The sequence below is a fragment of the Sphingomonas azotifigens NBRC 15497 genome (assembly GCF_002091475.1).
In the GTDB taxonomy this organism is placed as follows: Bacteria; Pseudomonadota; Alphaproteobacteria; order Sphingomonadales; family Sphingomonadaceae; genus Sphingomonas; species Sphingomonas azotifigens.
The window spans coordinates 1-56,585 of the sequence record NZ_BCTR01000004.1 but is presented as its reverse complement, the minus strand read 5'-3'; the positions used below and the strand labels follow the sequence as shown (position 1 = coordinate 56,585).

Sequence of the window (56,585 nt, the reverse complement as noted above, 5' to 3'; positions counted from 1 at the left end):
GTCGGCAGTGAAGCTGCCATCGGGCTGGAACTGCCCCTCGGCGACCACGCCCGACCCTTCGCGGAACAGGTCCGGCGTCACGCCGCGGAAGCGCACCGGCACCACATCCTTTCCATCGGTAACCTTGAAGGCGATCGACACGCCGTCTTGCGCGCGGACGAGCGAGCCCTTCTCGACCATCCCGCCCAGCCGCACCGCCTTGCCGACCGGCAACGGCCTGCCCGCCACGTCGCCGGGGGCATAGAAGAACGCCGCCTGGTCCTTGAGGGCGGAGAGCGCCAGCAGCGCCGCGCCAAGGATCGCCGCCACCGCCAGCAAGGCGAGCGTCAGCCGTTGATGCTTGGCCTTCACCGCCGCCGCCCCAGCGCTTCGGCCGCCGCTTCGGCACGACGCATCGCCCGCCAGCTGGCGGCTGCAAGACCACCCGTGCCGATTGCCGCCACCACATAGGCAGCCGTCACGAACCACCAATGGTTCATTGCGCCGCCCTCCGCCGAAGCCGAGTCTCGACCTTCTGCTGGGCGAGCAGCGCCCGCATCCGCATCAGCACGATCGCGCCGAACAACAGGCTGAAGCCGGAAAGCGTGAACCATAGCGGCCAGAGCATCGAGGCATCGATGCTGCTGCGGGTAAGTCCGATGCTCTCGCCCTGGTGCAGCGTGTTCCACCACACCACCGAATAGCGAATGATAGGCAATAGCACCGTTCCCGCGACGCCGAACAGCGCCGGAATGCGTCCGTCGCCGCTTCGCTCGGCATCGGCGCGGGCGAGCGCGATCCACGCGATATACACGAAGAAGAGCAGTAGCATGCTGGTCAGCCGCCCGTCCCATTCCCACCAGGTGCCCCAGGTCGGGCGCCCCCAGATCGAGCCGGTGATCAGGCACAGAGCGGCGAACACCGCGCCGGCCGGCGCGATCGCGCGGGCAGCGACGATCGCCAGCGGATGCCGCCAGATCAGATAGGCGAGGCACGCCGCCGCCAGCCCGCTCCACCCGCCCATGCCAAGCCAGGCAGTCGGCACATGGATGTAGAGGATGCGGACGCTATCCTTCTGCAGATAGTCGGCGGGCGTCTGGGTAAGGCCCGCCCAGGCGCCGAACAGCGTCAGCGCCATGCCTGCCCAGAACAGGGCCGGCGTCAGCGGCCGGGCGATCTTGAGGAAGCGCGCCGGATTGGCGAGGGCGTGAAGCATCGGCACGCGTACAGGATTAGCCGGGTTTCTCCTCCGATTCCAAGCAGCGATTGCAGCGTCCCGCCGCTCCTTATGGATAGGGTTGCAAAGGCGTGCAGCCTCAGCTACCCGGTGCGCGTCATCTGGGGAGTAGCCAGCCGGTGCATCGCGCACCGGGCGCTTGCGTCAACATACTTGGTCGAGAGGCCATGGCGCAGGTGGAGCCGCAAGGTTCGGGCGAGACCAATGGCGTCGCATCTCCGCTCATGCCGGGCGGGGAGATGCGATGTCGTTGGATTCGCATCCGCCCGGCCCCGGAGATTTTCTTGGAAGCCCTGCTCACCTCCACCGCGGTGGTCGCGCTCGCCGAAATCGGCGACAAGACCCAGCTGCTGGCGATCCTGCTCGCGACCCGCTTCAAGCGGCCGGTGCCGATCATCTGCGGCATCTTCGTCGCGACCATCGCCAACCACTTCCTCGCCGCGCTGGTGGGGTCCGAAGTCGCCGGGCTGCTGGACAGCGTGTGGTTCCGCTATGCGATCGCCGCCTCGTTCGTCGCGATGGGCCTGTGGACGCTGATCCCCGACAAGCTCGATGAAGAGGAAAGCCCCAAGCCCGCGCGGTTCGGCGCGTTCCTGACGACCGCGATCGCCTTCTTCCTGGTCGAGATGGGCGACAAGACCCAGGTCGCCACGGTCGCGCTTGGCGCGCGCTTCCATGCGGTGCTGCCGGTGACGGCGGGCACGACGCTGGGGATGATGCTCGCCAATGTGCCCGCCGTGTTCCTCGGCAAGGCAGTGATCGACCGGGTGCCGCTGACGACGGTGCACCGGATTGCCGCGCTGCTGTTCGTCGCGATCGGGCTCTGGCTCGCAGCGCAGACCGCGGGGTGGTTGTGAGATTTTGAATTCCTCCCCTGCACATGCAGGGGAGGGGAACCGCGCGGCGCAAGTCGCGTGGTGGAGGGGCCGCCGCGGCACGCGGCGGTTGTACCCCAAATACGAAAGACCGCGCCTTGCGGCGCGGTCCCTCCACCCTGCTGCGCATGGTCCCCCTCCCCGTTCCGGGGAGGAATGTCAGAAGATTACCGCCCGATCAGGCGCTGGGCGATGCGGTCGGCGACTTCGCTCGCGGGATCGCCGGTTGCAGCACTCTCGTCCCACACCTGGTTGAGGCGGACCGGGATCTTCTCGACCCGTGCATCCACCTCGGAACGATCGCCCTGCCCCAGATATTCGAGCGCGACGTTGATGATGCCGCCCGCATTGATCACATAATCCGGCGCGTAGACGATGCCGCGCGCATGCAGGCGATGGCCGTCCTCGCGCGTCGCGAGCTGGTTGTTCGCACCGCCGGCGACGACTCGCACCTTCAGCGCCGCGATCGACTGTTCGGTGAGGATCGCCCCCAGCGCGCAGGGGCTGAGGATATCGGCGTCGTGCGTCAGGATCGCATCGGCATCGATCGCCTCGGCGCCCAGCTCGGCCGCCAGCGCCTTGGCGCGGTCGCCGTGCACATCGGCCAGCGTCAGCTTGGCGCCGTCCGCCGCGAGCAGCCGAGCAAGCCCGCCGCCGACCGACCCGACACCCTGGATCGCGACGCGCACGCCGGCCATCGAGTCGACGCCCAGCCCGCGCTTCGCCGCCGCCTTGACGCCGAGATATACGCCGCGCGCCGTCACCGGGCCCGGATCGCCGCCCGCGCTGCCCGCCGCCACCGGCAGGCCCGAGACATGCTTGGTCTGGGTCGCGACGACCTTCATCCGCGCCTCAGACATGCCGACGTCCTCGGCCGTCACATAGCGGCCATGGAGCGATTCGACCGCGCGGCCGAACGCCTCGAGCTGCGCCTGGGTCACTTCCGCACCCGGCTTGTCGGCGAGGATCACGCCCTTGCCGCCGCCCATCGGCAGATCGGCCATCGCGTTCTTGTAGCTCATCCCGCGCGAGAGGCGGAGCGCATCGGTGATCGCGGCGCGGTGATCGGCATAATGCCAGAAGCGCACGCCACCCGCAGCAGCGCCGAGCGCCGTCGAGTGGACCGCAATGATCGCGCTAAGGCCGGAAGCCCGATCCGAGAAGAGGTGAACGCCCTCGTGGTCGTCGAAATCGGGAAAGCCCCAATCGGTGATCATGGATAGACCCGCGCCTTCAGAGAATAGGGGGGAAGTGGGGCGACCAACGGGAATTGAACCCGCAACCTCTGGTACCACAAACCAGCGCTCTAACCAATTGAGCTATGGTCGCCGTGAAGGAGTGCGCGCTTAGCGGGCTCCGCAGCGGAGCGCAAGATGATTACGCGCCTCATCCGCGAGAAATTCTAACAGCCTCCTCGGGCGTCGTCACCCCCGTACGTGCGAGCGCGCGCGCGGCAGAGCCCAGATTGGGGGTACTGATGAAGGCGTGCCGCGCGAGAATCGCGGCATCGCCACCATCGTTGATCAGCCGCCGAATCGTCGCGTCGCCGCGAATCGATTCGAACACTGCGGTCTCCCCGGCAAAACCGGTCTCGTCACAGACCGGGCATCCTGCCGGCGCGTAGACGATCGCGCCGGGATCGAAGCCGAGCAGCGCCGACACCGACCCGCTGGCCTGCACCGGCTCGCGACAGGCGGGGCAAAGCCGCCGCACCAGCCGCTGCGCGACGACCATGTTGAGCGACGATGCAAGCTGGAACGCCTCGACCCGCCATGTCCGCAACTGCTGGATCGCCGCGACGGCGTTGGGGGCCTCCACACCGGCAAGCACCAGCCGGCCGGACTGCGCGGCATGCATTGCGGCGGCAGCCTCGGGGCGGTCGGTGATCGAATCGATCAGCAGGACATCGAAATCCTGCTCGATCGCCGCGCGCGCCGTTTCCGCAACTGTGCCCGGCGCAGGATCAGCCCAGGTGACGCCGGTCAGCTTCTCGGCCCCCGAAGCGATGGCAAGTGCGGGCCGCGTGCGCGAGGCGGCAAGCGCCAGCAGGGTCCGCAGGGTCGTGCTGCGCCCGTTTCCTGCCGGCGCTGCGACCAGCAGCAGTCCGCCGGTCGCGACCGCGACACGGAGATCCTGCGCAAGCACCGGCGCCGCGCCAAGGGCGTCCAGTCCGCGCGCAGCACCGGTGCCGGGCTCGCGCCGCAGGACCAGCCGTGCGCCGTCGATCACCGGCAGGCTGAAGACATCGATGCGCCCGCCGCGCCAACGCAGTTCACCGCGTTGGGGAAAAGGCGCGTTGGGCACCAGTTCGGCACCGATCAGAATCTCGCGCGCGAGCAGCGCGCCTTCCTCCTGGCGTAACTCCCGGAAGGGGTGGATCAAGCCACCGATGCGGAAGGCCAGCCCGCTGCCCGCTGCGCCCGGAGTGAGATGGAGGTGCGATGCCTCCAGCCGCACCGCTTCCTCCAGCACCGTATCCAGCATGCCATGCGGGCTCGACACGGCCGGCGTCCAGGCCGCCGCCATACGCGCCTCCTCTGACGTCCGTTCCATTGCACCCTGCACTGTTGCCCGCCCCTGCGTGGACGCGCACCCGCTACGCAGGCGGCATGACAATTTGGCGTCGCTTCTGTTGCGGTTGCGCGTCGCGCTGGCACAATCCAACCGCTTTTGGCAAAGCCGGCGCATGCAATCGTCGAGCGTCCATCTTGGCAGCGGCCACCCGTCGGAACCGATTGTCGAGCGCATCCTAACCCGCCCCGGCGTACAGCGGGTTCCCAGCCCGAAGGTGACGCTGTTCGTCGTCCGCGATTTCCTCGATCCGGCCTTGTGCACGGCGCTGATGGCGCAGATCGATGCGGATCGCCGCCCTTCGACGTTGGCCAATGCCGGCAGCGACTATGCGTTCAGAACCAGCGAAACCTGCGACCTGCCCGCCGACCACCCGGCGGCGGCCGAGCTCAAGCAGCGCATCGTCGCGCTGACCGGCCTGCATCCCGATCACGGCGAGCCGATGCAGGGCCAGCGCTACGCTATCGGCCAGGAGTTCAAGGCGCATACCGATTATTTCGAGCCGGGCAGCGCGGACTTCGACAAGTATTGCAGCGTCGCCGGGCAGCGTACCTGGACGGTGATGCTCTATCTGAACGCCGTCGAGGCGGGCGGGGCCACGCGGTTCAAGGCGATCGACAAGATCGTCCAGCCCGAAGCCGGCAAGCTGCTCGCTTGGAACAACCTGCGGCCCGACGGCAGCGTCAACCCGGCGACGATCCACCATGCGATGAAGGTGCGCGCCGGCACCAAATACGTGATCACCCAGTGGTTCCGCGAACGCCCCTGGGGCTGGTGAGCCCGGCCCCGTCGCCGAAGCGCGGGGCCGTGCCCTCGTCGGATCAGAAGGTGATGCTCGCGCCCAGCGCGATCGTCGTCCCGACATTGTAGAGGTTGTAGTAGACGCGGTTCGCACCCGACTGCTGGAACTCCTGATACTTGGTCCCGGTGATGTTGCGGGCCTCGAACTTGAGCTCGGTATTCACCCCGAACACGTCCACCGCCTGGCGTGCGACGAAATCGAGGTGCACGCCCGGGCGCTCCTTGATGTCCGGCTGGCCGCCCGCGCCGCGATTGGTGACGCGATCGCTGGCATAGTTGAGCAGCACGGTCGCCTGCGACAGGCGCCCGGTATTCTCGATGCCGAACTCGAGGTTGGCGACATGGTCCGACTGGCCGGTCAGCGGCACGCCGTCGCGGAAGAAGTCGGTCGCCTTGCTCGCGGTCAACGGGAAGGCATCGACGCGGTCCTCGGCCCGCACTTTGATGCGCGACTTGGTGTAGGTGTAGTTGGCGCTCAACAGCAGTCGCCGCGTCGAGAAGAAGGCGGACTCGCCGAACATCCGGTCCATGTCGAAATACTTCACCACTTCCAGCTCGCCGCCCCACAGCGTGGCGCGCGGCGCGTTGGCGAAGCTGCTCAGCACTTCGTTGTCGCTGAAGCTGGCATAGGTCTCGATCGGGTTCTTGATCTTCTTGTAGAAGCCGGCGACCGACACGCGCTGGTCGCGCGCGAAATACCATTCGTAGCGCGCTTCCGCATTGGTCAGCGTGCTGTCGACCAGCCGCGGGTTGCCACGGAACAGGCGGTTGTTGTCCGGATCGAAATAGGACTGGAAGATCAGCTCGCGGAACTGCGGCCGCGCGATGGTCTTCGAGGCGCTGACGCGAACCTGCATGCGGTCGGCGATCTCATAGGTAAGCGTCGCCGCCGGCAGCCAATAGTCCTTGCGCAGCCGGGTGCCCGCCAGCGAGGCGGTCGGCACCTTGAACACCTGCACCGGCGTCACCGTCTGCGTCGCCTTTTCGAAGCGGACGCCAGCATCGAGCGTCAGCCCGGTGACCAGTGTGCCGTTCACCCGCGCATAGGCGGCATGGTTGCGCAGCTTGGCATCGAACACCGGATTGGCTTCGTTGGTGTCGATCAGCGTGATGGAATAGGGCGACGGGTTGCGTGGATCGGAACCGAACGCGATCACCCCCGGCGACAGCAGCACGTCCGGCCGCAGCACCGCCAGATAGGTCTGCAGGCCGCTAGTGGCGCGGAACTGGAAGTCTCGGCGCTCGGTGCGACGCGCGGTGTTGGAATAGGCATAGCCGACCGACGCGGTGATGTCGGGCAGCACGCGGTACGACACGTCGGCGCCCGCCGACCAGAGATTCTCGTTCAGGTTCGAGAAGATGACCTCGGCATTGCCCTGCTGACCGTTGTTGAGACGGTTGATGTAGAGCTTGCCGAACGGATCCGAGGCGCGATTGCTGCGATAATATTCGAAGCTGATCTCGTCCGGCGCCTTGCGCTTGGTATTGGCATAGCCGCCACGCAGGTCGACATGCAGCTCCGGCGTGAACTGGAACTCCCCGACCAGCTGGGTGTCGATCAGCTGGCGTGCGAACCAAGCGGTGTCCTGCTGGAGATAGCTGGCCAGCGGGTCGCCGGTCTGGCGCGTCCCCTCGCCCAGCCGCGCCTGCTTCAGCGTGTCGCGGATATAGATGAGCGTGCCGCGGATCGCGTTGTCGTCGATCTTGCCGTTGACGCCGAGCAGGCCGTTCACGACGACTCGATTGTCGGTGATCACGCGGCGGAAATCGAGTTCCTTCTGCGAGATGTCGACGGTTGCAGCGGTCTGCTGGATGGTGTCGCGGGTGCGCCACTTCGAGCTGTAGCCGCCGGTCGCGACCACGCCGATCGTCGCGGCGCCGACTTCCTTCGAGACGCCGCCGCTCACCTGGCCCGACCAGTTCGCCGGCATGTTGGTGTTGCGCTGGACGACCGAGTTGCCGCCGTTGATCAACTGCGATCCGATCGCCTGGGTATCGACATTGCCGTTGCTGATCCGCTCGCCGCTGGCGATGTAGGCGGCCAGCGCGGGGGGCACGTCACGGGTGCCGTTGTCGAACCCGGTCCAGTCGCGCCCGCTGCCATAATAGGTATAGCCGAGCTTGCCGGTCGTCCGCGTGTCGAGGCTGCCGCTGGCGCCGATGGTGAGGAAGTCCTCGCGCGGCGCCACCTTGGTGGTGAGGTTGATCACACCGCCGCCGAACTCGCCGGGATAATTCACCGAATAGCTCTTCTGCACGAGCGACGAGGCGACGATGTTGGTCGGAAAGATGTCCAGCGGAACCACGCGCTTCAGCGGCTCGGGGCTCGGCAGCGGCAGGCCGTTGAGCAGTGCCAGCGAGTAGCGATCCCCCAGGCCGCGCACATAGACGAAGCCGTTGCCGACGACGCTGAGGCCGGTCACGCGACCCAGCGCGCCGGCGATGTCCCCTTCGCCCGTGCGCGCGATGTCGGCGCTGGACAGGATCGACACGACCTGCGGCTGCGAACGCTCGATATTCGCCTGGCGGCGGCCGGTGACGACGATCTCGCCGGGCACCGAAATCTCGGGCGCTTCCTGGGACGCGTCCTGGGTCGCCGGCTCGGCCGCGGGCGGCACCGCCGGCGCTGCTTGCGCGCCGGTGCTGGATGCGGCCTGGTCCTGCGCACAGGCCAGGGACGGCGCGACCAGCGCGGAAGTGACAAGTAGAACGCTCGCGAGCTGCAACGACCTGGACATTCTGAACCCCCTTATTGCTTTGAAAAACAGGAGGCGGAGCGAGCTTCGCGCACGCCCCGCCTCCGTTCAGGTCGCCGTCAGAGCGTCGGAAGCGAGGTGCAGAGGCTCGCGCCAGTGGCGAAGGTCGCGGTCGCGCTGTTGCACGTCCAACCCTGGAACGAGGTGTCGGTCGCGTTCTTGACGGCACCGATGAAGCCCGAGGCGTCGAAGAAGCCCGCCGGGGTCAGCGTGATGCCGTTGAACACCTGGCCGTTGAACGCGGTCGGGTCGAACGCCGGCACCGCGGTTTCGTTGGCGCCGTTCACGAACAGGTTGGCCAGCGTCGAGGTGTAGCTGACATTGTTGTTGTTCGCACCCGAGCCGAAGATCGCGGCGACCTGCGCGTCGGTGACGCTGTTGGCGCCGACCAGCGGCGTGGTACCGCAGCCGGTGAACACCACCGAGCGGAACACCGGCGCACCGAATTCGTCGATCGCCGCGTTCTGCGTGGTCGACGCGGTCTGCGCGCGGCTGATGCGCAGGCACGGGTTGGTGACGGTATTGATCAGGATGCCGTTGACCAGCGTGTAGTCGGTGCCGCCGCGCAGCAGGATCGAGGCGACGTCCGAGTTGCCGGCGACACGGTCGATGAAGGTGAAGTTCGACAGGAACACGTTCTGGCGCGGATTGTCGCCGTCGAGCGCGTTGTCCGAGTCGGCTTCGATCATCGCGTCGGCGTTGGCCGTCGTCGAACCGTTGCGCTGCACCGCCAAGACATACTGGAAGTTCGCCTTCACGCCGGTGTCGGTGTCGAGATTGTCGTCTTCTGCGCCGATCGACGCAAAATACTTCATGCTGACGCGGCCGCCGAAGAACTCCGCACCGTCGTCCGAGCTGTTGAACGACATGATGTGGTCGAGCGTGGTGCCCGAGCCGACGCCCTGCGTCGTCAGCGACTGGAGTTCGCTGTTCGCCGAGAGGACATAGCCCGAATAGCGGATCTGCGCATAGCTGATGCGGCCGCTATTGTCGTTCGCGGTGGCGCCGCCATAGAGCGCCGGATCCACCGCGCCTTCGGTCTGACGCTCGCACGCCACGGTGCCCGGGGTCGCGCCCGTCGCGGCGCAGTCGGTGATCGGCGCGCGGCCCGAGAGCACGACGCCGCCCCACTGGCCCGACGAGGTGTCGGTGTTGAGGCCCAGCACGTTGTCGCGGCTGGTGAAGATGATCGGGGCGGTGGCGGTGCCGACGGCCTGGATCTTGTTGCCGCGGTTGACGTTCAGCCACGCCACACCGGTGTTGGCATAGATGATCACGCCCGGCTCGATGGTCAGCGTGACGTTCGAGTCGGCGGTCAGCGTGATGGTCGCGCCCGACGGATCGGTCACGGTCTTGGTGTTGCTGCTGCTCAGCGGCGTCGGGCCATTGTCATAGCCGACATCGGTGCGACCGGCGAGTTGGTAGAGCAGGCCGGCGACCTTCGGCAGCGTCACGCTGCGCACGATGCGGGCGGGCAGCGCGCAGATGCGGTAGGTGCCGGTCGGGCCGGTGATCGTGCCGCGATCGGCCAGGCCCTGCGGGTCGGCGATCGTCGGGCAGCCCGTGGCGGGCGTTACCAGCGTGCTGGTCGGCGTCGGCGTCGGGGTCGGCGTGGGTGCCGGGTTGCTGATGTTGACGTTGACCGAGCCCGTGCCCGGCGACGCGATCTCGTTGGCGCCGTCGCAGGCGCTCAGCACAACCGCCGAGCAGCCGGCCAGCAGGATGTTGCGAACCAGTTTCATCTCAATCCCCTTTGTTTCGTCGCCGGGCACGATCACGTTCGTGGTGGCAGCCGAAAGGCCGGCGCCGACCGCTGCCGACCTGGGGCAATTATGGATTGGATGTTATGCTTGTGTGACAGTCCGCCGATTTTATGATGTGAAGATGAAATCCGTTATGTAGCGCGATGGCGCGCTGCCGCTGGTGCGCTGCAAAAGCGGCTGGGGAAGCGGCGGGCGGGCGATCGTCAGGATCGAAGAGCTACCCGCCCTGCCGTAGGGGAAATAGCGCGCGACTCAGTGGTGCGGGCGGACGTCCACCGCCCAGATCTTCCACCCGCCCTGCCCCTTCGCCGCATCGGCAGGCGCCGCCGGCCGCCGCAGATATACCATGCCCTTCAGCTCGCGCGTGGCGCCACTCTTGGTCTCCGCCTTCGCGGCGACCGTGACGATGACATAGTCGATGCCTTCGCGAGTCTCGATGTGAGTCGGCGTCTCGGCCTGCGCCGTGTAGCTGCGATAGACCGCATAGGCGCCCTTCAGGTCCTCGGCCGAACCGCCCGAGGCAGCACCGTCCTGGTCCCACATCGCCCGCGCGGCGGCGAAGTCGCCTGCAGCGATCTTGGCGTAATAGGCGTCGACCTGCGCCTTGGCTGCGGCGGCCGCCGGCGAGGCGCTCGATTCGGTGCGCTGGGCGTTGCGGATCTCGTTTTCATTGGCCGCGGCATTGTCTGCATCGATGCCATGTCCGCAGGCGGCGAGCAGGAGCGCAGGGGCAAGCAGAAGATGGCGCATGGTCGTCTCTCCTCAGGAACCGGGGCGTGCAGGAACCGACGACGGTACGGAATGCCTCGCGGCTGAGGCCCCTGACACGACAAAGGGTAGGAGCCTGATGACTCCTACCCTTTGCGAATATGGTGGGCGCGGCTGGGATTGAACCAGCGACCCCTGCGGTGTGAACACAGTGCTCTACCACTGAGCTACGCGCCCATTGGCCGGTGGGTGAAACCCTGTGGCCGAAACGGGAAGCGGGCCTTTACGGTGCGGCTGCGAGCCTGTCCAGCCCCGTTTCGCACCCCGCCCGCATTTTTTCGGTGCTTAGTTGACCGAGTCCTTCAGCACCTTGCCCGGCTTGAACTTGGGCTGATTGGAAGCCTTGATCGTCATTTCCTCGCCGGTGCGCGGATTGCGGCCGGTCGAGGCCTTGCGCTTGCTGACCGAAAAGGTGCCGAAACCGACGAGGCGGACTTCGTCGCCCTTGGTGAGCGCGCCGGTGATCACGTCGAACACCGCTTCGACCGCCTTGACGGCGTCACCCTTGGCCAGACCGGAAACGTCGGCCACCTGACCGATCAGCTCTTGCTTGTTCATGCTGGTGCAAACCCCCTGAAACTGCGCGGGATACCGCGATGGTTATGATGGATAGCCGAATGAGTCGCGGCGGCTGCGCTGGCGTGCGAGTCAGCACGGGCGAGCCGCCGGAGTCAAAGCCTTTCGGACGGAATTGCGTCAGAAAAGTTACGGAAGGTCAATGATGCAGCGCATCTCCTATCGCCGGGACGCCGGCGGGCGGCTGGGTAGCCAATTCGTCGGCATCCGACCAGTCGATTGCGGTGAGCGGTTCGGTAAGCGCCAGCCGCAGCACCTCATCGACATGCGCGACTGGGACGATCTCGAGACCTTCGCGAATGTTTGCAGGGATTTCCGCGAGATCCTTCTCATTCTCGGTCGGGATCAGCACGGTCTTGATGCCGCCGCGCAGCGCCGCAAGCAGCTTCTCCTTGAGGCCGCCGATCGGCAGCACGCGACCCCGCAACGTCACTTCACCGGTCATCGCGATGTCCTTGCGCACCGCCACGCCCGTAAGCGTCGAGACGATCGAGGTGACGAGCCCGATGCCCGCCGACGGACCATCCTTCGGCACCGCGCCCTCGGGCAGGTGGACGTGGATGTCCTTCCGCGCGAACAGGCTCGGCTTGATGCCGTAGCTCGGGCTGCGCGCGCGGACGAAGCTGAACGCGGCTTCCACCGATTCCTTCATCACGTCGCCCAGCTTGCCGGTCGTCTTGATCGCGCCCTTGCCAGGCACGGTGACGCTCTCGATGGTCAGCAGCTCGCCGCCCACCTCGGTCCATGCCAGACCGGTGACCGCACCGATCTGGTGCTCCTCCTCGCCCACGCCGAAGCGGAACTTCCTGACACCAGCATAGTCCGCGAGGTTCTCGGGCGTGATGGTGACCTGGGTCTCCTTGCCCTCGAGGATCTTGCGCAGGCTCTTGCGCGCGAGCTTGGCGATCTCGCGCTCCAGCGTACGCACGCCGGCTTCCCGAGTGTAATAGCGGATAAGATCACGCAGGCCCGCGTTGGTCAGGACGAACTCGCCCTCCTTCAGGCCATGCGCGTCGATCTGCTTGGCGATCAGGTGCCGCTCGGCGATCTCGACCTTCTCGTCCTCGGTATAGCCCTCGAGCCGGATGATCTCCATGCGGTCGAGCAGCGGCTGCGGCAGGTTGAGCGAGTTGGCCGTGCACACGAACATCACGTCCGAAAGATCGATATCGATCTCCAGATAATGGTCGTTGAACTTGCTGTTCTGCTCCGGATCCAGCACCTCGAGCAGCGCCGAGGCCGGATCACCGCGGAAATCCTGGCCGAGCTTGTCGATCTCGTCGAGCAGGAACAGCGGGTTCGAGGTGCCGGCCTTTTTCAGGTTCGACACGATCTTGCCCGGCAGCGAGCCGATATAGGTCCGGCGATGGCCGCGGATCTCGGCCTCGTCGCGCACGCCGCCCAGCGACTGGCGGATGAACTCGCGGCCCGTCGCCTTGGCGATGCTCTTGCCCAGCGAGGTCTTGCCCACGCCCGGCGGGCCGACGAGGCACAGGATCGGCCCCTTCAGCTTGTTGGTGCGCGCCTGGACCGCGAGATATTCGACGATCCGGTCCTTCACCTTCTCCAGGGCATAGTGATCCTGGTCGAGCACGCCCTGCGCCTCGGCGATGTCCTTCTTCAGCTTGGACTTCTTGCCCCAGGGCAGGCCCAGCAGCACGTCGAGATAGTTGCGCACGACGGTGGCCTCGGCCGACATCGGCGCCATCGTCTTGAGCTTCTTCAGCTCGCCCTGCGCCTTGGCGCGCGCTTCCTTGGAGAGCTTGAGCGTGGCGATCTTCTGGGTGAGTTCGGCAACCTCGTCGCCCTCGCCCTCTTCGCCCTCATTGCCCAGCTCGCGCTGGATCGCCTTGAGCTGCTCGTTGAGATAATATTCGCGCTGCGTCTTCTCCATCTGGCGCTTGACGCGGCTGCGGATCTTCTTCTCCACCTGCAGCACGCCGAGCTCGCCTTCCATGAAGGCGAACACCATTTCCAGGCGCTTCTGCGGATCGTTCTCGACCAGCAGCGCCTGCTTGTCGGCGACCTTGACCGAGATATTGGCGGCGACCGCATCGGCGAGACGCGACGGATCTTCCAGCTCGCCCAGCTGCAAGGCGGTCTCGGCCGGCAGCTTGCGGTTGAGCTTGGCATAATTCTCGAACTGCTCGATGACCGAGCGCATCAGCGCCTTCAGCTCGGGGCTGAGACTTTCGGGGGTCAGCTTCGAAACGGCCTCATCGACGCCTTCGGCGGCGGCTTCGAGCGACGTGTCACCCTCGCCCACCGGCTCGACATGCGCGGTCAGATACGCGCCGGTCTCCTCGATGGAGAGAAGGTTGCCACGCTCCTTGCCGGCAACCAGCACGCGCACCGTACCGTCGGGCAGCTTGAGCAGCTGCAGCACTTCGGCCGAAACGCCGGTATCGTAGAGATCCTCGCGGCCGGGATCGTCCTCGGCCGGATCGAGCTGCGCGACGAGGAAAATCTCCTTGTCGGCAGCCATCGCCGCTTCCAGCGCCGCGACCGACTTATCGCGGCCGACGAACAGCGGCACGATCATGTGCGGGAAAACGACGATGTCGCGAAGCGGCAGGACGGGATAGGACTGCTTCATGAAAACTCCGGGTCTGCCCCATCCGGGGCACCATAGACCTTATATATGGGGCCTGGAACGCACGCATCAATCGGATCGGGCTATTAGCCCAGATTGCGGTGGAAAACTCCAGCCCCAGGGGCGGGGAATCTCGCGACTCGCCTTGCAGTGCAGCATTGCTATCATGCCTGGCGCGTTGATTCGGGCACCGAAATGGGTCAAACGCAGCCTCTGGGGGTGGCTTTTGAGACGATCGACGATTGCACTGGCCTGGCTTGCGACCATGGCCACGGCCCTCGCGAGCGCCGCACAGGCGCAGAAGCGTGGCGAGCCGCCGATCACCGCGACGACGCAGGCGTCGGGCGGTCCGATCGCCGCGGCACGCGCCGCGCTGCGCCTCGAACATGCCGACCTCGCCTTCGACGTGCAGCCGTCGACCTACACGCTCCACGGCACGGCAACGCTCACCTTGCGGACCAGCGCGCCGCAGACCGAGCTGCAGATCGATCTCGACCGCAATCTGCCGGTGAGCGCGATTCGCATCGACGGCAAGCCGCTCCCTCCTACCCAATGGCGCAACCCCGACGGGCGGCTGTTCATCACCCTGCCTCACCCGCTCAAGGCCGGCGACCGGGTAGTTGCCGAGATCATCTATGGCGGCACGCCGCATGTCGCGGTGCGTGCGCCCTGGGACGATGGTCTGGTATGGGCGACCACGCCCGGCGAGAAGAAGCCGTGGGTGGCCACCACTGCCGAGGGCTATGGCTGCGACCTGTTCTGGCCCTGCCTCGACTTTCCGCAGGGCGAGCCGGCACTGGTCGATCTGCACATCACCGTGCCGGCGGGCCTGAAGGCACCTTCCAACGGCAAGCTCATGCGAGTGGAGACGCTGGCTGACGGTCGTACCACCTGGCATTGGCGGGCACGCAGCCCCAATCCCTATGACGTCGCGCTCAACATCGGGCCCTATCAGGAACTGACGGCCGAGTATCAGAGCCGCTTCGGCAACAGCTTCCCCCTGCACTATTGGTATCTGCCCGGTCGCGAGGCGAAGGCAAAGGCGCTGTTCGCCGAGTTCGCGCCGACGGTGGACTTCTACGAGCGCGTGATCGGCCCCTATCCTTGGAGCGACGAGAAGCTGGGCGTGGTGGAGACGCCGCATCTCGGCATGGAGCACCAGACGATCAACGCCTACGGCAACAACTACCGCAAGACCCCGTCGGGCTTTGACGAGATCTTCCAGCACGAGCTGGGCCATGAATGGTTCGGCAACCAGCTGACGGCCGCCGACTGGGACGATTACTGGCTGCACGAGGGCTATACCCAGTACATGCAGCCGCTCTATGGCCAGTGGCGCGAGGGCAATGCCCGCTATGCCGCGATGATGGACCAGTTTCGCCTTGCCATCTCGAACAAGGCACCGATCGTCTCGGGCCAGAGCCGTACCGAGGAATCGGTGTATGAGGATAGCAACGGCGGCCCCGGCCAGGACATCTACTACAAGGGCGCCTGGGTCCTCCACACGCTGCGCTACCTGATCGGCGACGACCAGTTCTTCGAAGTGACGCGGCGGATGGTCTATGGTCGTCCGGATCCCAAGCCCGGCAATTTCAAGCCGCGCTTCGGCACCACGCCCGAATATATCGCGATCGTTCGCCAGGTGACCGGACAGGATCTGGGCTGGTTCTTCGATGTCTATCTCTACGCCGCCGACCTGCCCGAACTCCTGACCGAGCGAACCGGCGATAGCCTGACCCTGCGCTGGAAGACGCCCGGCGACCGCCCCTTCCCCCTGCCGATCGATGTCTCGGTCGACGGCAAGGTGCAGCGGGTGGCGATGCCGGGCGGCACCGCGACGCTGGCGGTGCCGGCAGGCGCGCACATTATCCTTGATCCGGACGCGCACATCCTGCGCCGTTCCGAAGCCGTGGAGGCCTTGCAACGATGGGCGCGACAACGATGATCTCTCTGGTGGCACCTGCTCCGATCGGGAAGCCGGGATTGGTGGTGCTTCTGCTCGGGTTTGTCCTGTTCGTGGCAGCGCTGCTTTTCGCATGGTGGCGCCAGCGTGACCGGCGGCAGGGCGCCGCGCGGGTCAGCACGCGCGCGACCGCTGGCATCTGGCTGCAGGCGACGGCATTCTTTCTGGTGGCATTCGGCCCGCTGCGGCCGACGCTGCTGCCCATGACCGCGCCGGCGCTGGGCCAGGCCGTGGTGGTGGCGCTGCTGGTGTCGACCTGCATCGGCATGTTCCTCTCCGCAACCGCCGCGATGGGCCGCAACTGGAGCGTCAGCGCGCGTACCCGTCGCGACCACGACCTGGTCACCTGGGGACCGTTCGCGACCATCCGGCATCCGATCTACACCGGACTGTTCGCGATGTTGCTCGCCATGGCGGTCGCCTTTGGCCACTGGCGCGGCCTGATCGTGGCGGTGCCACTGTTCGCCTATGGCGCCTGGATCCGCGTGCAGGAGGAGGAAAAGCTGCTGCACGAACATTTCGGACGGCAGTATGAGGCCTATGCCGCACGCGTGAAGCGCTTCATTCCCGGCATCTTTTAACGCTCTCAAGGGGCGCTTTGCCAAGGCTTCGCTTGCATCGACCGCCCTGCACTGTACCTTCCTACGTGCACCTTGCATGCCGCAGGTGACGCTTGGGAAGGATCATGCTGCGCGGCCTGATACTGGGATCAACGCTGATCTGCGCGGCGCTGCCGGCCGGAGCGCAGCAGGATCTGCGGATCGAGGGCGACTGGACGCATACCGCGACCGGAATGGTTTTCCCCGAGCGGCTCGACAACGCGCTGCGCACCCGCATCCACAGCTACGACGCCGAGCAGCTCGATGTGAGCGCAGGCTATGCGTTGCGGCGAAACGGCGAGCTCGGCTTCGTGACACTGTACGTCTACCCCGCCCCGCCGAACCGCAGCTGTGCTGAAAATTTCGCGGACATCGAGCGCAACGTCGCGGCGAACTATGCGGACGTGAAGCTGGTATCGCACGGCCGCTGGCCATCGCCTTCGGGCCGCACCCCGGGCGCCGCCTATCATGCGCGCTTCACGATGACCGGGACGCTGGACGGCAAGGAACAGCCGCTGATATCGGAAAGCTATCTCTTCTGCCCGGCCAGCGGCTGGCTGGTCGCGGCGCGCGCGAGCTGGGGACGCGACAGCGATCTGGAGCAGACCTTCGTCGACCTGCTGCGCGGCCTCGCCTGGCCCGAACCGCTCGACTCGGCGGCAACCGCCCCCTGACCGCTCCGTCGGCCGGGCACAGCATCGACCAGAGCCCGCGGTCCGACCGTCCAGGCGCTCGCCACAAGGCAAGCAGCCTCGTCGGCGACGAAACCCTGCCGCCGCGCAGGTCCGACTCGACCAATAATGCGAAGAGGCGCGGCAACCGCAGTTGCCGCACCTCTGGATCCGGAAAGATATAGGCGAACGCCGGGTCTGCTACGAAGGCTCGCCCCAGCATCGCGGCAAGGGCAAGTGGTCCTGGCGGGCGGCCGAACGGATCGCGATCAGCCGTGCCACCGGATCAGGCGGCGCTGCCGGCCTTTTCCTTCTTGGCGTAAATCCGCACCGGCTCCTTCCGGCCCTCGACCACATCCTTGTCGACCACCACTTCGTCGACGCCGTCCATGCTGGGCAGGTCGAACATCGTGTCGAGCAGGATGCCTTCGAGGATCGAGCGGAGGCCGCGTGCGCCGGTCTTGCGCTCGATCGCCTTCTTCGAGACGGCGGTTAGCGCGTCGTCGGTGAAGCCGAGCTTGACCGCCTCCATGTCGAACAGCTTCTGATACTGCTTGACCAGGGCGTTCTTCGGCTCGGTCAGGATCTTGATCAGCGCCTCGACGTCGAGGTCTTCCAGCGTCGCGATCACCGGCAGACGGCCGACGAATTCGGGGATCAGGCCGAACTTGAGCAGATCCTCCGGCTCGGTCTGGCGGAGCAGCTCGCCGGTGCGACGCTCGTCCGGTGCGGCGACATGCGCGCCGAAGCCGATTGACTTGCCCTGCAGACGATCACCGATGATCTTCTCGAGGCCCGAGAAGGCGCCGCCGCAGATGAACAGGATGTTGGTCGTGTCCACCTGCAGGAATTCCTGCTGTGGGTGCTTGCGGCCGCCCTGCGGCGGAACGCTCGCGGTGGTGCCTTCCATCAGCTTGAGCAGCGCCTGCTGCACGCCCTCGCCCGACACATCGCGCGTGATCGAAGGATTCTCGGCCTTGCGGCTGATCTTGTCGATCTCGTCGATATAGACGATTCCGCGCTGCGCCCGCTCGACGTTGTAATCCGAGGCCTGGAGCAGCTTGAGGATGATGTTCTCCACGTCCTCGCCGACATAGCCGGCTTCGGTGAGCGTGGTGGCATCGGCCATGGTGAACGGCACATCGAGGATGCGCGCCAGCGTCTGCGCCAGCAGCGTCTTGCCGCAGCCGGTGGGACCGACGAGCAGGATGTTCGACTTGGCGAGCTCGACATCGGCGCCCTTGGCGCCGTGGTTCAGCCGCTTATAGTGGTTGTGCACCGCCACCGAGAGGACGCGCTTCGCCTTCTTCTGCCCGATGACATAATCGTCGAGCACGTCGCAGATTTCCTGCGGCGAAGGCACGCCACCGTCCTTCTTGGACACCAGCGAGGACTTGGTCTCCTCGCGGATGATGTCGTTGCACAGCTCGACGCATTCATCGCAGATGAACACGGTCGGGCCGGCGATGAGCTTGCGCACCTCATGCTGGCTCTTGCCGCAGAAGGAGCAATAGAGCGTGCTCTTCGAGTCACCGCCGCTGAGCTTGGTCATTCAATCCATCCTTCGCGCCTCGGGCGCGTAACGCTCGCCTGCCATCCTACACGCAGGCGAAATTCCGGCAATCCATAAATCGCCCCGCCCGCCTGACGTTCCATGCACCGGGAATCGTCAGACGGCCGAGGATAGGGATATAGTGTTAATTTGCCGCTGCCGCATCCTCGCTCGGCACCGGGCGCTTCTCGTACACCTCGTCGACGATGCCGAAAGCCTTGGCTTCCTCGGCCTCGAAGAACGAGTCGCGGTCCATCGTCGTCTCGATCTTCTCGATCGGCTGGCCGGTATACTTCGAATACAGCGCGTTCATGCGCGCGCGGATCCGCAGGATTTCCTTGGCCTGGATCTCGATGTCCGACGCCATGCCCTGCGCACCGCCCGAGGGCTGGTGAAGCATGATGCGGGCGTTGGTCAGCGCCACGCGCAGGCCCGGCTCGCCCGACGCCAGCAGGAACGAGCCCATCGACGCCGCCTGGCCGATGCACACCGTGCCGACGCGCGGACGGATATACTGCATCGTGTCGTGGATCGCCATACCCGCCGTGACGACGCCGCCCGGCGAGTTGATGTACATCCAGATGTCCTTCTTCGGATTTTCCGATTCGAGGAACAGCAGCTGGGCGGTGATCAGCGAGGCCATATGGTCTTCCACCTGACCGGTGACGAACACGATCCGCTCCCGCAGCAGGCGCGAATAGATGTCGAAGCTGCGCTCGCCGCGGCTCGACTGCTCGATGACGATGGGAACGAGAGCGCCGGTAACGGGATCGATGGTCATCTGACCGGAAAGCGGATGCATGTGGGATGATCTCGTGGTTGTTGTATTGCCCGCGACTACATCGGCGCTCCGGCTGTCCAGCGCAAGAGGGGCATTGCGGAGGCGGCGGTCAGGCCGAATGCAGCGCCTCGGCTCCCTGCCCGGCCCGGGCGATGCGTTCGAGCACCTCGGGTGCGGCGGCAAAGGCGTGCAACGCAGCTTCGAGCGACGGCATCCGCTGGCTGGCCAGCGGCGCGTAACGTGGGCGCGGCGCCTTCCAGCCCAGGTTTGCGCCGGGAACCGGGTCGACCAGCGATGCCGGCAGCGCGCAGGCGTCCGCCACCGCCACGGCGAAGTCCGCCCAGCTGACCTCCCCCTGGTTGGCGAGGTGCAGGATGCCGCATGTCCCGTCGATGCATGCGTCGAGCGCCGCATTGCACAGGTCCGGCACATAGGCGGGCGACACGAAATGATCCTCCGCAGCGGCAAACCGCCGCCCGGCCGCCACTGCATCGACGACCTGCACCGCGAAATTGTGCCGGTCCCAGGGCGAGAAGAATGCCGCCGTGCGCACGATCAGGTGCCGTCCCGCCAGCCGGCCGATCGCGGCCTCCATCGCCGCCTTGCTGCGGCCATAGGCGCCCAGCGGCGCGCAGGGATCGGCTTCGGAATAGGGCCGGCCCAGCCCGCCGTCGAACACCAGGTCGCTGGAGAAGCTGACGGTCGCGATGTCCCGCTCGGATGCGGCGATCGCCAGCTCGGTCGCGCCCAGGCAATTGGCGGCGAAGCAGGCCGCCTCCTCCTCCTCGGCATCATCGACGCGGACCCAGCCGGCGGCGTTGATCACCGCCCAGGGCCGATGTGCGTCGAGCGCCGCTGCGATCGATGCGCCGTCACCCAGGTCGAGCATCGCACGATCGGTGAGCACATGGGCGAGGTCGCGCATCTCGCAGCACCGTGCCAGCGCCTGCCCCAGCGTTCCGGTTGCGCCAGCGATCAGCATCGGGCGCCGACGCCTTGGCATCGATCGGGCACGCGCGGGCGGCTCCGGATGCGCGTGACGGCGATGGGTGATGCGCAGGTCGCGCTGCCACCAGCCGGCGCCACCGAGTGCAGGATGGTCGTGCCGCTCGCCGCTTGCCAGCGCCTGGAGGAACGGGACCATGGCCGTGGGCCGCGGTTCGCCGCCGCGCACGTCGAACACGCCGGGCTCGTAGATTCCGGGGGACGTCAGCAGCGTGTTCCAGCCCGAGGCGCCGAACAGCGACCAAGCGGTCACCGCCTGCACCTCGATGCCCGCAGCCCGGGCGGCCTCGGCACCGTCCCAGGCGTCGCGCATCCAGCGCATCTGCTCCTCGCGGGTGCAGCCGTTATGGACCTCGGTGATCGCGATCGGGATGCGATAGCGCGCCCAAGCCTCGGCCAGCGCGTTGGCCAGCCCGTCCGGCGCGGGATCGAGGACGCGCACCGCCTCGGTATCGACATAGGCGATGCTGCCGTTGCCGCCGTGCATCGCCGGCGGATAGGCGGCGATCCGCGCATCGAGGAAGCGATCGCTGGTCAGATAGTGATTGATGCCGATCACGTCCGGCGGACAGGGTGCCGCCGCCAGCGCCTCGAGCTTGGTGCCAAGCCCGAAACCCGCCAGTCGTTCCCAAAGCGGATGCCCCGGCACGACGCGGCCGCACAGCAGGTCCCAGCCCATCCAGCGGCGATCATTGTCATAGGCGACCTGCGCTCGGGTGTCAGACGTGCCATAGGTCTTGCCGAGATCGTCGGTCTGGATCAGCCGCGCGTCCGGCCGGACCGCACGCACCGCCGCCATCGCACAGACCACGCCTTCGACCTGATGCACCAAAGCCCGCCAGAAACTGCCCTCGTCGCGGGCATGCGGATACCAATGCCCGTAGAGCGCCGCGAACCGCGCGGTGGTCAGCGGTTCGTTGACCGGTGTCCAATCGGCGATCCAGGGGTACCGCTCGGCGACTCGCGCCGCATAGTGGCCGAGCTTCGCCCCGAAATCGGGATCGAGCAGATCGGTGCGCCGGGGACCGCTGCCGTGATGGACCAGCCCTGCGATCGGCCGCAAGCCGAGTTCGCGCATCCGCGCCAGCCGGCTGTCGCTCCACACCCAGTCGCAGCGCGCCGGATCCACAGGGCAGACGCGCTCCCACAGCACCGGAAAGCGCAGCGACTTCACGCCCAGCGCCGCGATGCAATCCAGATCCTCCAGCCGATCCCGGTGGCCAGTCTCGACCAGCTGATCGCGGTAGCGGTCGCCCACGCGGTTGACCGTGCACTCGGCACCGCCCCAGAGTTCCAAGGGTGGCATGGACGCCCTCATCGGCCGCTCCGACCGCAAAAGGCCGCCAGCGACCAACCTGGGTTAGGCCCCGTGCTCGGCTCGTCGCAAAAGCACCCGAAAACCCTCCGAAGAAGCGCGTAGCGGGTACATCCGCAATTCACTTCTCCGCCTATAAAAACAACATGGTTAGCGACGTTTATGGGCAAAACCCGGCGATGCCGGCGACGGAGTGTAAGGCGATGGTCGGGCGTTGGACGGATTACCAGGCACGCGCGTGGTATGCGCAGCAGCCCTGGGTGATGGGCTGCAACTTCACGCCGTCGAACGCGATCAACCAGCTCGAAATGTGGCAGGCGGAAACCTTCGACATCGAAGCGATCCGCACCGAGCTGGCGCTGGCCGCCGATGTCGGCATGAATGCGGTGCGGGTGTACCTGCACGACCTGCTCTGGGCCGAGGACCCCAACGGCTTTCTCGACCGCATCGACACGATGCTCGCGGTGGCGGACGGCTATGGCATCCGGGTGATGCTGGTGCTGTTCGACAGCTGCTGGCACCCCGATCCCGCGCTGGGGCCGCAGCCCGCACCCAAGCCGGGCGTGCACAATTCGGGCTGGGTGCAGTCGCCGGGCATCCCTGCGCTGCGCGATCCCGGGCAGCGGCCGCGCCTGGAGGGCTATATCAAGGGCGTGGTCGCCTGCTTCCGCAACGACCGCCGCGTGCTGGCCTGGGACATCTGGAACGAGCCGGACAACGGCCCCGAAGTCTCGCTCTGCGACGCGGGCGAGCTGGGCGCCAAGGCCGATCTGGTCCTGCCGCTGCTCGTCGACGCCTTCGGCTGGGCGCGCGAAGTGGGTCCCGTCCAGCCGCTGACCAGCGGAATCTGGCTTGGCGACTGGTCGTCGCCCGAGCTGCTCACGCCGCTCCAGCAGGCGCAGACCGGCCTGTCGGACGTGATCTCGTTCCATAATTACGGCACCGCCGAGGATTTTGCGCAGCGGATCGACTGGCTCGGCGTGTTCAACCGGCCGATCTGGTGCACCGAGTTCATGGCGCGCCCAGCCGGCAGCACCTTCGAGGCGATCCTGCCGGTTGCGAAGGCCCGCCATGTCGGCGCCTTTTGCTGGGGCCTGGTCCGCGGCAAGACGCAGACCCACCTGCCCTGGGCGGCCTGGGAAAACCCGAATTTGGCGGGGCTCAAGGACAAGTGGTTCCATGACATCTTTGACGTCGGCGGCATCCCCTATGACGATACCGAGGTCGAATTCCTCCGCTTGCTGAGAACGCTCGACGACAAGGCGCCGCGCTGGCCGATCATCGAGGTGGAAGCGGGGAAAGATGGTCCCGCTCCGGGCGAGGACGCTGCAAAGGCGGCATAACGCACCAAACGCACCCCCCGCCTTCCCCCCTTCCCGCCTGCGGAAGGGGGATTAAGAGCGATCACTCCGCCAGCGCCGTGGCCACCGCCGGCGCAACCGCGCGCTCCTCGGCAATGTGGCGGCGGTAGGTTGCGAGCGCCTGCCCGACGACCTGGTCCATGTTGTAATAGCGATAGGTCGCTAGCCGCCCGACGAACAGCACGCCCTCGGTCGCCTCGGCCAGCGCCTCATACTGCTTGAACAGCGCCTGATTCTCCGGGCGGGGGATCGGATAGTATGGGTCGCCCTCAGCGCTCGGATATTCAAAGGTCAGACTGGTGTTCGGCGCCTGCTGCCCGGTGAGGTGCTTGTATTCGGTCACCCGCGTGTACGGCACCGTCTCGTCCGGATAATTCACCACCGCCACCGGCTGAGCCCATTCGCGATCCTGATGGACATGCTCGAACCGCAGCGACCGGTAGGGCAGCCTACCGAAGCGGAAGTCGAAATATTCGTCGATCGGCCCGGTATAGACGATCTGGTCGAAGCTGAACCGGCGCTTCGCCTCCTCGAAGGTCACGCCCAGTTCGAGATCGATGTTCGGATGATCCAGCATTTTCGCGAACATCGCGGTGAAGCCGTCGCGCGGCATCGCCTGGAAGCGATCGGTAAAGTAGCGATCGTCGGTGTTGGTCCGGGTCGGCACGCGCGCGGTGACGCTCTTGTCGAGCTCGGATGGATCGATCCCCCATTGCTTGCGCGTATAGCCCTGGAAGAAGGTCTCGTAGAGTTCGCGCCCCACCGCCGAGATCACCACATCCTCGGAACTGCGGATCACCGTGACCGGCTCGGCGCGCGCGGCGAGGAATGCGGCGGCTTCCGCCTCGGTCTCCAGCGACAAGCCGAACAGCGCGTTCAGCGTCGTGCGGTTGATCGGGATCGGCACCAGCTGCCCGCGCACCTCGGCGAGCACGCGGTGCTCGTAGGGCCGCCATTCGGTGAATCGCGACAGATAATCGAAGATATCCGCGCTGTTGGTATGGAAGATGTGCGGGCCATACTGGTGGATCAGGATGCCCGCTTCGTCCCGGTGATCGAAAGCATTGCCGGCGATGTGCGGCCGCTTGTCGATCACGAGCACGCGCTTGCCGGCATCGGCCGCCAGCCGTTCGGCCATCACCGCGCCCCCGAAACCTGCGCCGACCACCAGATAGTCATAGTGCGTGCTGCGCACCGGCTTGAGCAGGGGCTGGTCGGGTTCGGCGATCTGCAGGATCAGCCGCTGCATGCGCGCCGCGACCTGGTCCCAGCTCTGCTCGGCGAGCAGGGTGTCCGCCTCGATACGCCAGGCATCCCCCGTTTTGCGCAATGCCAGCGCCTGATCGCAGGCATCGATGAAGCTCGCCGCGTCGTCGGCCACGAATACCCCGGCGATGTCGCCATAGTTGCGGACGACGTCGACGACCGGGGTCGAGACCACCGGCAGGCCGGCGGCGAGATATTCCGGCGTCTTGGTCGGGCTGATGAAGCGCGTCGCCTCGTTGATCGCGAACGGCATCAGCGCCACGTCCCAGCCGCCGGCATAGCGCGGCAGCTCGGCATATCCCTTCGCGCCCAGCCAAGCGATGTTCGGCCGCTGCGGCAGTTCCGCCGGGTCGATCTTCACCACCGGGCCGAGCATCACGATTGTCCAGTCGGGTCGGGCATCGGCCAGCGCGGCGATCAGGCCGAGATCCATCCGCTCGTCGATGACGCCGTAAAAGCCCAGTCGCGGACGCGGCAGCCCGGCCTGGTCCGGCGCGTCCGGTCCCGCCACCCTGCCCTGTGCGAAGTGCGCCGCATCGACACTGGACGGGAACGCATGCACCGATCGATGGCTGTCGCGCTTGGCTTCGTACAAGCTGTACCCGCCGGTGAAGACGAGATCGGCCAGGCCGAACAATTCCTGCTCCAGCGGCATCAGGTCGGGCGGGGCGAAGCGGAAATTCTTCAGTTCGTCCATGCAGTCATAGACGGTGCACGCCGCGCCCAGATGCCGGGAAAAGGGCAGCATCATCGGCGTGTAATACCAGCGGATCAGCCGCTCGCCGACGCCCGCGACATGATCGTCAAGCAGTGCCCGCAGCGCTGCGATGCGCGTATCGCCTGCCAGGTTTCCGGGCAGATGCGGCACCGCCACGGTGATGCCCGCACCCGCTTCGCGCAGTTCCAGCCAGGGGGTGGGGCTGTCGTCGTCGATCGGCTCCTCCCAGAACAGCACGTCCATGTTGCGCGCGAAGCGGGTCATGAGATGCTGTGGTCGCTGAAAGACGAAGTTCCAGCGAAGGTGCGAAAAGCAGATCAGCGCGAAGTTGCTGGTCGAACGGGCATTGGCGGCAAGGATGGTCAAGGACGGTTTCCCTGTTACGATCAACAGGAAGAACCCCCGCTAGCTTCGCACCGTTCCCGAGCCGCGACAGATTTCTTTTTAAATCAGCATGATACAAGTTAACGCATGCCTGCAGGATTTAAGCATCGAAAGAACGGGTGGCATTCTCTGCCGCCCGTTCCCTCACCGCGATGTCAGGCCGCGTCGACCATCACGATCTCGCTGTCTTCGATCGCGGTGACCTTCAGCACCTCGACATCCTTGATCGCCGCGCCGTCGCGGGCGTTCACCCGCACGCCGTCGATCTCCACCGCACCGGTGGCCGGCACCAGATAGGCGCGGCGGTCGCTGCCCAGCGTGTATTCCGCGGTCTTGCCCGCGCGCAGGGTAGCGCCCACGACCCGGGCATCGGTGCGGATCGGCAGCGCGTCGCCGTCGCCGTCGAAGCCGCTCGCCAGCACCACGAACTGGCCGGCGCGATCGGTCTTCGGGAAGGGGCGCGTGCCCCAGCTCGGCTTCTCGCCGCCACGGGTCGGCTGGATCCAGATCTGGAAGATGCGGGTGGTCTCGTCCTCGCGGTTATATTCGGAGTGCGCGATGCCCGTGCCTGCCGACATCACCTGCACATCGCCGGCAACGGTGCGGCCGTGATTGCCCAGATTGTCCTGGTGGGTGATCGCGCCGTCGCGAACATAGGTGATGATTTCCATGTCGCGATGCGGATGCGGCGGGAAGCCGGTCTGCGGCGCGATCGTGTCGTCGTTCCACACGCGCAGATTGCCCCAGCTGGTGCGGGCCGGATCATAATAGTTGGCGAAAGAGAAATGGTGCTTGGCGTCGAGCCAGCCATGGTTGGCGCCGCCGAGGCTGGAAAAGGGGCGAAGTTCGATCATTGTGGGTCTCCCTTGGGGGTGCGCCGGGCCGCGGCGCCGTTTCGATGACCCGGATATAGGCGGGCTCGACTTCTCCAATCAGTCAGATAAGTTGCGCCAAAACGTTCCAGGAAATCGAAATGTCAAACCCGGGCACGCCCACCTTCGACCAGTTGCGCATCTTCCTCGCCGTGGTGGACAGCGGCAGCTTTGCGGGTGCCGGGCGACAGCTGAACCGCGCTGTTTCGGTGATCAGCTACGGCATCGCCAATCTCGAAGCGCAATTGGGCGTGCTGCTGTTCGATCGCGAGGGCACCAAGAAGCCGCGCCTTACCACTGCCGGCGAGGCGGTGCTGGCCGAGGCGCGGACGGTGGCGCAGGGCATCGACGGGCTCCGCGCCAAGGTGAAGGGGCTGCTCGACGGGCTGGAAGCGGAGGTGCACCTGGCCGTCGACGTGATGCTGCCCACCCGCCGGCTGGGCGAGGTGCTACGCGCCTTCCGGGCCGAATTCCCGACCGTGACGATGCGGCTGCACGTCGAGGCGCTGGGCGCGATCACCAGCCTTGTGCTGGAGGGCAAGGCGGTGCTCGGCATTTCCGGACCGCTCGCTGCCGGCGTCAACGGGATCGAAGGCGAGACGGCCGGATCGGTGGCGATGGTGCCGGTGGCGGCGCCCGACCATCCGCTCGGCCGGATGGACCCCATCCCGCCCGGGGCCGGGCGTGACTATGTTCAGCTGGTACTCTCCGACCGCTCGCCGTTCACCGCCGGTCGCGACTTCGCGGTGATGAGCCCGCGGACCTGGCGGCTCGCCGACCTCGGCGCCAAGCACGCACTGCTGCGCGAAGGCATCGGCTGGGGCAACATGCCGCTGCCGCTGATTGAGCCGGACCTGGTCGCCGGCACGCTGGTGCGGCTGGCGATGCCCGAGAGCCCCGGGGGGATGTATCGCTTCAGCGCGATCTGGCGCCGCGACGCGCCCCCCGGCCCCGCGGCATCGTGGCTGCGGGCCCGGTTCGTGGAAGTGGGGCGCGAGGATGTGGATCTGCCCGGGCTGGGCGAAGCCTGAGAAAGTCGCCCCCTCCAGGCCCGAGGCGCCGAGGTGCAGTCGCTCAGTCCGCGGGGTTGAAGAAGAAATAGTGCTCGATCAGCTTGCCGTCCTGTGCACGGGCGACATCGACGCCGCTCACCAGAACCTCGCCCGGCGGGCCACCCTTCCACCGCGCGGTCGCGACACCGTGATGGCCGAGGCCGGGCCCGTCGATCGCGAAGCGGAAGCCGGCCGGCATGTCGGCCAGCACGCCCGCCACGACCGCAGAGATCGCCGCATGCCCGGTCACCGCGCGCGCGGGCTCGAAGATAATGGCTTCCGGATGATAGAGTTCGCCGATCGCTACCAGCCGGGCAGCGTCGTCGCGCTCGTTCCAGACCCGCTCGATGCTCGCGTGCAGCAGTGCAACTTCCGGAAGTTCGGACATGAAGTTCCCCCACGCCATTGGATCGATACGGGCTTTGGGCAGCGAACCGACCGCCCTCTTCCGGCAGCAAACCATCTCGACGGCGCGTCGTCGCGATCGATCCCGAAAGTACAACAGTCAAAACCCGGTGCACAATGGGTCCAAGAAGGCCCAGGCCCCGACGGGCCTGGACTTGCTCAGGCGATAGCGACCACGCGCGCGCCGGCCCTGCGGCGACGAAGTGCACCGCCCGCGACGCCGACGCCCAGGATCAACATGCCCCAGGCCGTGGGTTCGGGAACGGAGGAGGCGGAAATGCCGCCGACATAATCGAGAACGTTAACGCCGTCTGTGAAGCCCGCCCCATAGCTCAGCCCGCCCAGATCCCCGTTGCTCCAGAAATTGACCGCAACATTGCTCGAGGTCGTGAAGACCAGCCCGTAAATGTCGAGGAACCCGCCCCCGAACGGATAATCGGTGGCTGCCGGCGGCGAACCTTCCGGATAGAAGAGATTATCGTAGGAAAAGCCGGGCGCGACCTTGCCGCCCGGTCCGGGCACACCATTGGCGACGATGTAATGGCCGAAACTCGCCGGCGCGAGCAAGTTGCCCGGTTCGGGATTGCTCGGGTCGCTCGCGACCACGCCGGTGATCTTCGTCGTCAGCCCGATCGTGCTGTTCACCAGATATCCCGTCGCATTGGTGACGACGTACGATCCGATGGGATCATAGATGTTGGGCGAGGTGCCGAGCGGTCCGCCGGCACGCGGATTTGACGCGTAGGTGAGCGCCACCGTTCCGTGAACGTTCGGGCCGACAAAGTTGAACATGTACACCGCCGCCTGCGACGGAACGCTGAGTACCACGGCAGCTATCGATGCAAACAGCGCGACTGCAGCTTTCATGACGATCCCCCCTATGTGTGAATCTAATCATTCTACCGATCGCAGTACGGCGATCGTCCTACTAAACGCTACCGACGCCAGGAGCCGCCCCGTAGACAAGAAGGACGCTTCGACTCCGCGCGCAGGGCAACCAACCACAAACGATTGCCCAATTAACCATGATGTAGATAGCATTTCTGTGCCGGCATCAAGTCAAATATGTGCATTTGAAATACGGCACTTCGCGCGACGGTTGAAGACCGCGCCCAAAGGCATCCAGAATGCTAAAACAGGATTGCCCCGCCCGTCACCAGTCGGAAGTCCGGGGTGTTGTGGTTCAGCCCCGCTACCGCCAGCACGTCCAGCTGCAGTACCTTGGTCGGCCGCCACGCGGTCGACAGCGCCGCCAGCGCGTGGGTCTCGTGCCCCTCCGGATCCTGGTCGCGCTCCAGCGAGAATTCGGCGGTGGCGGATACCTTCTCGCTGAACTTGTAGCGCAGGCTGGTGATGCCGCTGTACGCAAAATGCCGCCCGGCACCGCTCTGGTTGGCCGCGGCATCGGCCTCGCCAGTGAAGGCGATGGCGACCTTGTCGGTCAGGTTATACTGCACCGGCACGACCACCCCGGCGCCCCAGGTGCCGTCGCCGACCGGGTATTTGCCGGTGGGCGCGGTCACAAACGCCTCGATACCGGCGGAAAAGGGTTTGCCCTTCTCGCCCGCCAGATGCTGGCGAACGGCGAAGCGCAGGTCGCCCGTGCCGCGGATCGTATCGATCGCGCCCGTCTCCTTGTCGCGCGTGCGATCCTGACCATAGGCGGTCCAGCCCAGTTGCACTTCCGTCTTCGACGCCACGCCGACCCGCACCAGCAGGTCGGCCGCGACGATGCGGTCCTCGCGCTGGTCGGCCTGGTCGTCGCGCTCCCAGTCGAGGAACGAGGCTTCGACATGCACCCGCCCCGGCTCGGTCGTGCAGCTCGATCCGCCGATGCTCGGCCGAGTCGGGCAGAAGCGCGGATCGTCGTCATCGGCCAGCGCTGATCCCGCAGCAAGCAGCGCCGCCGCCATCGCCCCTGCCTTGAACGCTGTTCGCCGCATATGTCCCCCTGTTCGCTATGAGGGCCAAACGAGGCGTGTTACAAAATGTTTCAGCAGCCGACGTGCGGGCCGTCAGCTGTCGCGGATCGCGTGCTCCAGATCGGCGGCATGGGCGGCGGCAGGCTCGGTCGGCGCGGCCGCATCGGCGAGTTCGGTCTCGACGCGAGCGCCGCCGGTGAGCGTGCGGTGCACCGGGCAGCGATCGGCGATCTCCAGCAGCCGTGCACGCTGCGTGGCATCGAGGTCGCCCTCGATCTCGATCCGCCGCGTGAACAGATCCGCCGGCACCACGCCCGCCTGGCGCTGGTGCCCGGCCAGCGTGCGGATGCCGGTGACCGGCCAGCCCTTTTGCAGCGCATAGACGCGCAAGGTCATTGTCGTGCAGGCGGCAAGCGCCGACGCAAGCATCTGGTACGGGGTCGGGCCCGTACCCATGCCACCGACCGACACCGGCTCGTCGAGCATCAGCGCCACCCCGGCGACCTGTACCGCGACCTGGAACTTCCCGGCGCCGGTATCGCGCGCGATCGCGTCCAGGGCCACGTCCATGCTCATGCCGTCTGCTCCGCCAGGTGCGTTTCGATGGCGATACCCTGCTTCAGCGTCAGCGTCACCGGGGTACGCTCGGCGATCTCCGCCAGGCGGGCGCGGCCTGCTTCGTCAGGACCGGCGATCGTAAGCGTGCGCTTGATGTGGCGCGCCTCGGGCGTGCCGAGGACCCGGAGGTCGATGTCGAGTGACTCGATCCGCCAGCCCTTGCGATCGGCATACATGCGCAGCGTCATCGCAGTGCAGGCGCCGAGCGCGGCCAGCAGCAGCTCATAGGGCGCCGGGCCGGCATCGCGACCGCCATTGCTCGGCGGTTCGTCAGCGAGGATCGGATGGGTGCCGGCCTGGATCTGCGTTTCCATGGTCTCGGGCCCGATATGGGCGGTGGCGTGCAGCATGCGGGTAGCTCCTCAGATTGCCAGCAGCGCGATCGCTTCGACCTGCGCGGGGTTGAAACCATGGTCGACGAGCACCGCAGCCAGGTCCGCCGCAGGCTTGCGCTGGCGCCGGGTCGTGCAGACGAACTGGCGAATCGCCTCCAGCCGCGGATTGGCAAGCGGGGTAGGGCGGCGCGAACCAAACAGCGCCTCCGCTACACGCCCCAGCAATGACGGCCGCTCGGTTGCCGGCACCGCGGTGCAGCCGCAGGCGGCCGCGTCCTGGAATGCCACGGAAACCGCTGCCCATTCGGTCTGGCTTAGTTCGGGTGCTGCTAGACGATCCATCGAAACCTCCTGTGTTGCCCCCTTGCTAGCCGGGCCCTGCCGTTCCGATCAGCCGGATAGTTTCAGCGCTTCTGTTCGACAAATTCGAAAAGCCATCTTTTCGATATAGTCGAACGTATGGGACGAATTTATTCCAGTTTTCGTCTCATCTCGGCGCGACCATTTTCCGGTCACCAGGCGAGGCAGATTGGTCCCCGCCGCATTTCGGAGACACATCATGGCTACCGCACCCTTTCCCACCACCGCCACCCCTACCAACGTTCAGTCGGCCCTGCCGCTGGTCGGCCGCATCGGCATCGCGGCGATCTTCCTGCTCAGCGGCCTGTCGAAGCTCGCCGCACCGGCAGCGACGATCGGCTATATCGCGTCGTCGGGCCTGCCCCTGCCGCAGCTCGGTTTTGCGATCGCGCTGCTCGTCGAACTCGGCGGCAGCATCGCGCTGATCCTCGGCTATCGCACCCGCATCGTCGCCGCGATTCTGGCGGTCTTCTCGGTCGCGACCGCGCTCGCCTTCCATTCGGCGCTGGGGGACCAGAACCAGTTCATCCATTTCTTCAAGAACATCGCGATGGCCGGCGGCCTGCTGCAGGTCGTGGCGTTCGGCGCCGGCGGCTGGAGCCTTGACGCTCGCCGCTGATCACGGCCCATCGGTCGACAAAGGGGCCGCGCCGTTGGTGCGGCCCCTTTTGGCATCCCCATCCATCGTACAGGCGATCCGCGGCGCCGGCTCGGCTAGACCGGCGTCGAGGAGATCGCGATGACTCGCTGCACGCACATGAATTCGGAGACGGTCCGGGAGGTTACGCCGAGCGCCAAGGGCTGCGAGGAGTGCCTGAAGACCGGCAGCTGGTGGGTGCACCTGCGGCTGTGCCGCGAATGCGGCCATGTCGGCTGTTGCGACCAGTCGCCCAACGCCCATGCCACCGCGCATTTTCGCGAAACCGGCCACCCGATCATGGAAGGCTATGACCCGCCCGAAGGCTGGGGCTGGTGCTATGCCGACGGCATCGAGGTCGACCTGCCGGACCAGACGCCGCAACTGGGGCCGATCCCGCGCTTCTTCTGAACGCGACGCGTGGACAGGCGGCCGTCGTGCGCTAAGACGGCCGCGATGCGCGTGTTCCCGCTGCCGCGATGAGCGAGCCCCCTTCCCCGGCCCCCCGCGCGGCGTTGCTGCTGTTCGGCGCGGGCGATTTCGCGTTCAATCTCTATTGGCAGGCGGTCAATCTCTACCTGCTGTTCTTCTATATCGACACGCTTCGGCTCGCGCCCGCGCTCGCCGGCACGCTGTTCCTGCTCGGCGCGGCCTGGGACGGGGTGGCGGATTTCATCGCCGGCGTAGTCGCCGAGCGGATGCGGCGGCCCTATCGCGTGCTGATCGGCTGGGGCGCGCTGCCGCTTGGCCTCGCCTTTGTCGCGATGTTCGCGGTGCCCGCAGGTGCCTGGGCACCGGCGCTGGCCGCGCAGCTGGGCTTCCGCACGCTCTACGCCTTCACCAACATCCCCTATTCGGCCTGGACGACGCGGCTCGCCGGCACCAGCGCCGAGCGGTCGCTGGTCGCAGGCCTGCGGATGATCTTCGGCGCGGTCGCGGCGACGCTGGTGGCCGGCACTCTTCCCCGCCTGGTGACACTGCTGGACAGCTATGCCGCCGCGAGCGCGCTGCTGGCGGCGCTCGGCGTGCCGCTGCTGCTCGCGATCGCGTGGCGCGTGCCCGAACGCCGACCGACGGTGGAGGTAGCGGCCCGCCCACGGATCGTCCCCGCGCTGGCGCTGCTCGCGCGCAACCGTGCGTTCGTCGCGCTCAACCTCGCCGCGGCAGCGGGCGCAGCCGCGGCGGCACTCACCACCCAGTCGGTGCTCTACTATTTCCGCTACGTCCTGGTCGACGCACCCGCGGGACCGCAGGCGCTCGCGGCGATGGCCTTTGCCAGCCTGGTCGCGACGCCGCTCTGGACGATGGCTGCGCGGCGGGCCGGCGCAAGGGCCGCATGGCTTGTCGCCTGTGCGCTCGCGCTGGCGCTGCCTGCCGGGTTTGTCCTGCTGCCGGCACCAGGGGTACCGGCGGCGACGGTCTTCCTGCTCGGCATGCAGATCGCCTTCGCCGGGTTCGGGCTCGCCGCCTGGACGCTGCTGCCCGACAGCGTCGATTGGGGCGCGGCGCGCAACGGCGTCCGGGTGGAGGCGATCGCCTTCGGCACCTTCGCGCTCGCCCAGAAGGCAGCGCTGGCCGCCGCCGGGTTCGCGATCGGCGCGATCTACCAGGCGAGCGGCTTCGTCGCGGGGGCGCCGCAGGGAACGGCGAGCCTGGAAGCGATCCGCTGGCTGATGCTGGCGGGCCCTGCCCTGCTGCTGCTCGCAGCCTTGGCGGCGGTACTGGCGCTACCGCTGCGGCGCCACACGCTGGCGCGCCTGGCGGCGGGCGAATAGCCGCGCCGCCAAGCCGTAGCGATCACACCAGCTCGAAGCTGCCCGACACACCCTCCGCCTCCGCCGACGGCGCGATCCAGAGCTGGAACTTGCCCGGCTCCACCGTCGGCTTCAGCGCCTGGCCGATGAACAGCAGGTCGGCGCGCGTCAGGGTGAACGCCACCCGCTGCCGATCGCCGGGTTTGAGCGCGACTCGGCGAAACGCCTTGAGCTCCCGCACCGGCCGGGTGACGCTGGCGGCAACGTCGCGGATGTAGAGCTGGACCACTTCCTCGGCCGCCCGCGACCCGCGATTGGCGATCGTAGCCGATACGGTCAGCTTGCCATCCGCGGTCAGCTGCCCGCCGCCCAGATCGAGGTCGCTATACGCGATCTCGCCATAGGTGAGGCCGTGGCCGAACGGGAACAGCGCCTGGTTCGGGAATTCGCGATAGTGCGTCTTGTATTCCTGCGGCGGCCCCGCCGGGTTGGGACGGCCGGTCGGCTTGTGGTCATAGTGATAGGGCTCCTGCCCCGTCGCCTGCGGGAAGGAGACCGGCAGTCGGGCCGAGGGGCTCACCACGCCGAACAGCACGTCGGCGATCGCCGGACCGTCCTGCGAACCGAGGAACCAGGTGACCAGGATCGCCGGCGCCTTGAGCACCGCCCCCTCCAGCGCGAGCGCGCGGCCGTTGCGGAGCAGCACCACCACCGGCTTGCCGGTCGCCGCAACCGCCTCGGCCAGTGCCATCTGCGCCGGCGGCACGACGATGGCGGCGCGCGACTGCGCCTCGCCCGACATGCGGGCATGCTCGCCGATCGCGAGCACGACGACGTCGGCGGCGCGGGCGGCGGCCACCGCCGCCTCGATCCCACCCGCGATCGGCCCGTCGAGCCCGGCGCCTTCGGTGACGCTCACCAATGACGGATCCTGGACCAGCGCCTTGACGCCTGTCGCCAAATCCACCGCCTCGGCATCGGTGCCATAGACGTTCCAGGTGCCGATCAGATCGTGCAAGCCGCTGGCGAACGGGCCGATCAGCGCGATCTTCTTGCCCGCACGCGGCAGCGGAAGCAGCTGCCCCTCGTTCTTGAGCATCACGATCGAGCGCGATCCTGCCTCGCGGGCCAGTGCGAGGTGCTCGCGGGTCCGCACCCGCGCCTTCTCCCGCGCCGGATCAATGCGGCGGAACGGATCGTCGAACAGCCCGAGCTGCACCTTGAGCGCCAGCACCCGCCGCACCGCCTCGTCGAGCCGCGCCATCGGCACCTCGCCCTTGGCGACTAGGTCCGGCAGGTGCTTGATGTAGAAGCCGCTCTGCATGCTCATGTCGACGCCGGCCATGAAGGCGAGCCTGGTCGCCTCGCGTGCGTCGGCCGCGAAGCCGTGGGCGATCAGTTCCTCGTCTGCGGTATAGTCCGAGACGACCAGGCCCTCGAAGCCCCATTCGCGGCGTAGGACTTCGGTGAGCAGCCATTCGTTGGCGGTGGCCGGGATACCCGACAGCTCGTTGAACGACGCCATTACCGTCGGCGCACCCGACGCCAGCGCCGCCTGGAACGGCGGGAAATAGATCTCACGCAGCGTCCGCTCGGAAATGTCGACAGTGTTATAATCGAGGCCGGCTTCCACTGCGCCATAGGCGGCGAAATGCTTGGCGCAGGCGGCGACCGCGTCCGCCGCTTCGAGGCCCCTGGCGCCCTGGAAGCCGCGCACCCGCGCCGCCGCGATCAGCTTGCCGAGCAGCACGTCCTCGCCCGCACCCTCGACGCTGCGGCCCCAGCGCGCGTCGCGGGTGATGTCGACCATGGGCGCGAAGGTCCAGTCGATGCCCGCAGCGGCGGCCTCCACCGCCGCGACGCGCGCGGTGCGCTCGGCAAGATCGGGATCGAAGCTTGCCGCCTCGCCCATCGGCACCGGGAAGACGGTGCGGAAGCCGTGGATCACGTCGGCGGCGAACAGCAACGGGATCCTGAGGCGCGACTCGCGCATCGCTACGGTTTGCATCCGCTGCGCCATCGCTGCGCCGTTGCCGTTGAACACGCCGGTCAGGCGCCCGGTGCGGACCTCGGCAAGCTGGCCCTCGAAATTCGAGGATGCGCCGGCGGGGTTGAGCGTCACCGCCGCCCCGCCCGACCAGGCAGCAGCCATCAGGGTGAGCTGCCCGGCCTTCTCCTCGACGGTCATCTTGGCGAGCAGCGACTCGACCGCGGCAGGCAGTTTCCGCGTCGCTGCTTCGCGCAGCATTGCCCGAGCCGGGCTTGTCGCCCAGGCGGCCGCGGCGCCTACGCCCATCACTACCGCCCGCCTCGAAATATGGCCGTCTTTCACGCGTTTCCTCCCTTGGCACGACCGCGTTTAGGCCGCCGCATCATCAATCTTGCAAGCTGCTATTGCTTCATGTAACCGGTTACATCAAGAGCTTCGGGCCGCCACCTGCAAACGAGCGGCCGCAAACGAGAACCTGGAGGGGAAGAGACCACGCCATGCCGAACGCCACGATCCGTGATGTCGCACGTGAAGCGTCGGTGTCGGTCGCGTCGGTGTCGCGGGCGCTGAACGGCGCCACCAACATCCGCCCGGAACTCCGCGACCATATCCGCGACGTCGCCAATCGGCTCGGCTATGTGCCCCATGCCGGCGCGCGCAATCTCAGCCTGGCCCGCTCCTCGACGATCGGCGTGGTCGTCCCCGATCTGCATGGCGAGTTCTTCTCCGAACTGCTGCGCGGCATGGACCGCCAGGCCTCGGAGCTGGGCCTGCACCTGCTGCTGATGGTGATGCACGGCGAAGCCGATCGCGGCGTCACGGCGCTCCATGCGATGCGGGGCCGTGTCGACGGGCTGGTAGTGATGGCGCCGCAGATCACCTCGGACGAGCTGTTCGCACATCTGCCGCGCTCGATGCCGTCGATCCTCGTCAACTGCGCACCGCATGCGGTGGTGCGGCCCGAACTGCGCGTCGACAACGTTGCCGGTGCGGTGGCGATCGTCGAGCATCTCGCCGCGGGTGGCTGCCGCCGCATCGTCCATATCGCCGGCCCGGAAGCGAATATCGACGCGCAGGAGCGTCTGCGCGGCACGCAGGAAGCGTGCGCCCGCCTCGGGCTGGCGTTGCGGGTACTTCAGGGCGACTTCAACGAGGATAGCGGGACCACCGCGGTCGCGACGCTGCAGACCGAGGGCGCCGCCTATGACGCGATCTTCGCCGCCAACGACAACATGGCGGTGGGCGCGCTGATGGCGCTCAAGCGCGCGGGCATCGCGGTGCCCGAGCAGGTCGCGGTGGCGGGGTTCGACAACATCCCGCTCACCCGCCTCATCTCGCCGGCGCTGACCACCGCCAGCATCGACATCGCCGAATTCGGCGCGCGCGCCGTGGTGCGCCTCGCCGGACTGATCGACGGCGCCGCCGACGACCATCTCGAATGGCGCGCGCCGATCGTCATCGCGCGGGAATCGACCCGCCAACCCTCGAATAACACAACAGAAAACCCGATCCGCCGGGGAGATAGAGAGTGACCATGAACAAGCTTGTCTTGCGTTCCGCATTGCTGACGATGACCGTGCTGGGCAGCGGTGCCCTGCTGGCCCCCGCCCCCGCCATCGCCCAGGTCGGCCAGGCCTCGCTGCGCGGCACCATCACCGCGCCGGCCGGCAACCCGGTTATCGACGTGACCGCGATCGAAGTCGCGACCGGCATTCGCCGCAGCGCCACGGTCGGGGCCGACGGGGCCTATAACTTCGCCTCGCTGCGCCCGGGCACCTATCGCCTCGAGATCAAGCTGCAGAATGGCATGCGCAATTCCGACGCATTCACCCTGCGGGTCGGCCAGAACGCCGGGCTCGACCTCGACCTCACGACGTCGAGCGCCCCTGCCGCGGACGCCGGCGCGGCGCCGGACGGCGCGGCCGCCGCACCTGCCGGCGGCGACGAGATCGTCGTCACCGGCAACCGGATCCGCTCGCTCGACGGCGGCCAGGTCGGCATCAACATCACCCAGCGGCTGATCGAGCAGCTGCCGCAGAACAACCGCAACTTCCTCGCCTTCGCCGATCTTGCCCCGGGCGTGCGCTTCGTCGAGGATGCCGACGGCTCGTCGCGCATCCAGGGAGGCGCGCAGAACAGCCGTACCGTCAACGTCTTCATCGATGGCGTGAGCCAGAAGGACTATGTCCTCAAGAATGGCATCACCGGCCAGGACACCTCGGCCGGCAATCCGTTCCCGCAGCTCGCGATCGGCGAGTATCAGGTGCTTTCGTCCAACTATAAGGCCGAGTTCGACCAGGTCAGCTCGGTGGCGATCACCGCGGCGACCAAGTCCGGCACCAACGAGTTCCATGGTGAAGGCTTTATCGACTTCACCAACCAGGACCTCCGCTCGCGCCGCCCGAGCGAGCTGTTCCCGACCAGGACCGACAAGGTCAATTCGGACAACAAGCAGTTCGGCGCCGCGCTGGGCGGCCCGATCGTCAAGGATCGCGCCCACTTCTTCCTGACCTATGAAGGCAAGCGGATCAGCAGCCCGTACGACGTGCGGCCCGACAACGGCATCGCACCGGGCGCGCTGCCATCGCAATATCAGCAGTACTTCGGCAGCTTCTCGCAGCGCTTCAACGAGGACCTGTATTTCGGCAAGATCGACGTCGAGCCGAGCGACAAGGACCTGATCGAGTTCACCGGCAAGTACCGCAAGGAATCGGGCGTCCAGATCCGGACCGGCTTCGCGTCGTCGAGCACCGCAACGCTCAACAAGGTCGAGGAAAAGCGCTTCACCGGCCGCTGGCAGCGCAGCGAGGACAACTGGATCAACGATGCGCGTGTGTCGTACCAGGATACGCGCTGGGCGCCGACGCCGGCGACCAACGGCATCACCACGCTGTTCCAGGCGACCCCGCTGGTGAACGGCAACCGCAGCCGCTTCAACCTGCTGCAATTCGGTGCCGGCGGCAACCAGCAGGACAAGGGACAGAAGGGCTGGACCGTCCAGGACGACTTCACCTGGACCGGCTTTGACGGCCACACCATCAAGGTCGGCGCCAAGGCGAGCTGGATCAAGCTGCGCTCGCTCGAGCAGAACCTGACCAACCCGCTCTACACCTATGACGTAAACGCGTTCAGCCAGACCGGCTTCAACGACGCGGTTCCCTATCGCGTCCAGTTCGGCGCGCCGACCAGTTCGGGCTCGTCGGACGTGCGCTCGAACAACTTCCAGTTCGGCGTCTATGCGCAGGACGACTGGGACGTGACGTCGCGCCTGACGCTCAACCTCGGCCTGCGCTGGGATTATGAGCGGACGCCGTCCTACCTCAATTTCGTGACGACGCAGGAGAACATCACGGCGGTGTCGCCGGCGAACTATCCGAACCTGATCAACGCCGACTACAACATCAACGACTATATCTCGAACGGCCACAACCGGAAGGCGTTCAAGGGCGCATGGCAGCCGCGCCTCGGCTTCACCTATCGCTTCGACGAGGCGGGCCGGTTCGCGATGTTCGGCGGCTATGGCCGCTCCTACGACCGCAACCAGTTCGACTTCCTCCAGCAGGAGCTGAGCCAGGGTGCCTTCCCGACGCGCAGCTTCAACTTCATCGGCGCGGACTCGCAGAACCCGTGCACGCCGTCGACGACCTGCGTCACCTGGAACCCGATCTACCTCACCGCTGCCGGCCGCCAGCAGTTGCTCGCCGGCACGACCGGCGGCGGACGCGAATTCCGCTTCCTCAACAACAATCTGAAGGTCCCCTATTCGGACCAGTTCAGCCTGGGGCTGCGCGGCCGGTTCAACCTGGTCGGGCTCGAGCTCGGCTACACCCACATCACCAGCAAGGACGGCTTCGTCTTCCTGCTGGGCAATCGCCGCAAGGACGGCAGCTTCTTCTTCAACGATCCGACGAGCGCGACCGACACCCCGTCGGCGCCGTTCGGCGATCCGCCCCCGGGCTATGGCGCGATCATTCTCGGCACCAACGGCCTGCGCACGGCATCGGACGCGGTCTATTTCAAGGTGACCAAGACCTATACCCCCGCCTCGCCCTGGAGCATCGACGCCACCTACACCTTCACCGAAGCGAGCGAGAACCGCCAGTTCGGCGAGACCTATTCGCTCGATTACCCGTCGATCAACGACTATCCGACGCTGCGATCCTCGGGCGTGCCGCGGCACCGCTTCGTGGTGGCCGGCAGCGTCGACCTGCCGCTGGGCGTCGCCTTCTCGTCCAAGTTCCAGATCGAATCGGCCGCCTATGAAAAGACGTTCCTCGATCAGGCCAACCCGTTCCAGCGGATCCTGGTCGGGCGCTTCACCGACGGCGTGGGCGGCGGCTGGGGCCGGCGCCAGCTCGACGTCGCGCTGACCAAGTACGTGCCGATCCACTTCATCAGCGACCAGACCCGGCTGCGCTTCCGCGTCGACGTGCTGAACGTGTTCGACGACTGGAACTTCGTCGACTTCAACAACAACGCGGGCTCGTCCGATTGGGGTCGCCAGGTCGGCTACAGCATCGGCGGCAATCCGCCGCGCACGGTGAAGCTGTCGGTCGGCTATTCCTTCTGATCCCTCCTCCGGGGCGGCGCCGGAACTCCGGCGCCGCCCCGATTTTTTTGAGGATTTCACATGATTGATCGCAGGCAGTTGCTCGGCGCCGGTGGACTTGCGCTGGCCGGACTGGCCGGCGCGTGCACGACACCGGGCGCGCGCATCGGCGGCGCCAGCCCGGCACCGGGCGGAGACCCGCTGATCCGCGACCTGCAGGAACGCACCTTCCGCTATTTCTGGGATACCACCGATCCCGAGACGGGCCTTGCCCCCGATCGCTGGCCGACACCGTCCTTCGCCTCGATCGCCGCGGTCGGCTTCGCGCTCACCGCCTATCCGATCGGCGTCACCAATGGCTGGATCACCCGCGACCAGGCGCGCACCCGTACGCTCGCCACGCTGCGCTTCTTCGCCACCGCGCCGCAGGGCGACGGGCAGAGCGACGCCAGCGGCTACAAGGGTTTTTTCTACCACTTTCTCGGCGTCACCAAGGGCCGCCGCTTCGCCCGCGCCGAACTCTCGACCATCGACACCGCGCTGCTGCTGGGCGGCGTGCTGTTCGCGCAAAGCTGGTTCGATGGCGACGACCTGCAAGAGGCTGAGATCCGCACCCTCGCCGACCAGCTCTATGCCGCGGTCGACTGGACCTGGATCACGCCGCGCCCGCCCTTCGTCTCGATGGGTTGGCACCCGGAAAGCGGGTTCATCCCCTCGGACTGGAACATCTATAACGAGGGGCTGCTGCTCTACGTGCTGGCGCTCGGCTCGCCGAGCCACCCGCTGCCCCCCGAAACCTGGGAGGCGTGGACAGCTCGCTTCGACGCGCAGTGGAGCGACCAATGGGGCGAACCGCACCTCCATTTCGCGCCCTTGTTCATCCACCAGTACAGCCATTGCTGGATCGACTTCCGCGGCATCCGCGACCGCTACATGGCAGCGAAGGGCATCGATTATTTCGAGAACAGCCGCCGCGCGGTGCGGGCGCAGCGCGCCTATGCAATCGCCAATCCGGGCGGCTGGAGCGGCTATGGCGAGGATGTCTGGGGCCTGACCGCCTGCGACGGGCCGGGCGACTTCAAGCTGCGGATTGCGGGGCGCGAGCGCGAATTCTTCAGCTATTCGGCACGCGGGCCGGGCGATCGCGACGACGGCACGCTGGCGCCGACGGCTGCGGCGGCGTCGATCGCATTCGAGCCGGAACTGGCAACGCGGGCGGTTTCGACGATGCATGCCCGCTACGGGCGCGGCATCTATGGCCGCTACGGCTTTCTCGACAGCTTCAACCCGACGCTGACCCGCACCGCCGAGCCGCTCCGGCACGGCAAGATCGTGCCCGGCATCGGCTGGGTCGACGGCGACCATCTCGGCATCGACCAGGGGCCGATCCTGCTGATGATCGAGAATCTGCGCAGCGGCCTGGTGTGGGAGGTGATGCGCCGCAACCCGCATATCCGTCGCGGGCTGCAGCGCGCTGGGTTCAGGGGCGGCTGGCTCTAATCGTCCTGGCGGTCCGTTTTCTTGGGCGCGACCCAGACATGGACCGGCACGACGACCTTGCCCGGTGCGGGCTTGCCGATATCGACACGGCTGGCCTGGACCAGCTCGCCATTGGCGAGGGTGAAGGAAGCCCAGGGCTTGGGCATGCGGCCGAACGTCATTTTCTGAATGGGTTCGCCGGTGTTCGAATTCATGATGGTAGCAACGACTGGCATGCCCGTCCGCTATTCGGGGCAGCGCCGGCCTGTCCAGCCGGGCGGCCGACGAATCTGTGGATAGCCCCCTTCCCCCCACCACGATCCGCGCTAAAGCCCCGGCCGAACGGCGGCGGGAAAGGGCAAGCAGATGATCATTCGCAGCGACGAGACCCAGGACGTCGAGGTGCCCGGCGGCGGCGCGATGCGGATCCACTGGTTCCGGCCGGCCGTCGAGGGCCGCTTCCCCGGCGTGCTGCTCTTCTCCGAGATCTACCAGGTCACCGCGCCGATCCGGCGGCTGGCGGCGATGCTGGCGGGCAACGGTCTCGTCGTCGCGGTGCCCGAGGTCTATCACGAATATGAGCCCGCCGGCACCGTGCTCGCCTATGACCCGGCCGGAACCGATCGCGGCAATGCGCTCAAGATCACCAAGCCGGTCGCCGCGTTCGATGCCGATGCGACGGCGGCGCTGACCGCGCTGGCCGAGCATCCCGCCTGCACCGGCAAGCTCGGCACCTTCGGCGTGTGCCTGGGCGGCCACCTCGCCTATCGGGCCGCGCTCGACCCGCGCGTCTCGGCAGCGGTGTGCTTCTACCCGACCGATATCCATTCGGGCACGCTCGGCGAGGGACGCGAGGACGACAGCCTGGCGCGGATGGCCGAGCTCAAGGCCGAGACGCTGTTCGTCTGGGGCCGGCAGGATCCGCATATCCCCTTTGCCGGCCGCGAGACGATCCGCGCCCGGCTGGAGGAGGTCGGCGCCGCCTATGCCTGGCACGAAGTAAACGCCCAGCATGCCTTTCTCCGCGACGAAGGGCCCCGCTATGATCCGGCGCTGTTCCTCTGGGCGATGGACCTGACGCTCGGCTTCTATCGCCGCACGCTCAGCTGAACGTCTTGAGGATCCCCGAAAAATCGAGCCCGGCGCCTTCCCCTTCGACGAACGCCGCATAGAGCTGCTCGGCGCGTTCGCCCATCGGCACCTGCGCGCCGACGCTCGCCGCGGCTTCGAGCGCCAGCTTGAGGTCCTTGAGCATCAGCGGTGCGGCAAAGCCCCCCTGATAGCCGCGGTCGGCGGGCGTTTCGGGGCCGACCCCGGGCACCGGGCAATAGCTCGTCATCGACCAGCTCTGCCCCGAGGAGACCGAGGCGATATCGAAGAAGCGCTGCTGGTCGAGCCCCAGCTTCTCGGCGAGCGCGAACGCCTCGCAGGTCGCGATCATCGTCGCGCCAAGGATCATGTTGTTGCAGATCTTGGCTGCCTGCCCCGCACCGCTGGCACCCGCATGGATGACGGCCTTGCCCATGTCCTCGAGGAACGGCTCGGCGCGCTCGAACGCCGCGACCGCGCCGCCGACCATGAAGGTTAGCGTCCCGGCAGTCGCCGCGGCAATGCCGCCCGAGACCGGCGCGTCGACCGCGAGCAGCCCGTGCTGCGTCGCGGCCTGGGCGACGCGGCGGGCGGTGGCGACGTCGATCGTCGAGCAGTCGATCAGGATCGCGCCGGGCTCGGCATGGTCGAGCAAGGTCTCGGCGTAGAGCGCCTCGACGTGCCGGCCGGCGGGCAGCATCGTCACGATCGCCTCGGCGCCGGCGATCGCCTCCGCGGCGTTCGCGGCAGGCAGGCAGCCGACCTTCTTCGCGCGGTCCAACGCCTCGGCCGAGAGGTCGAAGGCGCGGACGTCGTGGCCGGCCTTGGCAAGGTTCGCCGCCATGCCCCCGCCCATGTTGCCGAGGCCGATAAATGCTACGCGTGCCATCTGCTTCCTCTCTACGTTCCCCTCCCGCTTGCGGGAGGGAGCATGGGGTCGGTCATGCCCCCGGCATGACCTGAAAAGCGCGGGGCGCTTTTCACCCCGTGCTGGGAGGGGCTAACGTGGAAGTCACGCCCTGCCGCCTTATTCCAGCCCCTCCCCCGACCCCTCCCGCAAGCGGGAGGGGAGCGCATGGGGAGAGATCAGTATGCCCTCAACGCCCCGTCCAGTTCCCCGGACGCTTCTCCACGAACGCCGCCATGCCTTCCTTCTGATCCTCGCTGCCGAACAGCGCGTGGAACAGGCGGCGCTCGAAGTGCACGCCCTGGGCCAGGCTCGTCTCGAAGGCGGCGTTGACCATTTCCTTGTTGGCCTTCACCGCCAGCGGCGGCATCGCGGCGATCGTCGCGGCGGTCTGTACCGCTTCCTCGACCAGCTCGGCGGCGGGCAGGATGCGGCTGACCAGCCCGGCGCGCTCGGCCTCCTCCGCGTCCATCATCCGGCCGGTGAGGCACATCTCCATCGCCTTGGCCTTGCCCACCGCGCGGGTCAGCCGCTGCGAGCCGCCCATGCCGGGCGACACGCCGAGCTTGACCTCGGGCTGGCCGAACTTGGCGGTGTCCGCCGCGAGGATGAAGTCGCACATCATCGCCACTTCGCAGCCGCCGCCCAGCGCATAGCCGGCAACGGCGGCGATGATCGGCTTGCGGGTGCGGGTGAAGGCGTCCCAGCCGGCGAAGAAGTCATGGCCGTACATGTCGGCGAAGCCCTGCGCCTGCATCTCCTTGATGTCGGCGCCGGCGGCGAAGGCCTTTTCGCTGCCGGTGAGCACCGCGCAGCCCTGCGACGGATCGGCGTCGAAGGCGCGCATCACGTCGAGCAGTTCGCTCAGCACCTGGCTGTTCAGCGCGTTGAGCGCCTTGGGGCGGTTGAGCGTGATCAGCGTCACCGCGCCGCGTTGCTCGACGAGGAGGGTTTCGTAGGAAGACATGACGTTCTCCGTTCAGGGCGCCCAGGCCTGCGCGGGCGGCAGGGGGGCGAAGATGGCATCGATCGCGGCGCTGTCCACCGCTTCCAGCGTAGAAGGCGACCAGCGCGGCGCATTGTCCTTGTCGAGGATCACGGCGCGCACGCCCTCGGCAAAATCCGGCAGGCGGCAGACACGGGTGGCGACGGCATATTCCTGGGCCATCTCGGCGGCGAAATCGGGCATGTCGCGGCCCTCGCGGACGATGCGCAGCGACACCTTGCAGGCCTGGGGCGACTTGGTGCGCAGCGTGGCGAGCGTCGCCATGGCCCAGTCGCTGCCCTCGGCTTCGAGCGCGGCGAAGATGCCCTCCACCGTATCGCCCGCGAACAGCCGGTCGATATCGGCATAGTGCGCAAGGATCCTCGCGATCGGCGGCTCGATCGACAGATCGGTGAGGATCGCCTGCGCCTTGTCGGGCGCGGTGGTGATCTGCGCCTTGGCGGACTCGAGCGCCTCGGCGGGGAGGTAATGGGTGGCGAGGCCGAGGGCGAGGCACTCGGCGCCGTCGAGCCGGTGACCGGTCAGCGCCAGATACTCGCCCATCCGCCCCGGCAGGCGCGAGAGGTACCAGCCGCCGCCCACGTCCGGGAACAGGCCGATGCCGGTCTCGGGCATGGCGAACTTGGTGTTTTCGGTCACGACGCGGTAGCGCGCCGGCTGCGAGATGCCGACGCCGCCGCCCATCACGATGCCGTCGGCAAAGGCGACGATCGGCTTGGGATAGGTGAACAGCCGGTGGTTGAGCCGGTATTCGGTGCGGAAGAAATCGGCGGCCTCGGCGCCGTCCCCTGCCCCACTGGTCGCGATCATGCGGATGTCGCCGCCGGCGCAGAAGCCGCGGCCCTCGGCATGGTCGAGCAGCACGATATGGACGGAGTCGTCCTGCTCCCAGGCGTCGAGCGCGTCGAGCATCGCCTGGCACATCGCGGTGTTGAGCGCGTGCAGCGCCTTGGGGCGGTTGAGGCGGAGACGCGCCACGGGGCCTTCGATGGCGGTGAGGATGTCCATCAGCAAGATCCTCCCCTAGACGGTGATGGAATGGAAGGCGAGATGAAGGAAAAACGGCGCCCCAAACCATTGTCATCCCGGCGAAAGCCGGGATCCATTGCCCTCGGCGCTGGGGGAAAGAACCGCAGCTTCAGCGCGAATGGATCCCGGCTTTCGCCGGGATGACGGCGTCTATTGCTGCCATCGGCTTGCCCCGCCCGCCAAAAGTTCCGAAAGTTCCGGGAAACCGACATCAACCCCGCTTTCTCCCTGCTCCGCGCGCCGGACGGGAGCGAACAAAGCATAAACATACTGCTGTAGGAAAGCATTTTCCGCCTCAGTCCTTCAGCAATTCGCGGCCGACGATCATCCGCATCACCTGGTTGGTGCCCTCCAGGATCGAATGCACGCGCAGGTCGCGCCAGAAGCGCTCGATCGGATAGTCCATGAGGTACCCATAGCCGCCGTGCAGCTGCAGCGCACGGTCGACCACCGCCGAGCCGGTGTCGGTCGCCAGCCGCTTGGCCATCGCGGCGAAGCGGGTCTTGTCGCCGGTGCCCGCAGTGACCTTGGCGGCGGCGAGGTAGAGCAGCGCGCGGGCCGCCTCCAGCTCGGTCGCCATGTCGGCGAGCAGGAACTGGGTGTTCTGGAAGTCGGCGATCGCCTTGCCGAACTGCTTGCGCTCCTGGGTGTAGCGCACCGCCTCGTCGAGACAGCGCTGCGCGCCGCCCAGCGAGCAGGCGCCGATGTTGAGCCGGCCGCCATCCAGCCCCATCATCGCGATGCGGAAGCCCTCGCCCTCGGCGCCGATCAGATTCTCCACCGGCACGCGCACATTGTCGAGGTTGACCTGCGCCGTCGGCTGCGAGTGCCAGCCGAGCTTGCGCTCCTGCGCGCCGAAGCTGACGCCGGGCATGTCCTTCTCGATCGCCAGGCACGAGATGCCCTTGGGGCCGTCCTCGCCGGTGCGGACCATGGTGAGGTACAGGTCGTTCTCGCCGCCGCCCGAGATGAACTGCTTGGTGCCGGTGACGACATAATGATCGCCGTCCCGCACCGCGCGGGTCTTGAGCGCCGCCGCGTCCGAGCCCGAGCCCGGCTCGGTGAGGCAGTAGCTGGCGAGCCGGTCCATGGTGACGAGGCTGGGGAGATACTTGTCCTTCACCGCCTGCGCGCCGAAGCGGTCGATCATCCAGGCGGCCATGTTGTGGATCGAGATGAACGCGCTGGTGGACGGGCAGCCATAGGCCATCGCCTCGAAGATCAGCGCCGATTCCAGCCGGCCGAGGCCGATGCCGCCCGATTCCTCGGAGACATAGATCGCGGCGAAGCCGAGCTCGGCGGCGGCCTTGATCGTCTCGCGGGGAAAGATGTGCTTCTCGTCCCACTCGGCCGCATGCGGGGTGATCGCATCGGCGGTGAACTTCTGCGCCATCTCCTGGATCTGGCGCTGGTCGTCGGTGAGGTCGAACTGGTGGGTCATGGGTTCACTTGTCTAGCATCGTCATCCCGACGAAAGTCGGGATCCATTGGGGTCTCCGGCGCGGCTCTTGCTGCCGCCGAGTGGCGAATGGATCCCGGCTTTCGCCGGGATGACAGTGGAGGGGTAGGGTGGACAAACTGCCGTGCGTCTACATGCTGGCGAGCGGGCGGCATGGGACGCTGTACACGGGTGTCACTTCGGACCTTATGGGGCGGGTCCACCAGCACCGGAGCGGTACGGTGCCGGGCTTCACCAAGCGCAACAAGGTCAAGCGGCTGGTCTGGTACGAAGTCGGCGGCGACATGGCGGCGGCGATCCGGCGCGAGAAGCAGCTCAAGGAATGGAAGCGCGACTGGAAGGTCGTGCTGATCGAGCGCGAGAACCCTTTCTGGGAAGACCTCGCGATCGGCCTCGGCTTCCCACCGTTGGAAGTCCCTGACCTCTAAGGCGTCATCCCGACGAAAGTCGGGATCCATTCGCCACTCGGCCTGGGCTGGAGCCGCGCCGGTGACCCCAATGGATCCCGGCTTTCGCCGGGATGACAACTGAAGGGAAAGCGACGCCGCCACCCCCATCACCCCATCGTCGGGATGACGAAGGCGTTGGCCGCGTCGCCCACGCCGCCGTCGGGCCAGCGCTGGGTGACGGTCTTGACCTTGGTCCAGAAGCGGACGCCTTCCATGCCGTGCTGGTTGACGTCGCCGAAGGCCGACCGCTTCCAGCCGCCGAAGCTGTGATAGGCGACCGGCACCGGGATCGGCACATTGATGCCCACCATCCCGACATTCACCCGCGCCGCGAACTCGCGCGCGGCATGGCCGTTGCGGGTGAAGATCGCGACGCCGTTGCCGTACTGGTGCTCGCTCGGCAGGCGCAGCGCGGTCTCGAAATCGGGCGCGCGGACGATCTGGAGGACCGGGCCGAAGATCTCCTCCTGGTAGCTCTTCATGCCCGGCGTCACGCGGTCGAACAACGACGGGCCGATGAAGAAGCCCTGCTCGTGCCCCTGCAGCTGGAAGCCGCGGCCGTCGATCACCAGCTCGGCGCCCTCGTCGACGCCGGTCTGGATCCAGCCCTCCACGCGGGCCTTGTGCGCGGCGTTGACCACCGGGCCGTACTGCGCCTCGGCATCGGTGGAGACCCCCACGCGCAGCGCCTCGATCGCCGGGATCAGCTTTTCGCGCAGCGCATCGGCGGTCTTGTCGCCGACCGGCACCACCACCGGCAGCGCCATGCAGCGCTCGCCGGCCGAGCCGAACGCCGCGCCGGAGAGGTCGGCCACCACCTGGTCGAGATCGGCGTCGGGCATGACGATGCCGTGGTTCTTGGCGCCGCCCATCGCCTGGACGCGCTTCCCCGCCGCGACGCCGCGCTGGTAGACATAGTGCGCGATGTCGGACGAACCGACGAAGCTCACCGCGCCGATCGCGGGATGGTCGAGGATCGCGTCGACCATCTCCTTGTCGCCCTGCACCACCTGGAGGATGCCTTCCGGCGCGCCGGCTTCCAGCATCAGTTCGGCGAGGCGGACCGGGACCGAGGGATCGCGCTCGGACGGCTTGAGGAGGAAGGCGTTGCCGCAGGCGATCGCAACCCCGAACATCCACATCGGGATCATCGCCGGGAAGTTGAACGGGGTGATCCCCGCGCCGATACCCAGCGGCATCCGCATCGAATAGACGTCGATGCCGGGGCCCGCCCCGTGGGTATATTCGCCCTTGAGCGCGTGGGGGATGCCGCAGGCGAACTCGATCACCTCGAGCCCGCGCTGGATGTCGCCCTTGGAATCCGCGATCACCTTGCCATGCTCGGACGAGAGCAGGTGCGCGAGCGCGTCCATGTTCGCCTCGACCAGCTCCTTGAACCGGAACATCACCCGCGCCCGGCGCTGCGGGTTGGTCGCCGCCCAGCCGGGTTGCGCGGCCATCGCGGCGGCGACGGCGCGGTCGAGATCGGCGGCGGTGCCGAGCGTGACCTGCGCCTGCACGGCGCCGCTATTGGGGTCGAACACCTCGGACCGGCGGCCACCGCCGCCGCCCGCAGGTCCGCCGATCACATGCTCGATCAACCGCATCTTCGTGCTCCATCCTCTTCCGCGGGCACCGTTGCTATGTTCCAGCGACGCAGGCAATAGGACGAATGTGCAGGTCGAACCTGCAAAAATGCAGGAGCGAGGACGACCATGGACTGGGACGATCTGCGCATCTTCCTGGCGGTCGCCCGGGCGCAGCGGCTGAGCCGCGCCGCGCCGACGCTGGGCATGGACCCGACGACGATCGCGCGGCGGCTGCGCCGGCTGGAAGGAACGCTTGGCCGGCGGCTGTTCGAGCATGCCGCCACCGGTCACATGCTCACCGAAGAAGGCCAGCAGCTGCTCGACCAGGCCGAACGGATCGAGGCGCATGCACTGAACATCGCCGGCACCGCCTCCAAGGAGAGCGCGCTGGCCGGCACCCTGCGGGTGAGCGCGTCGGAAGGCTTCGGCACGCGGATCATCGCCCCGCGCCTGCACCGCTTCACCGGCCGCTTCCCCAACATCCGGGTCGACCTGATCGCCTCCAGCGGGTTTCTGAGTCCGTCGCGGCGCGAAGTGGATGTCGCGGTGATGCTGGCGCGCCCCAGCACCGGCGCGCTCGTCGCGCGCAAGCTCACCGACTATGCGCTCGGCCTCTATGCCACCCCCGGGTATCTCGAATCCGCGCCGCGGCTGGAGGCGCCGGACGACCTGCAGCGCCACGTGATGACCGGCTATGTCACCGACCAGATCTATGCGCCCGAGCTGCGCTATCTCGGCGAGATCGACCGGCGGCTGGTGCCGCAGGTCCGCAGCACCAGCATCAACGCCCAGGCCGAGATCATCGCCAGCGGCCAGGCGTGCGGCATCCTCCCCTGCTTCCTCGGCGACGCGATGCCGGCGCTGCAGCGGGTGCTGCGCGACCGCATCGCGATCCAGCGCAGCTTCTGGCTGGTCGTCCCGCGCGACCTGCGCGGCCTGCCACGGATCGACCGCTTCCTCGGCTGGCTCACCGACGAGATGACCGCGCTGGCGCCGATGCTGCACGGCACCGCGCCGATCGCGACGGCTGATACAGGCTGAACCGGCGGACGAACGCCCGCGCGCAACCCCAGCAGTCGCATCCGCCCCCTCCTCCCCCTCACCCTTCCCACCGCCTCCGGCGGCGGGCCCCTTCCCTCTCCCACAAGGGGAGAGGGAGAAGTTTCGCCCCAATCCCTCTCCCCTTGTGGGAGAGGGAGGGAGCCGCGAAGCGGCGGAAGGGTGAGGGGGAAGCCGGTGTCTATGCGATTGCGATGCCTGGCGACCGGTACTGGGATCGCTGCTAGCAAGCTGCAAATCTCAGACACCACCCTCTAGGCACCGCAGGCTCAGCCGCGGCGCAGCCCGTCGATCCGCACCACCGGCACCGTGCCCAGGCCGCGCGGCAGCGTGAGCGTAAGCCCCGCCGCCGCCTGCCGGAACGCCACGTCGCCGCCGCCGAGCAGCCGCGCGCGCGCCACGCGCCCCGCCCCCAGCCCGAGCGACCGCACGGTCACCGGCCCGGTCGGCGCCTTGAGGAAGAACAGGTACAGCGTGTCGCCCTTGGTGGTGAAGCGGACGTCCTGCTCGGTGAAGCCCTTGAAGCCGTCCTCGTTCTGCATGCCGGCGGCGAGCTGGGTCGGCCCCTCGCCATAGCTGCGCCACGGCCGCGTGCGGAACACCGCCTCGCCGTTGACCGCCATCCAGGCGCCGAGATCGTCAAGGATCCGCTCTTCCTCGGCATCGATCGTGCCGTCGCCGCGCTGGGGCACCGACAGCAGCAGGTTGCCGTTCTTCGAGATCACGTCGGCGAGCCGCTGGAGCACGTCGTTCGCCGACTTGTAGCGCTTCTCGGTAAACAGGCTGCGCTTGTAGAACCAGTCGCCCAGGCAGGTATCGGTCTGCCACGGTTCGTCCCACAATTTGTCGGCAAAGCCGCGCTCGACATCCTGCACCAGCCCGAACCGGGCATAGGGCTTGAGCTGCTTGGCGTTGAGCACCACGTCGATCTTGCCGTGCCAGGCGATCGAGCGGTTGTAATAGTCGGCCGCAGCCGCCAGCCCGATGGGCCCGAACGGCAGCTCGTAGTCGTCGAAATAGCAGAGATCGGGCTGGTATTTGGTGACGAGATCGACCTGCCGCTGCAGCCAGCGCGTCGCATAGGCGGCATCGCCGGCAGGGCCATGCTCGACCCACTGGCCGTCATTGTCCTCGTGCCACTTGCCCATCGCCTGCATCGTGTCGATGCCGTCGGGGGCGACGATGTGCTTGCCGGTGTAAAGCAGCTGCGGATCCAGCCCTTCCCACCATTTGCCGGCGCCGTCCGCCTTGGTGAGGCGGAACGCGTCGTAGCGCTCGCCCTTGCGCAGTCCTTCGGGATCATAGCCATAGGCGGTCTGGTACCAGTGCCAGGCATGGGCGGCGTGGTTGGAGACGCCAAAGCGCAGGCCATGCGCGCGCGCCACCTTCGCCCAGGTGCCGACCACGTCGCGCTTCGGCCCGACGCGCAGGCTGTTCCAGCCGTGATGCGCGCTGTCGTAGCAATCGAGATTGTCGTGATGGCAGGCGAGCGACACGAAATATTTCGCACCGGCCTTCACATAGCGCTGCATCAGCGCCTCGGGATCCCAGTTGGCGGCGGTCCAGCGGTTCTGGACCTCCATCATGCCGACATCGGCGGGATGGCCATAGGTCTTGCGATGGAAGTCGGCCTGGGGGTGCCCCTGCTGGTAGAGGTTTCGCCCATACCAGTCGCCCTGCTCGGGCACCGATTGCGGGCCCCAGTGCGACCAGATCCCGAACTTCGCATCGCGAAACCAGTCAGGATAGCGATAGTTCGCGACGAGCGACGGCCAGTTCGCCTGTACCGGCCCCTGTGCCGTCACCTGCGCCCGTGCCACCGCCGGCAGGGCAGCAAGCCCCGCCAGAACTCCGCGACGCCGCCACCCTGATCCGATCATTATTACCTCCGCTGAACCACGACAGTACCACCTTGATACCGAATTTCGGCATCAAAGCCATTGTCGTCGTTCACCGGCTTGCCGGCGCTCACCCATTTCACGCGGAAGCTGCGGGTGGCGGGCATCCCCGCCCAGCCCTTGCCCTCGCGCGCGCCGATCGTCAGCGTGCCGGCCTTGTCGTCATAGGTCAGCGGGATGCGGCTGAACGCACCGGTCTTGTACTGCTCGCTGCGGCCATCGTCCTCGTAGAGCGAGAACGCGCCGTTGGCGCCGGTATAGACGGTGATCGTCAGCGGGGCATCGCGCTGCTGGTCGACATATTGCGTCACCGGCCCCATCGGCACGATCGCGCCGGCCTTGACGAACAGCGGCATGCGTTCGGCCGGCGCCTGCACTCCGGCGATGGTGCCGCCGCGATAGGTCTTCGCCGTGGCGAAGTCATACCAGGTGCCCGTGCCGGGGAAATAGACCGTGCGGCTGCGCGCCTTGTACTCGGTGATCGGCGCCACCAGGAACGCATCGCCGAACAGATACTGGTCGTTGATCGTTCGGGCCTTGGCATCGGCGGGGAAGTCCATCGCCATGCCGCGCATGATGCTGCCGTCCTTCATATAGGTGTCGGCGCCCAGCGTGTAGATATAGGGCATCAGCCGGTAGCGGAGCTGGTCGTACCACACCATCGACGCGCGCATCGGCGAACCCTCGGGCGAAATCTCGTAGATCTCGCGATACGGGAACTCGCCATGGCTGCGGAACAGCGGGCTGAACGCGCCGAACTGGAACCAGCGCAGGTTGAGCTCACGCCATTCGGCAAGGTCCTCCGGCTTGGGGTTCTTGGTCTCGTAGCGCGGCTCCACCGCGAAGCCGCCGATATCGTGCGTCCAGTTGGGCAGGCCCGACATCGAGGCATTGACCCCGGCCGAAATCTGCGCGCGCAGATCGTACCAGCGGGTCGCGACGTCGCCCGACCAGATCGCCGCGCCATAACGCTGCAGGCCGCCAAAGCCCGAACGGGTGAGCAGGAACGGCCGCACATCGGGCTTGAAGCTGCGCCAGCCCTCGAAGAAGGCGCGGGCGTTCATCAGCGGGTAGCTGTTGAAATACTGCTCGGCCGGGCCGATCGCGGTCGGGCCCATGGTGTCGATCCGCTCGGGAATCGAGAGGTTGGAGTGCATGTCCGGCTCGCTGGCATCGGCCCACCAGGCATCGGTGCCGAGCACGCCCAGCTTCGCCTGCACTTGGCGCCAGAAGATGCGGCGCCCCTCGGCTGAATAGGGATCGTAGAAGGTGCTCTGATAGCCGGGGCCGACCCAGTCCTTGTTCCCCTGGCGGAGATTGCCCTGATAGGCAGCACCCGCCGCGTTCAGTTCCTTGTAGTTCTCGGTCGTCGGATAGAATTTCGGCCAGACCGAGATCATGAAGTTGGCGTGATCGGCATGGACCTTGTCGATCATCGCCTTCGGGTTCGGGAAGCGGGTGGGGTCGAAATCGTGGCTGCCCCAGTTGTCGTCGCGCCAATAGCGCCAGTCGAGCACGATATTGTCGAGCGGGATATTCAGCGAACGGTACTTGTCGACCACGCCGGTCACCTCGGCGGCGGTGTCGTAGCGCTGGCGCGACTGCCAGAAGCCATAGACCCATTTGGGCATCATCTCGGCCTTGCCGGTAAGCTGGCGATAGCCGGCGATCACGCCGTCGAGAGTGTCGGCGGGGACGAACCAATAGCTCTTGGCCTGCCCCACCTCGCTGGTGAACCAAACCGAATGGCGGTCCTGCGCGGGCAGCGGGTCGTTATGGAGCAGCGCCATATAGCCGGCGTTGGGCTCCCATTCGATGCGGATCTGGACCGGCTTGCCCTTGACCATCGGCAGGTCGAAATTGGCGTACCAGGGGTTCCAGTTCTGCCGCCAGCGATCGAGCACCAGCTTTCCGTCGGCATAGACCTTGTAATAGCTCGAGCCGTAGAGCTGGAACTTGTGGGTGCCGGTCACCTCGGGCTGCACGTCGCCCGTCCACACCACGGTCTGCTTCTGCACCGCGTTGCCGGCGGTGTTCTGGCCGCCGGTCGCCGCGACGGTCTTGGCCTTGGCTTCCTCGGGCCAGTTCTTCTGGTCCTTGATGTACTGATAGTCGATCGTTGCTTCCTGGCGCGCGACCGCCAGCTTGCCGTCAAGGAAATACTCGGCCTTCCAGCCCGGCTTGCCGCCGCTCGTCACCTTCAGCCCCTCGCCGACCAGCGTATAGGGCTTGGGATTGCCGAAGCGGCTGATGCTGGCATTGTCCCAGAGCAGGCCATAGCTGCGCGTCGAGACGACGAACGGCACGGCGATGTCCATATTGTGCTGGGCGAGTTCGACGTCCTCGCCATTATAGTTCATCTGGGCATTCTGGTGCTGGCCCAGCCCGTACAGCCCCTCGTCGGTGCCGCGGTTGAACTGCTGGCTGACCGCGACGAACGGCTTGCCCTCGACGGTGACCGGCTTGAACGCCGCCTGGCCGGATTCGGCGAGCAGCTCGCGCCCCTTGGCGTCGGTGAAGCGGACGCGGCCGGTGGCGATCTCGATATCGGCGGTGGCGCGCTTGGCCTTGACCAGCACATGGCCGTTCGCCTCGCTTACCTCGAACGCACCGGCGGCCGGCGGGTTGGCGGCCATCAGGCTCGGCGCGAGCGTGCCGGTGTCGACGCCCTTGGGGGTGGCGATAACGTGGAAGATGCCGTCGCCATGGACGGTCACTTCGACCTTGGCGGCGCTGCCGCCGGTCGGCGTGACGACCACGCCGGTATCGCTGCGGCTATAGCCATTTTCCTGCGCCGCCTGCGCCGACGCCATCGCGCTGCCGGCGAGCAGCGCCGCGATCCAAACCCTCTTCATGCCCTAGTCTCCTGCCTTGTTCTTGTCATGCAAATGATTAGCGGTAGCGGCCCATGGTGACCCTCAGGACCTGCGGTCGGTCGATCAGGTTGAGCCCGTAATCGGTCTGGTCGCCGTTCCATACGCGCGTCGTCCGCCACGTGCCGTCGACGAAGGTACCTTCCTCGGTGCGCAGCAGGATGCCGTTGGGTGCGCTGCCTGGCGCGGGCGCAAAGGTAACGCGGACATGATCGCCGACCACCAGGAACTCGTTGTCGGAAAGCTGCGCCACCGCGACGCCGCCGATCTTCTCCGCGCCCCAAGGCGCCGGATCGGATTTGAGGAAGCTCCATTCCTTCATGCCGAACTGCCACTCGCCCCAGCTGGCGGTGATCTGCCAGCCGCCGAGCGTGGTGCTGCGCGGCGTGTTGTCGTCGGGCTTGGCGACGCCCCAGGTCGGGCGGGTATAGGCGATCCGCGCCCAATCGCGCGCGATGCCCTGCAGCATGCCATAGGGCAGCGCGAAGGCGTCCATCGTCGCCGCATCGAGATCGCGCGCGCCGAGCGGGAAGTTGAAATAGCCGGTGGCGTCCATCCCGAACGGCGCGAAGCCGATCGCGCCGCGGCCCAGCGCCTCGTAGAAGAAGCGGGCGAACTCACGGGCGTTGCCGATTTCCGGCACCATCAGCGCGTTGTCGGGCCGGGCATATTTCTCGAGGTAGAGCGAGACATTGGCGCTGCTGCGATCATAGAGGTCGGGGGCGGCGAAATCGAGCGCGGGGGCGGCTGCCTTCCAGATCTCGAGCACGTCCTGCTGCGGCCCGCCGCTCGCCACCCCGTCGGGATCGGGCACGTTGGAGGGACCGGCGAGCGCCGCATTGACGTACATCGGCAGCGGCTTCACTGCCTTGCCCGCCGCCGCGATCGCATTCACGTAGCGCGCGACATACCAGCTGTTGAACGCACGATCGGCCTGCGCGCCGAACGCCTGCGCCCAGGTGCCGCGCTTGCCGGTCTTCTTCGCCAGCTCGGCCGGGATCTGCTGCGCGAACAGGCGGTTGCCCTCGGCCGAATAGTCGCGCGGGTTGCGGTAGCTGCCGGTCTCGTTCTCGGGCTGAACCAGGATCACGGTGTTCTGCGGATCATGGTCGCGGAGATATTCCATCACCTTCACGAAGGCACGCAGGTCCGCCTTGAGCGTCTCAGGCCCATGGGCGCTGAGCACGCCGTGGTCCTTGCCGTCGCGCGTCTTCATCCGCGGGAAGCGCCGCGCGTCCAGCTTCACCCAGTCGGGCGTGTAGCTGTAGCTGGTGTTCTTCCAGGTACCGAACCACAGCAGCACCACACGCTTGTCGTGCGTGCGCGCCTGGTCGAGCAGGGTCTGGAGGAAGCGGAGGTCGAACTGCCCCTCGCGCGGCTCGACCTGCTGCCAGGCAATCGGCACTTCCACCGTGTTGGCGTGCATCCGGTCAAGCACGGGCCAGGCGGTGGCGAGCGGCTCGGCATAGTTGCTCGAATTATTGACCTGGCCGCCGAGCATCAGGAACGGCGCGCCGTCGACGATCAGGGCGTGGCGGCCGTTCCTGCTTTCGATATGCGGCACCGGCGTCGCCGTCTGCGCGGTCGCCGTGCCGGCGAGCAGCAGCGCCCCCAAGGTGAGCACCGAGCGGATCGGCACTTTCGCTCCCCTCCCGCTTGCGGGAGGGGTCGGGGGAGGGAACGACGTGAAGGTAACGCTGGAGCGCGCCAGCCCCCCCCC

Annotated in this window: 46 protein-coding genes, 2 tRNA genes, 1 pseudogene and 1 riboswitch (1 of these 50 running past the window's edge); of the genes and pseudogenes, 16 read left to right on the top strand and 33 right to left on the bottom strand. The window is 67.0% G+C overall.

The annotated features are described in order from the left end of the window. The 3 genes in view from ccmE to ccmC are tightly spaced (each overlapping or abutting the next) and all read right to left on the bottom strand, a layout consistent with a single transcriptional unit that may run on beyond the window. A protein-coding gene (gene ccmE, locus SAZ01S_RS02430) for a cytochrome c maturation protein CcmE (protein ID WP_084579701.1) crosses the window boundary here: on the bottom strand, positions 1–351 show its 5' portion. It extends 84 nt beyond the left edge of the window; only the first 351 of its 435 coding nucleotides appear in the window; its start codon is at positions 349–351; the stop codon falls past the left edge of the window. Continuing rightward, on the bottom strand, positions 348–479 hold the full coding sequence (locus SAZ01S_RS24550; RefSeq protein WP_281252146.1) for a hypothetical protein: 132 nt from the start codon (positions 477–479) through the stop codon (positions 348–350). Before SAZ01S_RS24550 ends, ccmE begins: the two co-directional genes overlap by 4 nt. After that, the gene (gene ccmC, locus SAZ01S_RS02425; RefSeq protein ID WP_174596080.1) at positions 476–1,195 is read right to left on the bottom strand and encodes a heme ABC transporter permease CcmC; all 720 of its coding nucleotides are present in this window, start codon (positions 1,193–1,195) and stop codon (positions 476–478) included. Before ccmC ends, SAZ01S_RS24550 begins: the two co-directional genes overlap by 4 nt. 104 nt (positions 1,196–1,299) lie before the next feature. Further along, a riboswitch (yybP-ykoY riboswitch) is annotated at positions 1,300–1,490 on the top strand. A gap of 10 nt (positions 1,491–1,500) precedes the next feature. On the opposite strand from ccmC, the gene SAZ01S_RS02420 reads away from it, so the two are divergent. Further along, positions 1,501–2,073, top strand: a complete 573-nt coding sequence (locus tag SAZ01S_RS02420; RefSeq protein ID WP_084579774.1) for a TMEM165/GDT1 family protein — start codon at positions 1,501–1,503, stop codon at positions 2,071–2,073. 185 nt (positions 2,074–2,258) lie between these two features. Here the strand turns inward: SAZ01S_RS02420 and SAZ01S_RS02415 are convergent, their stop codons facing one another. From SAZ01S_RS02415 to SAZ01S_RS02405, 3 genes are all read right to left on the bottom strand, one after another. Next, complete coding sequence (locus tag SAZ01S_RS02415) at positions 2,259–3,308, bottom strand: Glu/Leu/Phe/Val family dehydrogenase (protein WP_084579697.1); 1,050 nt, start codon at positions 3,306–3,308, stop codon at positions 2,259–2,261. A 35-nt stretch (positions 3,309–3,343) separates the two neighbouring features. Then, positions 3,344–3,420 (bottom strand) — tRNA-His (locus tag SAZ01S_RS02410). Positions 3,421–3,477: 57 nt separating this feature from the next. Next, entirely contained in the window at positions 3,478–4,617 is a 1,140-nt protein-coding gene (locus SAZ01S_RS02405; RefSeq protein ID WP_245824523.1) for an ATPase, T2SS/T4P/T4SS family, read from the bottom strand. 160 nt (positions 4,618–4,777) lie between these two features. On the opposite strand from SAZ01S_RS02405, the gene SAZ01S_RS02400 reads away from it, so the two are divergent. Further along, entirely contained in the window at positions 4,778–5,440 is a 663-nt protein-coding gene (locus SAZ01S_RS02400; protein WP_084579693.1) for a prolyl hydroxylase family protein, read from the top strand. A gap of 43 nt (positions 5,441–5,483) precedes the next feature. On the opposite strand, the gene SAZ01S_RS02395 is transcribed toward SAZ01S_RS02400, so the two are convergent. The 6 genes from SAZ01S_RS02395 to lon form a co-directional block, all read right to left on the bottom strand. Continuing rightward, entirely contained in the window at positions 5,484–8,201 is a 2,718-nt protein-coding gene (locus SAZ01S_RS02395; RefSeq protein WP_084579691.1) for a TonB-dependent receptor domain-containing protein, read from the bottom strand. Between the two features lie 77 nt (positions 8,202–8,278). Next, complete coding sequence (locus SAZ01S_RS02390) at positions 8,279–9,961, bottom strand: beta-helix domain-containing protein (RefSeq protein ID WP_084579689.1); 1,683 nt, start codon at positions 9,959–9,961, stop codon at positions 8,279–8,281. A 273-nt stretch (positions 9,962–10,234) separates the two neighbouring features. After that, on the bottom strand, positions 10,235–10,732 hold the full coding sequence (locus tag SAZ01S_RS02385; RefSeq protein ID WP_084579687.1) for a hypothetical protein: 498 nt from the start codon (positions 10,730–10,732) through the stop codon (positions 10,235–10,237). A gap of 120 nt (positions 10,733–10,852) precedes the next feature. Further along, positions 10,853–10,927: transfer RNA gene (locus SAZ01S_RS02380), tRNA-Val, on the bottom strand. A gap of 108 nt (positions 10,928–11,035) precedes the next feature. Continuing rightward, positions 11,036–11,308: an HU family DNA-binding protein gene (locus SAZ01S_RS02375; RefSeq protein WP_084579685.1), complete on the bottom strand. Its 273-nt coding sequence runs from the start codon at positions 11,306–11,308 to the stop codon at positions 11,036–11,038. 157 nt (positions 11,309–11,465) lie between these two features. Next, positions 11,466–13,922 carry an endopeptidase La gene (lon, locus tag SAZ01S_RS02370; protein ID WP_084579683.1) on the bottom strand — a complete coding sequence of 819 codons (2,457 nt, stop codon included), beginning with the start codon at positions 13,920–13,922 and terminating at the stop codon, positions 11,466–11,468. A gap of 262 nt (positions 13,923–14,184) precedes the next feature. Here lon and SAZ01S_RS02365 point away from each other — a divergent pair, with 262 nt between their 5' ends. From SAZ01S_RS02365 to SAZ01S_RS02355, 3 genes are all read left to right on the top strand, one after another. After that, a complete protein-coding gene (locus SAZ01S_RS02365; RefSeq protein ID WP_174596076.1) occupies positions 14,185–15,864 on the top strand; it encodes a M1 family metallopeptidase in 1,680 nt (559 codons plus the stop codon). Beyond that, entirely contained in the window at positions 15,846–16,463 is a 618-nt protein-coding gene (locus SAZ01S_RS02360) for a methyltransferase family protein (RefSeq protein WP_245824521.1), read from the top strand. Before SAZ01S_RS02365 ends, SAZ01S_RS02360 begins: the two co-directional genes overlap by 19 nt. Before the next feature lie 104 nt (positions 16,464–16,567). Further along, the gene (locus SAZ01S_RS02355; protein WP_084579679.1) at positions 16,568–17,155 is read left to right on the top strand and encodes a hypothetical protein; all 588 of its coding nucleotides are present in this window, start codon (positions 16,568–16,570) and stop codon (positions 17,153–17,155) included. A 283-nt stretch (positions 17,156–17,438) separates the two neighbouring features. Here SAZ01S_RS02355 and clpX read toward each other — a convergent pair whose 3' ends face one another. The 3 genes from clpX to SAZ01S_RS02340 all read right to left on the bottom strand — a co-directional run bounded on the left by clpX (position 17,439) and on the right by SAZ01S_RS02340 (position 21,796). Further along, positions 17,439–18,704, bottom strand: a complete 1,266-nt coding sequence (clpX, locus tag SAZ01S_RS02350; protein ID WP_064311561.1) for an ATP-dependent Clp protease ATP-binding subunit ClpX — start codon at positions 18,702–18,704, stop codon at positions 17,439–17,441. A 145-nt stretch (positions 18,705–18,849) separates the two neighbouring features. Beyond that, entirely contained in the window at positions 18,850–19,506 is a 657-nt protein-coding gene (locus tag SAZ01S_RS02345) for an ATP-dependent Clp protease proteolytic subunit (RefSeq protein WP_084579678.1), read from the bottom strand. Positions 19,507–19,594: 88 nt separating this feature from the next. Continuing rightward, positions 19,595–21,796 (bottom strand): sugar nucleotide-binding protein, encoded by a 2,202-nt coding sequence (locus tag SAZ01S_RS02340; RefSeq protein ID WP_084579676.1) that lies wholly within the window; start codon positions 21,794–21,796, stop codon positions 19,595–19,597. A gap of 212 nt (positions 21,797–22,008) precedes the next feature. Here SAZ01S_RS02340 and SAZ01S_RS02335 point away from each other — a divergent pair, with 212 nt between their 5' ends. Further along, the gene (locus SAZ01S_RS02335) at positions 22,009–23,148 is read left to right on the top strand and encodes a cellulase family glycosylhydrolase (RefSeq protein ID WP_084579674.1); all 1,140 of its coding nucleotides are present in this window, start codon (positions 22,009–22,011) and stop codon (positions 23,146–23,148) included. Positions 23,149–23,209: 61 nt separating this feature from the next. On the opposite strand, the gene glf is transcribed toward SAZ01S_RS02335, so the two are convergent. After that, positions 23,210–25,414 carry a UDP-galactopyranose mutase gene (gene glf, locus SAZ01S_RS02330; RefSeq protein ID WP_084579770.1) on the bottom strand — a complete coding sequence of 735 codons (2,205 nt, stop codon included), beginning with the start codon at positions 25,412–25,414 and terminating at the stop codon, positions 23,210–23,212. 275 nt (positions 25,415–25,689) lie between these two features. Continuing rightward, positions 25,690–26,388: a pirin family protein gene (locus tag SAZ01S_RS02325; RefSeq protein WP_084579672.1), complete on the bottom strand. Its 699-nt coding sequence runs from the start codon at positions 26,386–26,388 to the stop codon at positions 25,690–25,692. A gap of 119 nt (positions 26,389–26,507) precedes the next feature. Between SAZ01S_RS02325 and SAZ01S_RS02320 the strand changes: the two genes are divergently transcribed. Continuing rightward, positions 26,508–27,437, top strand: a complete 930-nt coding sequence (locus SAZ01S_RS02320) for a LysR family transcriptional regulator (RefSeq protein ID WP_084579670.1) — start codon at positions 26,508–26,510, stop codon at positions 27,435–27,437. A gap of 43 nt (positions 27,438–27,480) precedes the next feature. On the opposite strand, the gene SAZ01S_RS02315 is transcribed toward SAZ01S_RS02320, so the two are convergent. The 6 genes from SAZ01S_RS02315 to SAZ01S_RS02290 all read right to left on the bottom strand — a co-directional run bounded on the left by SAZ01S_RS02315 (position 27,481) and on the right by SAZ01S_RS02290 (position 31,080). Continuing rightward, on the bottom strand, positions 27,481–27,846 hold the full coding sequence (locus SAZ01S_RS02315) for a nuclear transport factor 2 family protein (RefSeq protein ID WP_084579768.1): 366 nt from the start codon (positions 27,844–27,846) through the stop codon (positions 27,481–27,483). A gap of 176 nt (positions 27,847–28,022) precedes the next feature. Next, complete coding sequence (locus SAZ01S_RS02310) at positions 28,023–28,730, bottom strand: PEPxxWA-CTERM sorting domain-containing protein (RefSeq protein WP_245824519.1); 708 nt, start codon at positions 28,728–28,730, stop codon at positions 28,023–28,025. Positions 28,731–28,993: 263 nt separating this feature from the next. Continuing rightward, positions 28,994–29,806 carry a transporter gene (locus SAZ01S_RS02305; RefSeq protein WP_084579668.1) on the bottom strand — a complete coding sequence of 271 codons (813 nt, stop codon included), beginning with the start codon at positions 29,804–29,806 and terminating at the stop codon, positions 28,994–28,996. 72 nt (positions 29,807–29,878) lie between these two features. After that, complete coding sequence (locus SAZ01S_RS02300; RefSeq protein ID WP_084579666.1) at positions 29,879–30,361, bottom strand: OsmC family protein; 483 nt, start codon at positions 30,359–30,361, stop codon at positions 29,879–29,881. Beyond that, the gene (locus SAZ01S_RS02295) at positions 30,358–30,753 is read right to left on the bottom strand and encodes an OsmC family protein (RefSeq protein WP_084579664.1); all 396 of its coding nucleotides are present in this window, start codon (positions 30,751–30,753) and stop codon (positions 30,358–30,360) included. The genes SAZ01S_RS02300 and SAZ01S_RS02295 overlap by 4 nt, the downstream gene beginning before the upstream one ends. A 12-nt stretch (positions 30,754–30,765) precedes the next feature. After that, complete coding sequence (locus tag SAZ01S_RS02290; protein WP_139809904.1) at positions 30,766–31,080, bottom strand: hypothetical protein; 315 nt, start codon at positions 31,078–31,080, stop codon at positions 30,766–30,768. A gap of 217 nt (positions 31,081–31,297) precedes the next feature. Between SAZ01S_RS02290 and SAZ01S_RS02285 the strand changes: the two genes are divergently transcribed. The 3 genes from SAZ01S_RS02285 (at position 31,298) to SAZ01S_RS02275 (ending at position 33,510) form a co-directional block, all read left to right on the top strand. Next, positions 31,298–31,717, top strand: a complete 420-nt coding sequence (locus tag SAZ01S_RS02285) for a DoxX family protein (RefSeq protein ID WP_084579660.1) — start codon at positions 31,298–31,300, stop codon at positions 31,715–31,717. A 120-nt stretch (positions 31,718–31,837) separates the two neighbouring features. Then, on the top strand, positions 31,838–32,146 hold the full coding sequence (locus SAZ01S_RS02280) for a UBP-type zinc finger domain-containing protein (RefSeq protein WP_084579658.1): 309 nt from the start codon (positions 31,838–31,840) through the stop codon (positions 32,144–32,146). Between the two features lie 68 nt (positions 32,147–32,214). After that, positions 32,215–33,510, top strand: coding sequence for an MFS transporter (locus SAZ01S_RS02275; RefSeq protein WP_084579656.1), 1,296 nt, complete (start codon positions 32,215–32,217; stop codon positions 33,508–33,510). A 22-nt stretch (positions 33,511–33,532) separates the two neighbouring features. Here the strand turns inward: SAZ01S_RS02275 and SAZ01S_RS02270 are convergent, their stop codons facing one another. Beyond that, a complete protein-coding gene (locus SAZ01S_RS02270) occupies positions 33,533–35,785 on the bottom strand; it encodes a glycoside hydrolase family 3 N-terminal domain-containing protein (protein WP_174596079.1) in 2,253 nt (750 codons plus the stop codon). A gap of 191 nt (positions 35,786–35,976) precedes the next feature. Between SAZ01S_RS02270 and SAZ01S_RS02265 the strand changes: the two genes are divergently transcribed. From SAZ01S_RS02265 to SAZ01S_RS02255, 3 genes are read left to right on the top strand one after another with little or no spacing between them, the layout of a single operon-like run. Then, on the top strand, positions 35,977–37,011 hold the full coding sequence (locus tag SAZ01S_RS02265) for a LacI family DNA-binding transcriptional regulator (protein ID WP_084579652.1): 1,035 nt from the start codon (positions 35,977–35,979) through the stop codon (positions 37,009–37,011). Positions 37,012–37,013: 2 nt separating this feature from the next. Beyond that, on the top strand, positions 37,014–40,049 hold the full coding sequence (locus tag SAZ01S_RS02260; RefSeq protein ID WP_245824517.1) for a TonB-dependent receptor domain-containing protein: 3,036 nt from the start codon (positions 37,014–37,016) through the stop codon (positions 40,047–40,049). 60 nt (positions 40,050–40,109) lie between these two features. Beyond that, positions 40,110–41,528 carry a glucoamylase family protein gene (locus SAZ01S_RS02255; protein ID WP_084579651.1) on the top strand — a complete coding sequence of 473 codons (1,419 nt, stop codon included), beginning with the start codon at positions 40,110–40,112 and terminating at the stop codon, positions 41,526–41,528. Here the strand turns inward: SAZ01S_RS02255 and SAZ01S_RS02250 are convergent. After that, a complete protein-coding gene (locus SAZ01S_RS02250) occupies positions 41,525–41,743 on the bottom strand; it encodes a hypothetical protein (RefSeq protein ID WP_084579649.1) in 219 nt (72 codons plus the stop codon). The genes SAZ01S_RS02255 and SAZ01S_RS02250 overlap by 4 nt on opposite strands. A 130-nt stretch (positions 41,744–41,873) precedes the next feature. On the opposite strand from SAZ01S_RS02250, the gene SAZ01S_RS02245 reads away from it, so the two are divergent. Next, positions 41,874–42,617, top strand: coding sequence for a dienelactone hydrolase family protein (locus SAZ01S_RS02245; RefSeq protein WP_084579647.1), 744 nt, complete (start codon positions 41,874–41,876; stop codon positions 42,615–42,617). On the opposite strand, the pseudogene mmsB reads toward SAZ01S_RS02245, so the two are convergent. From mmsB to SAZ01S_RS02225, 4 genes and pseudogenes are all read right to left on the bottom strand, one after another. After that, positions 42,610–43,488, bottom strand: a pseudogene (gene mmsB / locus SAZ01S_RS02240) (3-hydroxyisobutyrate dehydrogenase); the annotation flags it as partial. The gene SAZ01S_RS02245 and the pseudogene mmsB overlap by 8 nt on opposite strands. Positions 43,489–43,693: 205 nt before the next feature. After that, positions 43,694–44,470 (bottom strand): enoyl-CoA hydratase, encoded by a 777-nt coding sequence (locus SAZ01S_RS02235; protein WP_084579643.1) that lies wholly within the window; start codon positions 44,468–44,470, stop codon positions 43,694–43,696. Positions 44,471–44,482: 12 nt separating this feature from the next. Beyond that, positions 44,483–45,517, bottom strand: coding sequence for an enoyl-CoA hydratase/isomerase family protein (locus tag SAZ01S_RS02230; protein WP_084579641.1), 1,035 nt, complete (start codon positions 45,515–45,517; stop codon positions 44,483–44,485). A gap of 316 nt (positions 45,518–45,833) precedes the next feature. Beyond that, entirely contained in the window at positions 45,834–46,979 is a 1,146-nt protein-coding gene (locus tag SAZ01S_RS02225; RefSeq protein ID WP_084579639.1) for an acyl-CoA dehydrogenase family protein, read from the bottom strand. A gap of 128 nt (positions 46,980–47,107) precedes the next feature. Here SAZ01S_RS02225 and SAZ01S_RS02220 point away from each other — a divergent pair, with 128 nt between their 5' ends. Beyond that, entirely contained in the window at positions 47,108–47,425 is a 318-nt protein-coding gene (locus SAZ01S_RS02220) for a GIY-YIG nuclease family protein (RefSeq protein WP_245824515.1), read from the top strand. A 128-nt stretch (positions 47,426–47,553) separates the two neighbouring features. On the opposite strand, the gene SAZ01S_RS02215 is transcribed toward SAZ01S_RS02220, so the two are convergent. Next, positions 47,554–49,053, bottom strand: a complete 1,500-nt coding sequence (locus SAZ01S_RS02215) for a CoA-acylating methylmalonate-semialdehyde dehydrogenase (RefSeq protein WP_084579637.1) — start codon at positions 49,051–49,053, stop codon at positions 47,554–47,556. A gap of 108 nt (positions 49,054–49,161) precedes the next feature. Between SAZ01S_RS02215 and SAZ01S_RS02210 the strand changes: the two genes are divergently transcribed. Next, a complete protein-coding gene (locus SAZ01S_RS02210; protein ID WP_084579635.1) occupies positions 49,162–50,076 on the top strand; it encodes a LysR family transcriptional regulator in 915 nt (304 codons plus the stop codon). Between the two features lie 287 nt (positions 50,077–50,363). On the opposite strand, the gene SAZ01S_RS02205 is transcribed toward SAZ01S_RS02210, so the two are convergent. Genes SAZ01S_RS02205 through SAZ01S_RS02195 form a run of 3 tightly spaced genes read right to left on the bottom strand, consistent with a single transcriptional unit; the run spans position 50,364 to position 56,504 of the window. Next, complete coding sequence (locus SAZ01S_RS02205) at positions 50,364–51,974, bottom strand: alpha-L-fucosidase (protein ID WP_084579634.1); 1,611 nt, start codon at positions 51,972–51,974, stop codon at positions 50,364–50,366. 2 nt (positions 51,975–51,976) lie between these two features. Beyond that, positions 51,977–54,847, bottom strand: coding sequence for a TIM-barrel domain-containing protein (locus SAZ01S_RS02200; protein WP_084579632.1), 2,871 nt, complete (start codon positions 54,845–54,847; stop codon positions 51,977–51,979). 37 nt (positions 54,848–54,884) lie between these two features. Beyond that, a complete protein-coding gene (locus tag SAZ01S_RS02195) occupies positions 54,885–56,504 on the bottom strand; it encodes a DUF5597 domain-containing protein (RefSeq protein WP_439951205.1) in 1,620 nt (539 codons plus the stop codon). Positions 56,505–56,585: the final 81 nt, after the last annotated feature.

Excerpts from the sequence above, each read along its gene's own strand:
- SAZ01S_RS02390 (WP_084579689.1), bottom strand. The coding sequence starts at position 9,961 with ATGAAACTGGTTCGCAACATCCTGCTGGCCGGCTGCTCGGCGGTTGTG.
- SAZ01S_RS02345 (WP_084579678.1), bottom strand. The coding sequence starts at position 19,506 with ATGCATCCGCTTTCCGGTCAGATGACCATCGATCCCGTTACCGGCGCT.
- clpX (WP_064311561.1), bottom strand. The coding sequence starts at position 18,704 with ATGACCAAGCTCAGCGGCGGTGACTCGAAGAGCACGCTCTATTGCTCC.
- SAZ01S_RS02275 (WP_084579656.1), top strand. The coding sequence starts at position 32,215 with ATGAGCGAGCCCCCTTCCCCGGCCCCCCGCGCGGCGTTGCTGCTGTTC.
- SAZ01S_RS02405 (WP_245824523.1), bottom strand. The coding sequence starts at position 4,617 with ATGGCGGCGGCCTGGACGCCGGCCGTGTCGAGCCCGCATGGCATGCTG.
- SAZ01S_RS02290 (WP_139809904.1), bottom strand. The coding sequence starts at position 31,080 with ATGGATCGTCTAGCAGCACCCGAACTAAGCCAGACCGAATGGGCAGCG.
- SAZ01S_RS02310 (WP_245824519.1), bottom strand. The coding sequence starts at position 28,730 with ATGAAAGCTGCAGTCGCGCTGTTTGCATCGATAGCTGCCGTGGTACTC.
- SAZ01S_RS02300 (WP_084579666.1), bottom strand. The coding sequence starts at position 30,361 with ATGAGCATGGACGTGGCCCTGGACGCGATCGCGCGCGATACCGGCGCC.
- glf (WP_084579770.1), bottom strand. The coding sequence starts at position 25,414 with ATGACCCGCTTCGCGCGCAACATGGACGTGCTGTTCTGGGAGGAGCCG.
- lon (WP_084579683.1), bottom strand. The coding sequence starts at position 13,922 with ATGAAGCAGTCCTATCCCGTCCTGCCGCTTCGCGACATCGTCGTTTTC.
- SAZ01S_RS02325 (WP_084579672.1), bottom strand. The coding sequence starts at position 26,388 with ATGATCGAACTTCGCCCCTTTTCCAGCCTCGGCGGCGCCAACCATGGC.
- SAZ01S_RS02280 (WP_084579658.1), top strand. The coding sequence starts at position 31,838 with ATGACTCGCTGCACGCACATGAATTCGGAGACGGTCCGGGAGGTTACG.
- SAZ01S_RS02225 (WP_084579639.1), bottom strand. The coding sequence starts at position 46,979 with ATGACCCACCAGTTCGACCTCACCGACGACCAGCGCCAGATCCAGGAG.
- SAZ01S_RS02255 (WP_084579651.1), top strand. The coding sequence starts at position 40,110 with ATGATTGATCGCAGGCAGTTGCTCGGCGCCGGTGGACTTGCGCTGGCC.
- SAZ01S_RS02250 (WP_084579649.1), bottom strand. The coding sequence starts at position 41,743 with ATGCCAGTCGTTGCTACCATCATGAATTCGAACACCGGCGAACCCATT.
- SAZ01S_RS02265 (WP_084579652.1), top strand. The coding sequence starts at position 35,977 with ATGCCGAACGCCACGATCCGTGATGTCGCACGTGAAGCGTCGGTGTCG.
- SAZ01S_RS02205 (WP_084579634.1), bottom strand. The coding sequence starts at position 51,974 with ATGATCGGATCAGGGTGGCGGCGTCGCGGAGTTCTGGCGGGGCTTGCT.
- SAZ01S_RS02260 (WP_245824517.1), top strand. The coding sequence starts at position 37,014 with ATGAACAAGCTTGTCTTGCGTTCCGCATTGCTGACGATGACCGTGCTG.
- SAZ01S_RS02360 (WP_245824521.1), top strand. The coding sequence starts at position 15,846 with ATGGGCGCGACAACGATGATCTCTCTGGTGGCACCTGCTCCGATCGGG.
- SAZ01S_RS02270 (WP_174596079.1), bottom strand. The coding sequence starts at position 35,785 with ATGGGCGTAGGCGCCGCGGCCGCCTGGGCGACAAGCCCGGCTCGGGCA.
- SAZ01S_RS02415 (WP_084579697.1), bottom strand. The coding sequence starts at position 3,308 with ATGATCACCGATTGGGGCTTTCCCGATTTCGACGACCACGAGGGCGTT.
- SAZ01S_RS24550 (WP_281252146.1), bottom strand. The coding sequence starts at position 479 with ATGAACCATTGGTGGTTCGTGACGGCTGCCTATGTGGTGGCGGCAATC.
- SAZ01S_RS02385 (WP_084579687.1), bottom strand. The coding sequence starts at position 10,732 with ATGCGCCATCTTCTGCTTGCCCCTGCGCTCCTGCTCGCCGCCTGCGGA.
- SAZ01S_RS02335 (WP_084579674.1), top strand. The coding sequence starts at position 22,009 with ATGGTCGGGCGTTGGACGGATTACCAGGCACGCGCGTGGTATGCGCAG.
- SAZ01S_RS02210 (WP_084579635.1), top strand. The coding sequence starts at position 49,162 with ATGGACTGGGACGATCTGCGCATCTTCCTGGCGGTCGCCCGGGCGCAG.
- ccmC (WP_174596080.1), bottom strand. The coding sequence starts at position 1,195 with ATGCTTCACGCCCTCGCCAATCCGGCGCGCTTCCTCAAGATCGCCCGG.
- SAZ01S_RS02340 (WP_084579676.1), bottom strand. The coding sequence starts at position 21,796 with ATGCCACCCTTGGAACTCTGGGGCGGTGCCGAGTGCACGGTCAACCGC.
- SAZ01S_RS02320 (WP_084579670.1), top strand. The coding sequence starts at position 26,508 with ATGTCAAACCCGGGCACGCCCACCTTCGACCAGTTGCGCATCTTCCTC.
- SAZ01S_RS02375 (WP_084579685.1), bottom strand. The coding sequence starts at position 11,308 with ATGAACAAGCAAGAGCTGATCGGTCAGGTGGCCGACGTTTCCGGTCTG.
- SAZ01S_RS02305 (WP_084579668.1), bottom strand. The coding sequence starts at position 29,806 with ATGCGGCGAACAGCGTTCAAGGCAGGGGCGATGGCGGCGGCGCTGCTT.
- SAZ01S_RS02295 (WP_084579664.1), bottom strand. The coding sequence starts at position 30,753 with ATGCTGCACGCCACCGCCCATATCGGGCCCGAGACCATGGAAACGCAG.
- SAZ01S_RS02230 (WP_084579641.1), bottom strand. The coding sequence starts at position 45,517 with ATGGACATCCTCACCGCCATCGAAGGCCCCGTGGCGCGTCTCCGCCTC.
- SAZ01S_RS02285 (WP_084579660.1), top strand. The coding sequence starts at position 31,298 with ATGGCTACCGCACCCTTTCCCACCACCGCCACCCCTACCAACGTTCAG.
- SAZ01S_RS02395 (WP_084579691.1), bottom strand. The coding sequence starts at position 8,201 with ATGTCCAGGTCGTTGCAGCTCGCGAGCGTTCTACTTGTCACTTCCGCG.
- SAZ01S_RS02400 (WP_084579693.1), top strand. The coding sequence starts at position 4,778 with ATGCAATCGTCGAGCGTCCATCTTGGCAGCGGCCACCCGTCGGAACCG.
- SAZ01S_RS02235 (WP_084579643.1), bottom strand. The coding sequence starts at position 44,470 with ATGTCTTCCTACGAAACCCTCCTCGTCGAGCAACGCGGCGCGGTGACG.
- SAZ01S_RS02215 (WP_084579637.1), bottom strand. The coding sequence starts at position 49,053 with ATGCGGTTGATCGAGCATGTGATCGGCGGACCTGCGGGCGGCGGCGGT.
- SAZ01S_RS02315 (WP_084579768.1), bottom strand. The coding sequence starts at position 27,846 with ATGTCCGAACTTCCGGAAGTTGCACTGCTGCACGCGAGCATCGAGCGG.
- SAZ01S_RS02365 (WP_174596076.1), top strand. The coding sequence starts at position 14,185 with ATGGCCACGGCCCTCGCGAGCGCCGCACAGGCGCAGAAGCGTGGCGAG.
- SAZ01S_RS02245 (WP_084579647.1), top strand. The coding sequence starts at position 41,874 with ATGATCATTCGCAGCGACGAGACCCAGGACGTCGAGGTGCCCGGCGGC.
- SAZ01S_RS02200 (WP_084579632.1), bottom strand. The coding sequence starts at position 54,847 with ATGAAGAGGGTTTGGATCGCGGCGCTGCTCGCCGGCAGCGCGATGGCG.
- SAZ01S_RS02355 (WP_084579679.1), top strand. The coding sequence starts at position 16,568 with ATGCTGCGCGGCCTGATACTGGGATCAACGCTGATCTGCGCGGCGCTG.